The sequence below is a fragment of the Bacillus sp. PS237 genome, from assembly GCF_037963345.1.
Taxonomy (GTDB): Bacteria; Bacillota; Bacilli; order Bacillales; family Bacillaceae; genus Bacillus; species Bacillus subtilis.
Map to the genome: position 1 here is coordinate 2,594,253 of NZ_CP150156.1, position 55,894 is coordinate 2,650,146.

General features: G+C 38.5%; 68 protein-coding genes and 5 pseudogenes (2 of these 73 only partly in view). 24 read left to right on the top strand and 49 right to left on the bottom strand.

The annotated features are described in order from the left end of the window. The 3 genes from NST22_RS13455 to NST22_RS13465 all read left to right on the top strand — a co-directional run. On the top strand, nucleotides 1-178 hold the end of the coding sequence (locus NST22_RS13455) for a DUF418 domain-containing protein (RefSeq protein ID WP_003229894.1). The gene continues 1,040 nt to the left of window position 1, outside the view; only the last 178 of its 1,218 coding nucleotides appear in the window; its start codon lies beyond the left edge, outside the window; the stop codon is at nucleotides 176-178. After that, nucleotides 97-345: a hypothetical protein gene (locus NST22_RS13460; RefSeq protein WP_119123070.1), complete on the top strand. Its 249-nt coding sequence runs from the start codon at nucleotides 97-99 to the stop codon at nucleotides 343-345. Before NST22_RS13455 ends, NST22_RS13460 begins: the two co-directional genes overlap by 82 nt. A 344-nt stretch (nucleotides 346-689) precedes the next feature. After that, entirely contained in the window at nucleotides 690-1,247 is a 558-nt protein-coding gene (locus NST22_RS13465; protein ID WP_003229892.1) for a GNAT family N-acetyltransferase, read from the top strand. 490 nt (nucleotides 1,248-1,737) lie between these two features. Here NST22_RS13465 and NST22_RS13470 read toward each other — a convergent pair whose 3' ends face one another. From NST22_RS13470 to bltR, 15 genes and pseudogenes are all read right to left on the bottom strand, one after another. Beyond that, nucleotides 1,738-2,262 carry an NAD(P)H-dependent oxidoreductase gene (locus NST22_RS13470; RefSeq protein WP_003246192.1) on the bottom strand — a complete coding sequence of 175 codons (525 nt, stop codon included), beginning with the start codon at nucleotides 2,260-2,262 and terminating at the stop codon, nucleotides 1,738-1,740. Nucleotides 2,263-2,505: 243 nt separating this feature from the next. Further along, on the bottom strand, nucleotides 2,506-2,982 hold the full coding sequence (locus tag NST22_RS13475) for an HXXEE domain-containing protein (RefSeq protein ID WP_004398792.1): 477 nt from the start codon (nucleotides 2,980-2,982) through the stop codon (nucleotides 2,506-2,508). Between the two features lie 582 nt (nucleotides 2,983-3,564). Next, nucleotides 3,565-4,350 (bottom strand): sulfite exporter TauE/SafE family protein, encoded by a 786-nt coding sequence (locus NST22_RS13480; protein ID WP_003229890.1) that lies wholly within the window; start codon nucleotides 4,348-4,350, stop codon nucleotides 3,565-3,567. Between the two features lie 60 nt (nucleotides 4,351-4,410). Then, the gene (locus NST22_RS13485) at nucleotides 4,411-4,638 is read right to left on the bottom strand and encodes a sulfurtransferase TusA family protein (RefSeq protein ID WP_003229888.1); all 228 of its coding nucleotides are present in this window, start codon (nucleotides 4,636-4,638) and stop codon (nucleotides 4,411-4,413) included. A gap of 33 nt (nucleotides 4,639-4,671) precedes the next feature. Beyond that, nucleotides 4,672-5,806 (bottom strand): annotated as a pseudogene (locus NST22_RS13490) (MBL fold metallo-hydrolase). Between the two features lie 29 nt (nucleotides 5,807-5,835). Beyond that, nucleotides 5,836-6,120, bottom strand: a pseudogene (locus tag NST22_RS13495) (DsrE/DsrF/DrsH-like family protein). Nucleotides 6,121-6,140: 20 nt separating this feature from the next. Then, on the bottom strand, nucleotides 6,141-6,698 hold the full coding sequence (locus NST22_RS13500; RefSeq protein ID WP_004399169.1) for a sulfurtransferase TusA family protein: 558 nt from the start codon (nucleotides 6,696-6,698) through the stop codon (nucleotides 6,141-6,143). 65 nt (nucleotides 6,699-6,763) lie between these two features. After that, nucleotides 6,764-6,860 (bottom strand): annotated as a pseudogene (locus NST22_RS13505) (rhodanese-like domain-containing protein); the annotation flags it as partial. A gap of 23 nt (nucleotides 6,861-6,883) precedes the next feature. Then, on the bottom strand, nucleotides 6,884-7,366 hold the full coding sequence (locus NST22_RS13510) for a DsrE/DsrF/DrsH-like family protein (protein WP_003229885.1): 483 nt from the start codon (nucleotides 7,364-7,366) through the stop codon (nucleotides 6,884-6,886). A 146-nt stretch (nucleotides 7,367-7,512) separates the two neighbouring features. Then, the gene (locus tag NST22_RS13515) at nucleotides 7,513-7,773 is read right to left on the bottom strand and encodes a metal-sensitive transcriptional regulator (RefSeq protein ID WP_003237170.1); all 261 of its coding nucleotides are present in this window, start codon (nucleotides 7,771-7,773) and stop codon (nucleotides 7,513-7,515) included. Between the two features lie 21 nt (nucleotides 7,774-7,794). Beyond that, nucleotides 7,795-8,112, bottom strand: a complete 318-nt coding sequence (locus NST22_RS13520) for a hypothetical protein (protein WP_015649913.1) — start codon at nucleotides 8,110-8,112, stop codon at nucleotides 7,795-7,797. A 384-nt stretch (nucleotides 8,113-8,496) separates the two neighbouring features. Then, a complete protein-coding gene (locus NST22_RS13525; protein ID WP_004398494.1) occupies nucleotides 8,497-9,057 on the bottom strand; it encodes a cupin domain-containing protein in 561 nt (186 codons plus the stop codon). Nucleotides 9,058-9,282: 225 nt separating this feature from the next. Continuing rightward, the gene (locus tag NST22_RS13530; RefSeq protein WP_009967843.1) at nucleotides 9,283-9,429 is read right to left on the bottom strand and encodes a hypothetical protein; all 147 of its coding nucleotides are present in this window, start codon (nucleotides 9,427-9,429) and stop codon (nucleotides 9,283-9,285) included. After that, nucleotides 9,404-9,535 (bottom strand): annotated as a pseudogene (locus tag NST22_RS13535) (hypothetical protein); the annotation flags it as partial. The gene NST22_RS13530 and the pseudogene NST22_RS13535, both read right to left, overlap by 26 nt. Nucleotides 9,536-9,598: 63 nt before the next feature. Beyond that, nucleotides 9,599-10,420, bottom strand: a complete 822-nt coding sequence (gene bltR, locus NST22_RS13540; protein WP_003229881.1) for a multidrug efflux transcriptional regulator BltR — start codon at nucleotides 10,418-10,420, stop codon at nucleotides 9,599-9,601. Nucleotides 10,421-10,536: 116 nt separating this feature from the next. Here bltR and blt point away from each other — a divergent pair, with 116 nt between their 5' ends. Both blt and bltD read left to right on the top strand, forming a co-directional pair. Next, nucleotides 10,537-11,739, top strand: a complete 1,203-nt coding sequence (blt, locus tag NST22_RS13545) for a multidrug efflux MFS transporter Blt (RefSeq protein ID WP_003229880.1) — start codon at nucleotides 10,537-10,539, stop codon at nucleotides 11,737-11,739. A 168-nt stretch (nucleotides 11,740-11,907) separates the two neighbouring features. Next, complete coding sequence (gene bltD, locus NST22_RS13550) at nucleotides 11,908-12,366, top strand: spermine/spermidine acetyltransferase (protein ID WP_003229879.1); 459 nt, start codon at nucleotides 11,908-11,910, stop codon at nucleotides 12,364-12,366. 156 nt (nucleotides 12,367-12,522) lie between these two features. On the opposite strand, the gene NST22_RS13555 is transcribed toward bltD, so the two are convergent. The 3 genes from NST22_RS13555 to NST22_RS13565 all read right to left on the bottom strand — a co-directional run bounded on the left by NST22_RS13555 (nucleotide 12,523) and on the right by NST22_RS13565 (nucleotide 15,216). Then, nucleotides 12,523-13,827 (bottom strand): hemolysin family protein, encoded by a 1,305-nt coding sequence (locus NST22_RS13555; protein WP_003246022.1) that lies wholly within the window; start codon nucleotides 13,825-13,827, stop codon nucleotides 12,523-12,525. 262 nt (nucleotides 13,828-14,089) lie between these two features. Next, nucleotides 14,090-14,233, bottom strand: a complete 144-nt coding sequence (locus NST22_RS13560; protein WP_003229877.1) for a YrzO family protein — start codon at nucleotides 14,231-14,233, stop codon at nucleotides 14,090-14,092. Between the two features lie 17 nt (nucleotides 14,234-14,250). After that, on the bottom strand, nucleotides 14,251-15,216 hold the full coding sequence (locus tag NST22_RS13565) for a DMT family transporter (RefSeq protein ID WP_004398909.1): 966 nt from the start codon (nucleotides 15,214-15,216) through the stop codon (nucleotides 14,251-14,253). A gap of 125 nt (nucleotides 15,217-15,341) precedes the next feature. On the opposite strand from NST22_RS13565, the gene czcR reads away from it, so the two are divergent. Next, the gene (gene czcR / locus NST22_RS13570; RefSeq protein ID WP_004398672.1) at nucleotides 15,342-16,208 is read left to right on the top strand and encodes a LysR family transcriptional regulator CzcR; all 867 of its coding nucleotides are present in this window, start codon (nucleotides 15,342-15,344) and stop codon (nucleotides 16,206-16,208) included. Between the two features lie 122 nt (nucleotides 16,209-16,330). On the opposite strand, the gene NST22_RS13575 is transcribed toward czcR, so the two are convergent. From NST22_RS13575 to NST22_RS13585, 3 genes are all read right to left on the bottom strand, one after another. Next, nucleotides 16,331-17,368: an NAD(P)/FAD-dependent oxidoreductase gene (locus tag NST22_RS13575; protein WP_003229874.1), complete on the bottom strand. Its 1,038-nt coding sequence runs from the start codon at nucleotides 17,366-17,368 to the stop codon at nucleotides 16,331-16,333. 87 nt (nucleotides 17,369-17,455) lie between these two features. Continuing rightward, nucleotides 17,456-18,391: a CDF family zinc transporter CzcD gene (czcD, locus tag NST22_RS13580; protein WP_003229873.1), complete on the bottom strand. Its 936-nt coding sequence runs from the start codon at nucleotides 18,389-18,391 to the stop codon at nucleotides 17,456-17,458. A gap of 286 nt (nucleotides 18,392-18,677) precedes the next feature. Beyond that, complete coding sequence (locus NST22_RS13585; RefSeq protein WP_004398711.1) at nucleotides 18,678-19,067, bottom strand: tautomerase family protein; 390 nt, start codon at nucleotides 19,065-19,067, stop codon at nucleotides 18,678-18,680. Between the two features lie 333 nt (nucleotides 19,068-19,400). On the opposite strand from NST22_RS13585, the gene gltR reads away from it, so the two are divergent. Then, complete coding sequence (gene gltR, locus NST22_RS13590; RefSeq protein WP_003229871.1) at nucleotides 19,401-20,291, top strand: glutamate biosynthesis transcriptional regulator GltR; 891 nt, start codon at nucleotides 19,401-19,403, stop codon at nucleotides 20,289-20,291. Nucleotides 20,292-20,448: 157 nt separating this feature from the next. Here the strand turns inward: gltR and NST22_RS13595 are convergent, their stop codons facing one another. The 10 genes from NST22_RS13595 to NST22_RS13640 form a co-directional block, all read right to left on the bottom strand. After that, nucleotides 20,449-20,766 carry a hypothetical protein gene (locus NST22_RS13595; protein WP_032677115.1) on the bottom strand — a complete coding sequence of 106 codons (318 nt, stop codon included), beginning with the start codon at nucleotides 20,764-20,766 and terminating at the stop codon, nucleotides 20,449-20,451. Further along, nucleotides 20,724-22,046, bottom strand: a complete 1,323-nt coding sequence (gene brnQ / locus NST22_RS13600; RefSeq protein ID WP_003229870.1) for a branched-chain amino acid transport system II carrier protein — start codon at nucleotides 22,044-22,046, stop codon at nucleotides 20,724-20,726. The genes NST22_RS13595 and brnQ overlap by 43 nt, the downstream gene beginning before the upstream one ends. Nucleotides 22,047-22,206: 160 nt before the next feature. Further along, on the bottom strand, nucleotides 22,207-22,539 hold the full coding sequence (azlD, locus tag NST22_RS13605) for a branched-chain amino acid transporter AzlD (protein ID WP_003245988.1): 333 nt from the start codon (nucleotides 22,537-22,539) through the stop codon (nucleotides 22,207-22,209). Further along, the gene (azlC, locus tag NST22_RS13610) at nucleotides 22,536-23,300 is read right to left on the bottom strand and encodes an azaleucine resistance protein AzlC (RefSeq protein ID WP_015251618.1); all 765 of its coding nucleotides are present in this window, start codon (nucleotides 23,298-23,300) and stop codon (nucleotides 22,536-22,538) included. Before azlC ends, azlD begins: the two co-directional genes overlap by 4 nt. A 12-nt stretch (nucleotides 23,301-23,312) precedes the next feature. Further along, complete coding sequence (gene azlB, locus NST22_RS13615) at nucleotides 23,313-23,786, bottom strand: azlBCD operon transcriptional regulator AzlB (protein WP_004399001.1); 474 nt, start codon at nucleotides 23,784-23,786, stop codon at nucleotides 23,313-23,315. Between the two features lie 333 nt (nucleotides 23,787-24,119). Next, nucleotides 24,120-24,395: a barstar family protein gene (locus NST22_RS13620; RefSeq protein WP_004398814.1), complete on the bottom strand. Its 276-nt coding sequence runs from the start codon at nucleotides 24,393-24,395 to the stop codon at nucleotides 24,120-24,122. Nucleotides 24,396-24,666: 271 nt separating this feature from the next. After that, a complete protein-coding gene (locus tag NST22_RS13625; protein WP_003229866.1) occupies nucleotides 24,667-25,899 on the bottom strand; it encodes a cytochrome P450 in 1,233 nt (410 codons plus the stop codon). A gap of 392 nt (nucleotides 25,900-26,291) precedes the next feature. Next, nucleotides 26,292-26,441 (bottom strand): hypothetical protein, encoded by a 150-nt coding sequence (locus NST22_RS13630; protein WP_003229864.1) that lies wholly within the window; start codon nucleotides 26,439-26,441, stop codon nucleotides 26,292-26,294. A gap of 98 nt (nucleotides 26,442-26,539) precedes the next feature. Then, a complete protein-coding gene (locus NST22_RS13635) occupies nucleotides 26,540-27,103 on the bottom strand; it encodes a cysteine hydrolase family protein (RefSeq protein ID WP_004398700.1) in 564 nt (187 codons plus the stop codon). A 228-nt stretch (nucleotides 27,104-27,331) separates the two neighbouring features. Then, nucleotides 27,332-27,703 carry a YrdB family protein gene (locus NST22_RS13640; protein ID WP_010886579.1) on the bottom strand — a complete coding sequence of 124 codons (372 nt, stop codon included), beginning with the start codon at nucleotides 27,701-27,703 and terminating at the stop codon, nucleotides 27,332-27,334. 465 nt (nucleotides 27,704-28,168) lie between these two features. Between NST22_RS13640 and NST22_RS13645 the strand changes: the two are divergent. Further along, nucleotides 28,169-28,285 (top strand): annotated as a pseudogene (locus tag NST22_RS13645) (TetR-like C-terminal domain-containing protein); the annotation flags it as partial. Nucleotides 28,286-28,512: 227 nt separating this feature from the next. Here NST22_RS13645 and NST22_RS13650 read toward each other — a convergent pair. Together NST22_RS13650 and aadK are read right to left on the bottom strand one after the other, a co-directional pair. Further along, nucleotides 28,513-29,016 (bottom strand): DinB family protein, encoded by a 504-nt coding sequence (locus tag NST22_RS13650; protein WP_004399152.1) that lies wholly within the window; start codon nucleotides 29,014-29,016, stop codon nucleotides 28,513-28,515. A gap of 225 nt (nucleotides 29,017-29,241) precedes the next feature. Further along, nucleotides 29,242-30,096 carry an aminoglycoside 6-adenylyltransferase AadK gene (aadK, locus tag NST22_RS13655; protein WP_003229862.1) on the bottom strand — a complete coding sequence of 285 codons (855 nt, stop codon included), beginning with the start codon at nucleotides 30,094-30,096 and terminating at the stop codon, nucleotides 29,242-29,244. Between the two features lie 378 nt (nucleotides 30,097-30,474). On the opposite strand from aadK, the gene NST22_RS13660 reads away from it, so the two are divergent. The 4 genes from NST22_RS13660 (at nucleotide 30,475) to NST22_RS13675 (ending at nucleotide 34,406) form a co-directional block, all read left to right on the top strand. Continuing rightward, nucleotides 30,475-31,518: a nitronate monooxygenase gene (locus NST22_RS13660; protein WP_003229861.1), complete on the top strand. Its 1,044-nt coding sequence runs from the start codon at nucleotides 30,475-30,477 to the stop codon at nucleotides 31,516-31,518. A 349-nt stretch (nucleotides 31,519-31,867) separates the two neighbouring features. After that, nucleotides 31,868-32,665, top strand: coding sequence for a glutamate racemase (murI, locus tag NST22_RS13665; RefSeq protein ID WP_003229860.1), 798 nt, complete (start codon nucleotides 31,868-31,870; stop codon nucleotides 32,663-32,665). 380 nt (nucleotides 32,666-33,045) lie between these two features. Then, a complete protein-coding gene (locus NST22_RS13670; RefSeq protein ID WP_009967863.1) occupies nucleotides 33,046-33,753 on the top strand; it encodes a YrpD family protein in 708 nt (235 codons plus the stop codon). A 575-nt stretch (nucleotides 33,754-34,328) separates the two neighbouring features. After that, a complete protein-coding gene (locus NST22_RS13675; RefSeq protein ID WP_072175780.1) occupies nucleotides 34,329-34,406 on the top strand; it encodes a YjcZ family sporulation protein in 78 nt (25 codons plus the stop codon). Between the two features lie 286 nt (nucleotides 34,407-34,692). Here NST22_RS13675 and NST22_RS13680 read toward each other — a convergent pair whose 3' ends face one another. From NST22_RS13680 to sigZ, 3 genes are all read right to left on the bottom strand, one after another. Next, nucleotides 34,693-34,854 carry a hypothetical protein gene (locus NST22_RS13680; RefSeq protein ID WP_003245984.1) on the bottom strand — a complete coding sequence of 54 codons (162 nt, stop codon included), beginning with the start codon at nucleotides 34,852-34,854 and terminating at the stop codon, nucleotides 34,693-34,695. A gap of 62 nt (nucleotides 34,855-34,916) precedes the next feature. Next, the gene (locus NST22_RS13685) at nucleotides 34,917-35,672 is read right to left on the bottom strand and encodes a metal-binding protein ZinT (RefSeq protein WP_003229858.1); all 756 of its coding nucleotides are present in this window, start codon (nucleotides 35,670-35,672) and stop codon (nucleotides 34,917-34,919) included. Between the two features lie 131 nt (nucleotides 35,673-35,803). Further along, nucleotides 35,804-36,334 (bottom strand): RNA polymerase sigma factor SigZ, encoded by a 531-nt coding sequence (sigZ, locus tag NST22_RS13690; RefSeq protein WP_004398507.1) that lies wholly within the window; start codon nucleotides 36,332-36,334, stop codon nucleotides 35,804-35,806. 134 nt (nucleotides 36,335-36,468) lie between these two features. On the opposite strand from sigZ, the gene NST22_RS13695 reads away from it, so the two are divergent. Further along, entirely contained in the window at nucleotides 36,469-37,449 is a 981-nt protein-coding gene (locus NST22_RS13695; protein ID WP_004398762.1) for an aldo/keto reductase, read from the top strand. Between the two features lie 273 nt (nucleotides 37,450-37,722). Here NST22_RS13695 and NST22_RS13700 read toward each other — a convergent pair whose 3' ends face one another. Continuing rightward, nucleotides 37,723-39,039: a CitMHS family transporter gene (locus NST22_RS13700; protein WP_003246029.1), complete on the bottom strand. Its 1,317-nt coding sequence runs from the start codon at nucleotides 39,037-39,039 to the stop codon at nucleotides 37,723-37,725. A gap of 114 nt (nucleotides 39,040-39,153) precedes the next feature. After that, on the bottom strand, nucleotides 39,154-40,023 hold the full coding sequence (locus NST22_RS13705; RefSeq protein ID WP_004398819.1) for a LysR family transcriptional regulator: 870 nt from the start codon (nucleotides 40,021-40,023) through the stop codon (nucleotides 39,154-39,156). Between the two features lie 144 nt (nucleotides 40,024-40,167). Between NST22_RS13705 and NST22_RS13710 the strand changes: the two genes are divergently transcribed. Continuing rightward, complete coding sequence (locus NST22_RS13710; RefSeq protein WP_009967865.1) at nucleotides 40,168-41,271, top strand: 2-methylaconitate cis-trans isomerase PrpF family protein; 1,104 nt, start codon at nucleotides 40,168-40,170, stop codon at nucleotides 41,269-41,271. 272 nt (nucleotides 41,272-41,543) lie between these two features. Here NST22_RS13710 and csn read toward each other — a convergent pair whose 3' ends face one another. Continuing rightward, complete coding sequence (csn, locus tag NST22_RS13715) at nucleotides 41,544-42,377, bottom strand: chitosanase (RefSeq protein ID WP_003229851.1); 834 nt, start codon at nucleotides 42,375-42,377, stop codon at nucleotides 41,544-41,546. A gap of 442 nt (nucleotides 42,378-42,819) precedes the next feature. On the opposite strand from csn, the gene NST22_RS13720 reads away from it, so the two are divergent. Together NST22_RS13720 and NST22_RS13725 are read left to right on the top strand one after the other, a co-directional pair. Beyond that, a complete protein-coding gene (locus tag NST22_RS13720) occupies nucleotides 42,820-43,083 on the top strand; it encodes a CD3324 family protein (RefSeq protein WP_003229850.1) in 264 nt (87 codons plus the stop codon). A gap of 136 nt (nucleotides 43,084-43,219) precedes the next feature. Beyond that, nucleotides 43,220-44,035 carry an alpha/beta hydrolase gene (locus tag NST22_RS13725; protein ID WP_003229849.1) on the top strand — a complete coding sequence of 272 codons (816 nt, stop codon included), beginning with the start codon at nucleotides 43,220-43,222 and terminating at the stop codon, nucleotides 44,033-44,035. A 407-nt stretch (nucleotides 44,036-44,442) separates the two neighbouring features. Here the strand turns inward: NST22_RS13725 and NST22_RS13730 are convergent, their stop codons facing one another. The 4 genes from NST22_RS13730 to NST22_RS13745 form a co-directional block, all read right to left on the bottom strand. Then, complete coding sequence (locus NST22_RS13730) at nucleotides 44,443-44,799, bottom strand: SH3 domain-containing protein (protein WP_004398671.1); 357 nt, start codon at nucleotides 44,797-44,799, stop codon at nucleotides 44,443-44,445. Nucleotides 44,800-44,851: 52 nt separating this feature from the next. Continuing rightward, the gene (locus NST22_RS13735) at nucleotides 44,852-45,211 is read right to left on the bottom strand and encodes an SH3 domain-containing protein (RefSeq protein ID WP_004399021.1); all 360 of its coding nucleotides are present in this window, start codon (nucleotides 45,209-45,211) and stop codon (nucleotides 44,852-44,854) included. A gap of 271 nt (nucleotides 45,212-45,482) precedes the next feature. Continuing rightward, the gene (locus NST22_RS13740; protein WP_119123071.1) at nucleotides 45,483-45,584 is read right to left on the bottom strand and encodes a hypothetical protein; all 102 of its coding nucleotides are present in this window, start codon (nucleotides 45,582-45,584) and stop codon (nucleotides 45,483-45,485) included. A gap of 142 nt (nucleotides 45,585-45,726) precedes the next feature. Then, nucleotides 45,727-46,113 carry a VOC family protein gene (locus NST22_RS13745; RefSeq protein ID WP_004398984.1) on the bottom strand — a complete coding sequence of 129 codons (387 nt, stop codon included), beginning with the start codon at nucleotides 46,111-46,113 and terminating at the stop codon, nucleotides 45,727-45,729. Between the two features lie 248 nt (nucleotides 46,114-46,361). Here NST22_RS13745 and NST22_RS13750 point away from each other — a divergent pair, with 248 nt between their 5' ends. From NST22_RS13750 to NST22_RS13770, 5 genes are read left to right on the top strand one after another with little or no spacing between them, the layout of a single operon-like run. Then, on the top strand, nucleotides 46,362-46,607 hold the full coding sequence (locus tag NST22_RS13750) for a spore coat protein F-like protein YraG (protein ID WP_003229845.1): 246 nt from the start codon (nucleotides 46,362-46,364) through the stop codon (nucleotides 46,605-46,607). Nucleotides 46,608-46,624: 17 nt separating this feature from the next. Continuing rightward, on the top strand, nucleotides 46,625-46,993 hold the full coding sequence (locus NST22_RS13755) for a spore coat protein (protein WP_009967868.1): 369 nt from the start codon (nucleotides 46,625-46,627) through the stop codon (nucleotides 46,991-46,993). Nucleotides 46,994-47,011: 18 nt separating this feature from the next. Beyond that, complete coding sequence (locus NST22_RS13760; protein WP_003229843.1) at nucleotides 47,012-48,148, top strand: zinc-dependent alcohol dehydrogenase; 1,137 nt, start codon at nucleotides 47,012-47,014, stop codon at nucleotides 48,146-48,148. An 18-nt stretch (nucleotides 48,149-48,166) separates the two neighbouring features. Further along, complete coding sequence (locus tag NST22_RS13765) at nucleotides 48,167-48,364, top strand: hypothetical protein (protein WP_003229842.1); 198 nt, start codon at nucleotides 48,167-48,169, stop codon at nucleotides 48,362-48,364. A 15-nt stretch (nucleotides 48,365-48,379) separates the two neighbouring features. After that, nucleotides 48,380-48,679 carry a spore coat protein gene (locus tag NST22_RS13770; protein WP_003246006.1) on the top strand — a complete coding sequence of 100 codons (300 nt, stop codon included), beginning with the start codon at nucleotides 48,380-48,382 and terminating at the stop codon, nucleotides 48,677-48,679. Between the two features lie 262 nt (nucleotides 48,680-48,941). Here the strand turns inward: NST22_RS13770 and adhR are convergent, their stop codons facing one another. Next, nucleotides 48,942-49,364 (bottom strand): aldehyde stress transcriptional regulator AdhR, encoded by a 423-nt coding sequence (gene adhR / locus NST22_RS13775; RefSeq protein ID WP_004398725.1) that lies wholly within the window; start codon nucleotides 49,362-49,364, stop codon nucleotides 48,942-48,944. A 182-nt stretch (nucleotides 49,365-49,546) separates the two neighbouring features. Here adhR and NST22_RS13780 point away from each other — a divergent pair, with 182 nt between their 5' ends. The 3 genes from NST22_RS13780 to yraA all read left to right on the top strand — a co-directional run bounded on the left by NST22_RS13780 (nucleotide 49,547) and on the right by yraA (nucleotide 51,561). Beyond that, nucleotides 49,547-49,741, top strand: a complete 195-nt coding sequence (locus NST22_RS13780; RefSeq protein ID WP_003229839.1) for a carboxymuconolactone decarboxylase — start codon at nucleotides 49,547-49,549, stop codon at nucleotides 49,739-49,741. A 130-nt stretch (nucleotides 49,742-49,871) separates the two neighbouring features. Continuing rightward, on the top strand, nucleotides 49,872-50,921 hold the full coding sequence (gene adhA / locus NST22_RS13785) for a formaldehyde dehydrogenase AdhA (RefSeq protein WP_003229837.1): 1,050 nt from the start codon (nucleotides 49,872-49,874) through the stop codon (nucleotides 50,919-50,921). Nucleotides 50,922-51,051: 130 nt separating this feature from the next. Then, a complete protein-coding gene (gene yraA / locus NST22_RS13790) occupies nucleotides 51,052-51,561 on the top strand; it encodes a cysteine protease YraA (protein ID WP_003229836.1) in 510 nt (169 codons plus the stop codon). A gap of 41 nt (nucleotides 51,562-51,602) precedes the next feature. Here yraA and sacC read toward each other — a convergent pair whose 3' ends face one another. From sacC to levE, 5 genes are all read right to left on the bottom strand, one after another. Then, on the bottom strand, nucleotides 51,603-53,612 hold the full coding sequence (sacC, locus tag NST22_RS13795) for a levanase (protein ID WP_223257627.1): 2,010 nt from the start codon (nucleotides 53,610-53,612) through the stop codon (nucleotides 51,603-51,605). After that, nucleotides 53,545-53,712 carry a hypothetical protein gene (locus NST22_RS13800; protein ID WP_119123072.1) on the bottom strand — a complete coding sequence of 56 codons (168 nt, stop codon included), beginning with the start codon at nucleotides 53,710-53,712 and terminating at the stop codon, nucleotides 53,545-53,547. The genes sacC and NST22_RS13800 overlap by 68 nt, the downstream gene beginning before the upstream one ends. Nucleotides 53,713-53,792: 80 nt before the next feature. Then, the gene (levG, locus tag NST22_RS13805; protein ID WP_003229834.1) at nucleotides 53,793-54,620 is read right to left on the bottom strand and encodes a PTS fructose transporter subunit IID; all 828 of its coding nucleotides are present in this window, start codon (nucleotides 54,618-54,620) and stop codon (nucleotides 53,793-53,795) included. 20 nt (nucleotides 54,621-54,640) lie between these two features. Then, nucleotides 54,641-55,450: a PTS fructose transporter subunit IIC gene (gene levF / locus NST22_RS13810; protein WP_003229833.1), complete on the bottom strand. Its 810-nt coding sequence runs from the start codon at nucleotides 55,448-55,450 to the stop codon at nucleotides 54,641-54,643. Nucleotides 55,451-55,466: 16 nt separating this feature from the next. Beyond that, on the bottom strand, nucleotides 55,467-55,894 hold the 3' portion of the coding sequence (gene levE / locus NST22_RS13815; RefSeq protein WP_004399158.1) for a PTS fructose transporter subunit IIB. 61 nt of this gene lie beyond the right edge of the window; 428 of the gene's 489 nt are visible here — the last part of the coding sequence; the start codon falls outside the window, past its right edge; the stop codon is at nucleotides 55,467-55,469.

Here is a 55,894-nt window from a genome sequence, read left to right on the forward strand (position 1 = left end):
CGGCACGTTCATGTTCAGTCTGGCCGTGTACTTCGTTCTTATGAGCTTTAGTACATTGTGGTTGAAACGGTTTAGGTACGGTCCGATGGAATTAGTATGGCGCAAGCTGACGTACGGCAAAGTAAACGGGAGTCCCAAAGCAACTCCGCTGCATTCGGAAAAATCTATTCAGAAATAACCCCCTTGCACAGATTGCATGACTTCAAATTAGTGTTGTTGAATGAAGCGGGCATTAAACGGACAGATTTGATATATGGACTAGTTATTTTTATATCATTTAGGCTTCTTTGGGCTAATAAATCCACCAGAGTTTACTCAATGTGCATTGCTCATGATCGAATCTAAATTGAATCTTTTACGCATGTTCATAGTCAAAGGCGCCTCATTCGACTATTTTTGTAACTTTTCGCAGGAAAAATTCGAGAATGATGACAAATCCCGCATACGACACTTAATACGGTAGTGAACAATAGTAAATTAGGGTTACATGCAGCTTGTTTTCCAATGAAACAAAGAAAAAGAATCATACAAAAAGACAGGAGAAAGCTTTTGAAGTATTTTAACGCCAAATTTACCGCGGAAGAAAGAGCGATGGAATCACTTTTTTGTGAAAAGGCCTCGCAGAGCAGCTCGAATGTTTTACTGAACGACTGAACTCTATATTTTAGCAACTGAGGGAGTGAACAATCATGAAAACTAAAAATGAACCAAAAGTTATTCTGGAACTAGCAAAGGAATCTGATCTGCCAGAATTCCAAAAAAAATTACAAGAAGCCTTTGCGATCGCCGTGATTGAAACGTTCGGTGATTGCGAAGATGGGCCGATTCCATCGGACAATGATGTTCAGGAGTCTTTCAATGCTCCCGGAGCAGTGGTATATCATATTCTTCAGGATGGTAAGAATGTCGGTGGTGCAGTAGTACGTATCAACAGCCAAACAAATCATAATTCGCTAGATTTATTCTATGTATCTCCAGAATATCACAGCCAAGGGATTGGTCTTTCTGCTTGGAAAGCCATTGAAGCACAGTATCCGGATACTGTGCTTTGGGAAACCGTGACACCTTATTTCGAAAAGCGAAATATCAACTTCTATGTGAATAAGTGTGGATTTCATATCGTAGAGTTCTACAATGAACATCACTCTAATCCGCATATGCATCGCAATGGACGTGAAGATGACAAGCCCCTACTGAATGATGATGACTTTTTCAGATTTGTAAAGATTATGAAAAAAAAGGACTAAACAATTGAACACGGCGAGATGCCGCAGAGAGTTGCTGGTAACTTTTTTATATTTCATTATCAGAGGAAGGTAATAATGATGTTTAAAAGGTGTTTTGATCCCTGTCTCATAAACAGGGGTCAAAACACCTTTGAATCATCGGTTTCTTTTCTGACATATACCACGCCCACTAGTCCCTCAACATAGTAAAAACATATCATGAGTTACAAAAGCTTTTATTCAAAGCATATGTTTATTTTATTTATACTTATTTTCATCATTTTTCAGAATTCTGGACACAAATCGGGTACCTATTAGAGGCCAAGGAACTCTACATTTCATTAAGAAATACGTACTCATTGCCCTGCTTTAATTAATTTTAAGCCCTCGCACTATGCCCCCCCCTGAATTAAGTATTTGATGTAACTTTGAAATTAAGTTTATGAAAATCTGTCACAAACCCTTATTTCATAACACATCATTTGTTTCAGCTTCCCTCGCGAATACCGGATTAATGCTCGGCTTTAAGATAGTCAACCAATCTCTCCGCACTGTTCTTAACATCTTCTTTTGAAAGATGAAGTGTCCCATATTGTGTAAACGCAGGAAGAAAACGCATTCCTATATAGTTAGCAGTGACTTGAAACGGTCTGATAAGCTCGCTGATCGTGATATTATATTCTCCGCCTGCTTGATAATCAGATTCCTGTGCGCCTAAGGAGATAGCTAAGAGTAGTTCTTTTCCATGCAATTTAGTTCCTCCAGTTCCATAAGCCCAGCCATGTGTTAACACATCATCTTCCCATTGTTTGAGTAACGCGGGACTGCTGTACCAATACATTGGGAACTGAAAAACGATACGCTCATGATCTAACAGGAGCTGCTGCTCTTTTTCTACATCAATGATAAAATTAGGGTATTCACCGTACAGGTCATGAACCGTAATGTCTTTCTCTTGCTTTAAACGATTCATCCAGGTTTTGTTGACAACAGACGTTTCCAAATTAGGATGTATAACGATAACTAATGTTTTCATTAGACTGATTATCCTTTCTTTGCCAATTAGTTATTATTTTTTACGATAATGAATTGATTCTAATTTTAAAATAGCAACTTTATTTACACCTATTTTATCCTTTTTCATGAATTCAGGGCAACTAATTGGGCACCAAAATCAATGATGACTTAAGACATTGTTTTGTAGAAATCCGATATACAGAATAATCCATTATTTAGAAAATTTCTACCTTTTCCCTCAATCCTTACCAATTTAAACTCATTAAGGAGATACTTTATCACCAACTTTAAATAATAATGGAATAAGTGCTAATAAAATAATTCCTACAACCAACGTAGATATTATTAACTCCTTCCATACAATCAAATTCTTTAAAAACATTTGATAAATAACTAATGAGTTTACTGGAATGTTAAGCAATAAGCCCGTAAGAAGTCCAGGTGCATACTTTTTCATTACAACAGTTGCGATAAGATGTGGAAAAATAGCGTTGATAACCATAGAACCTAGAAAGCCAATGAAAATCCATTTTGCAATATCTGATTCTGGCATATATAAAAAACCAAATGCAGATAAATAAGCCAACATAGTTATAACAATGACAGCAAAATGAAATTCATTTGAAGTTACTGGCTTTTGAAACTTTGAAGATTGTTGTGACCACTCAGGTAACCAAATAGCTTCCTCAATATTATGAAGTGTAATAGCAAAACAAAAAAATGCTACGAAATAAACCACCTATCATTTCCTCCTCGGTGCCACAACCAATATGGTTTGGCAACATTATATTACATTTGAGGCTGATTGGATATGGTGTTAAAAGAGAGAAGAATCTGCCTTAGTAGTTGCTTCTTAATTATATGTGCAATAACGTGTTGTTACGTGGCATGTCATATTCAAATATAATAACTCTAAAGCAAACAAAGATACCTATATAGTTTGGCATCCTCTTTTTTAGTTCGAGTCCCTCTATTTATTTTGGGCACAAAATAGACATAATTTATATTGACTCATTATACCCATCACATACCATACCCCTTAAACCAATCAGGATTAAAATGTTTTAAAAAAGGTGATCAAAGATTAAGTTATGGTCTCTTTTATTTTATGTATGCTGTCTTAATGCAAAACAACACTGGACACCACTAAGTCAAATGCATTTCATGGTACTATAGTCAAGACTTGTCCAAGTCACCATTATCAAAATGAATTTCATCAAACACTTGAAACATTTATTGAACGCGGCCAAGTGTCATAACATTAATAAGAAACCAACGAGTGATGAATCTTTTAATCTTTCATTTTACCCGCTGGCTCATATCAAAGGAGCTCTAACCAAATTTTAATAGCTGTCGCACCTATTAATTGCGCTAAAACCCATTGCAGGAATTTTGTATTTACTTTTTGCCCAACTGATGCGCCAATAGGAGAAGCTATTAAACTAGTAATCATAAGAACCAGAGCTGGTACAAAAAGAACCTGGCCCGTGATTACTTTTCCAACTGTTGCGCCAATGGATGAAAGAAATGTAATCGCAAGAGATGAAGCGACTGTGACTCTAACAGGAATATTTAAAATCGATAACATAATGGGGACTAGGATAAAGGCGCCGCCAGCTCCTAAAATACCTGATACGCCACCAATGATAAACGCTAAGGAAGAAGCCAACCATTTATTAAATATCACTTCCTTATCTTCGCTATGTTCTTGTCCTTTCTGTCCTTTTTTAGGTATAAACATTAAAATAACTGCTATAATAGCCAGAATTCCGTATATAAAGTTAATTCCTTTTTCAGATATATAATGAGAAAAGTAACTCCCCAATACACTCCCTAAAAGGATGCTGCTTCCCATGTAAATAATTAATGTTTTATTTATAAGACCACTCTTACGATAAGCCCAAACACCGCCGAGTGTCGCAAAAAAAACTTGAATAGCCCCTATCCCTGAAACTTCATGGGCAGTTAATGACATCACTCCCACTAAAGAAGGAATGTACAATAGCATTGGATAATTAATAACTGCTCCGCCAATACCAATCATTCCGGAAATAAAGGCACCAATAAACCCTATAATGAAAAGAGTTGTGATAAAGGCAATATCCATTTTATTTGCCTCCTTTCATAGGAAAAGGGTATCTTTCTATTCGATACCCTTTCACATTCATTAGCCTTTTTGAATCCAAAATTTCAATATATCGCCCTCGTCCGTTTGCTCTAAAAGGTCATGTCCGCCTGATTTAGACCAGGCTGTAAGATCATTTTTGGCTCCCTTATCTGTTGCATGCACTTCTAATATTTGACCTGATTCCAGTTCATTCATCGCTTTTTTTGTTCTGACAATTGGCATTGGGCATGCCAAGCCTTTTGCGTCTAATACTTTATCTGATTTCATGTTCTTCTCTCCTCTTTTTAGCAGAAACTTGTGTTACCGTATTGCACAGCGGTTTGGGCCAATCTCCATTTCACGCTGTTTTTCTTCATCTGGGCTGATTTTCCCCATGTTTGTTTCTCGAATCTCTTGGTATGCATTTGGTTGCGGAGGCAAATGATCTGTTACTAGGTGTCTAAATTCTGTTTCATCCGCAATGTTCAAACCATGGTTCTCGCTAAATAATGTACTTAGTTGTTTACCAACACTTCCATTCTCATTTAGCTCGTCAATGATCATAAAGTGTGCCGGTAATACAATTAAATCCTTTGATAACGCTTTGTAACGGCTATAAAGCGTTTTTCTTAAATCTCCTACCCAATCTTCTGCCATACCGGCTAAGTCTGGTCTGCCGATTGAATCAATAAACAAGATATCACCTGAAAGAAGATACTGGTCATCGACAATGAAAGAAGTGGAGCCAATCGTGTGCCCCGGAGAATAAATCGGTTGAATTTTAATCGTTGTATTTCCAATAATAATGTCATTTCCTTCTTCCAACGGCTGATAATCGAATTCCACTTCTTCAGCATCTTTAGGCGGTAACCAGTAGGTTGCTTTTGTTTTTTCAGCAATGACTCTGCCGCCTGAAATATGGTCCGCGTGAAGATGTGTATCAAATACGTGAGTAATCGTTGCACCCTTCCCCTTCGCAAAATCTATAAAGAAATTCACCATACGTGTCGCATCAATAATTGCTGCTTCACCATTGGAAATGACCATGTATGACAAGCAGCCTTTACCGATTCGAACAAACTGATACATCTCACCGCCATCTTTTAAATCCCCGACTTTTACCGGCTCTAAATGTTCGCTCCATGCTTTCATTCCACCCTTAAGGTAGGATACAGAATGACCTGCTTCAGAAAGCATTTCGGATACCATGACGGATGAACCTTCTTTTGCGCAAACGACCAGCACTTCTTTATCAGAAGGAATTTTCTCCAAGATATCTTCTACGCCATCTAAAAGATCAAAATAAGGAACATTCAAATGGTCAAAGTCATGCCCTTCTATCTTCCAATCACTAAAATCATTTTCATTACGCACATCCAAAATAAATAAAGGTTCTTTGTTAAAGATTTTTTTTGTCACTTCTTTTGGGGTCATTGCCTTTACGGTCATGTTTCAATACCTCCTATATCAAATCTTTTAGCGGGACTAAAACGTTAAGGATACATCAGCATCTTTCGTAAAACCAAAAAAGGTAACAGCCCCGCCTACTTCGATTCCTTCCATAAAATCATCTTTTGTTAAACCCATAACGTCCATCGTTATTTGACAACCAAATCATGCAACTCCCATTTCAATCAGTTAAGAATAGAAGGCACATTTGCGTTCCTACAACCTTCTGCGACATGCTCTTTTCCTTGTCGCAATATTACAGACTTTATAAGCATCAAACAGACCGCTATTTGCCGCAATAATCGCTACTCTTGTACTCATCTGTTCATCATGCTTTTTATTTATTCGGTTTTACCTGTCCAATCCCGCATACCCGGGACAACATTAATAACCTTTTTAAAACCTTGTTTTTTCATGGTGCGGGCCGCCATTTCACTCCTTCTTCCCGAATGGCAGATAATATAAATTTCATCATTTTCGTTTAATTCGTTAGCGCGCTTTTCCACTTCACCAAGAGGGATATGCACAACTCCTGGGATATGAGCTTTTTCATATTCCTCTATCTCTCGAACATCTAAAATGTTAAGAGACTCGTCACTATCTACTTTCTGTTTGAAAGCTTCTAATGAAATCTCAGGAATTGAAGATGCATTTTCTGATGAATGCTCTCCTCCTTTTCGAAGAAAATGACGAAGTATTTCTCCCTCTGCTTCAGTACCCAGATATTCATGGCCTGTACTTTTTGCCCATGCTTCCAGATCTGCTGTAGAACCTTTATCTGTCGCATGAATTTCCAATACTTCACCAGCTTTTAAATCCTTCATTCTCTTCTTCGTTTTTACGATAGGCATTGGACACGCCAAACCTTTAGCGTCTAGTACAATAGTTGCTTTCATCATTTTTTCCTCCTTTTCTTATATAGGGGTGGGGGTATACAAATATACAAAAAGTTTCTCACTGTAAGTTAACACCATGTATTCATACCCCCTTTTATATTTGTGATGTTTTTAAATCCTTGTTTCTTCAATATTTTTACTTGCCTTTAAACTTCTCATTCCGCTTAGCAATGAGTAAATGAGTAACATTAGATAAATAAGTTGACACTGCCTTCCTCAGCATCTGCCAAATAAGCTGCTACACCAGCATAGTCAATATCATCTAATAGTTCTTTTTCCTGTAAACCAAGAAGATCCATTGTCATCGTACAAGCTACGAGCTTTACCCCCTGTTCTTGAGCCATCTCAATCAACTGAGGTAAAGTAAGTACATTATGCTTTTTCATCACATTTTTAATCATTTTAGGGCCCATACCTGCAAAGTTCATTTTAGATAAACCCATCTTATCAGCACCACGAGGCATCATCTTTCCAAACATTTTTTCAAGAAATCCTTTTTTCACTGGAATCAGCTCTTCTTTACGTAAAGCGTTAAATCCCCAAAAAGTATGGAAGATCGTCACTTCATGATCGTAGGCAGCTGCACCATTTGCAATAATATAGGCTGCCATTGCTTTATCATAATCCCCGCTAAATAAAACAATTGTTGTGCGTTTTGTTTGTTCTGTCATGTTTATTCTCCTAACTAATTACCCCTGCGGGTATATTAAAGTCAAAAAATTTTTTCGAAAGATCTGCTTTTATTCAACTCTTTAAATACCATAGGGGGTATAATATAACGCATATAAAAATTCGTCAACCTTAGGTTGATGAATTTTTATCGGCTCTTTACCAATAAGTCGACTGCTTCTTTTACTAAATTTTGTGTGTCTTCGCCTTTTTCTAAACTTTCACGAACACAATGTTCAAGGTTTGTGCTCACAATTAAACCCATCGCTCGATCGATCGCATTACGGGAAGCTGCTAATTGGGTCACAACCTCTCTACAATCTTTTCCTTGTTCCATCATAGTCAATACACCTTTAATTTGTCCTTCAATCCGTCGTAAGCGGTTTTTAATCTTTTGATCATACTCCATATATCAATGAAATCCTTTCTTTCATTTATTTTTACATTTACATGTTGCCAGTTCATAACTGTTTACATGGATACCTTTGCGCTTTAGAAAACGCACTCCTAAATTTAATTCCACCCGGTCACGAGCTATTATGTGTATTTTATCACGTGGAATCTCTAAATAAAAACGTTTTAGATACGCATATGGGATGTTTAAAATAATATTATCCGAAAAATTGGCTACATCGTTATAATGACGAATATCTAATATTGTGATGTCCATAGCCTCTAATTTATCTTTATGGATACAAGAGATTCCGGTTATAGGATAATAACGTCTATACGTTGCAATGATAATCACAAAAATAAGCAGGAATGCAATAACTAAATAATTGATACTATTTACACCACCTTATTAACTCTTTGTTTATTCACAAAACAATAATATACCCCCATAGGTATATAGTCAAGTGTGAAAGTTACTTTCTTTGAGCTGATAGATTCATTTCGATATCCGCGGATTGAAAAAATACTTACATTCGATAATGCCAATTCTGCTAAAAGGAACTCGAATAAAGCAATAAGCCGATTTAATTTTAAATCGGCTTTATTTATCAATTACTTAAAATTAGCACAAGACACGCTGCTTGGATATTAAATGGGGTTTCATTAGCATGGTACTGGTTCCCCATGTTTCATGCTGGATGTGACTTTAATTATTCTAGAATTCTCCAGAATATCTGTGCTAATCTTCCGCAGCCACTGCATCTGCTTTGGTTTCATGAACTGTACCAAATGGATGGTTAGGAGGAGCATAAATGGAGTAAAGTTTTAATGGCGTATTTCCTGTATTAATTACGTTGTGCCAAGTGCCGGCAGGGACAACAATGGCAGAATCATCATAGACATTTCTTTGAAAGTTCAAATGATCTTTGCTCTTTCCCATTTTGACGATCCCACGCCCCTGCTCAATCCGTAAGAACTGGTCAACGTTAGGATGGATTTCCAAACCAATGTCTTCTCCAATACCAAGACTCATCAAAGTAACTTGAAAATGCTTTCCTGTCCATAAAGCAGTACGGAACGTATTGTTTTGTTTTGTGGCTCTATTGATATTTACAACAAATGGTTTTGGTCCATAATCCTTCAAAAGAAGGTTTCTATCTTCATATGAAGAGCGCAAATCGGCACCTCTGTGTACTTTCTCCATCTCATTTGGAATAGTCCAATAAACAGATCTTCCATCATTATACATCGGCACAGTCACATAATAATAACATTGAGGCGAAAAAGGGTTATAGTACATTTTTTGATCCCCGCAATTATAAATTTTTGTGATAGTATCCTATGCATTTATTAAGGGAGTGTGCTAAATCAAGAAAACTCATATTAAACACAAAAATGAATGTTCGATCACCGTTTGATTCATGGATGAATAATTTATCACCGACCTTGTAATCGTTTTCTAGATGTTGAATTTCACTAGCCTTTGTTAACAAGACATCGAATGACACCTTTATATGATGGATTATCAAAGGTCGACGATCCTAAATGGCTTTTGAACATTTACATAGCACAACAACAGAGTATACGGAATTCTGTTGTTTGTCCCCCCTATCCCAGCTCTTTTAGATTTATCTCTTTGGATGCGCCTTGATGGCCAGTTTTTCAGCAGCATAGAATTTATCCCCTCCTGAATCGTTATAGCATATTTCAACGCCGATAGACTTGCGGTTCCCAGTGCCGTTTGTACCGTCTCCTGTATGTGGGCTCGCTTTTAGTAAACCAGTTTATATTCTTTTTGGGCACACAACAGAAACAATTTTCCATATGAAAATCTCGTAATTTTACACCTCTTTAACTTGAAGGAGGATTTTTGCATATGTATTTTCATACCCGTCAACTACCATCTCATCCAGCATATATTCCTCATATGCATTTTCCCCTATTTGCATTCCATTTCTTTCAATGAACTCAATGATTCTCCGGTACGCCTCTTCAGTATTTCCGCCTATTTCATATCCAACTGCATACAGGCCTTTTGGCCGTACATGATAATTTATGTTCTCTGCCCCATCTTTTACTTTTATATAAAAGTAACTGTAATTGTAGAAGTCTTTTTCTAAGATTTGTTCCCGTGCAAAGATTCCGCCTATCGGATATCCTTCATCTAATTCATATTGCTGAACTTCATGAATGAGTTCTGAAATGGCTGCCACATATTTTCGTTCTGGTAAGTTTAATGTTTTTCGGCTTAACATGAATGTTTCTTCATTTAAATATTCAAAAGAAATTGAGGAAAAATCAGTCTCAAGTGCTTGTTCTGTAAGCGTCACTTTTGTTTGTAAGATCGTTTGCAACTGCTTAAGCTCATTTATTTTTTTATCAATCTCAATAGACTTTTCTTTTAGAACATGCAGGATCTTGTCTGGTGTTTTTCCTTTTATTAGACACTTTATTTCTTTTAATGGAACCCCAAGCTCTTTAAATAGACTGATGACTTGAAAAGTCTCAAATTGATGATAGGAATAATATCTATACCCATTTTCTTTTTTTATTTCCGGCGAGAAAAGACCAATCTCATCATAATGAAATAAAGTTTGTTTTTTTACACGGCAGAGCTTCGAAAACTCCCCTGTTGTGAAATACTTCTTAACATCTTCGCTCATAAAAACCTCCTTGACTATACGGTAACCATATACCTTATGATTTGATTGTACTTGAAAAAAGCTTCAAGCGAAAAGGATAGGTAAAAAGGGTTCAATTGAGTAAAAGGGGAATTCAGATGAAAAAATCAATAAATGAGCAAAAAACGATATTCATTATACTATTAAGCAACATCTTCGTAGCATTTCTTGGTATCGGTTTAATCATTCCAGTTATGCCTTCTTTTATGAAAATCATGCATTTATCCGGCAGCACAATGGGTTATCTTGTTGCGGCTTTTGCCATTTCTCAGTTAATTACTTCACCTTTTGCAGGTAGGTGGGTTGACCGTTTCGGGAGAAAAAAAATGATTATTCTCGGGTTGCTTATATTCAGTTTATCTGAGTTGATTTTCGGATTAGGGACCCATGTTTCAATATTTTATTTCTCGAGGATATTGGGTGGTGTAAGTGCGGCTTTTATCATGCCCGCGGTAACAGCATATGTAGCTGATATTACAACCCTAAAGGAAAGGTCAAAGGCTATGGGGTATGTTTCTGCTGCAATTAGCACCGGCTTTATTATTGGACCTGGTGCGGGAGGATTTATTGCCGGCTTTGGTATCCGCATGCCGTTTTTCTTCGCCTCCGCCATCGCGTTAATAGCAGCTGTCACTTCCGTTTTTATACTAAAAGAGTCATTGTCGATAGAAGAACGCCATCAACTCTCATCTCATACAAAGGAATCAAATTTCATTAAAGACTTGAAGAGATCCATTCATCCTGTCTATTTCATTGCATTTATTATCGTCTTTGTAATGGCTTTTGGTTTATCAGCTTATGAAACGGTATTCAGCTTGTTTTCTGATCATAAATTTGGCTTCACACCAAAAGATATTGCAGCCATTATTACGATTAGTTCCATTGTTGCGGTAGTTATTCAAGTTTTACTATTCGGGAAATTGGTCAACAAACTTGGAGAGAAAAGAATGATTCAGCTGTGCTTAATAACCGGTGCGATCTTGGCTTTCGTGTCTACTGTTATGTCAGGATTTTTAACTGTTTTGCTTGTAACTTGTTTTATTTTTCTGGCGTTCGATTTGCTACGTCCGGCCTTAACCGCTCATTTATCCAATATGGCCGGTAACCAGCAGGGTTTCGTAGCAGGCATGAACTCCACATACACCAGCCTGGGAAATATATTTGGACCTGCTCTAGGCGGTATACTATTTGATCTTAACATTCATTATCCTTTCCTTTTTGCAGGTTTCGTTATGATTGTCGGCCTTGGTCTTACAATGGTTTGGAAAGAAAAAAAGAATGATGCTGCAGCTTTGAATTAATTCATTTTCTATAAAGTTAAGTCATTTGGATGCAGGGAATGCCCCTGGTTAGGCACAATAAGAAAAGGTACTTAATTTGATAGGCTACATGTTGCTTGACGTGAATATAGTATAAGCTGAGTTTTAGCAATATCAGGATACCGGGATAAGAAAAAAGGAGAATGTAGTATGAGTATAAACATAAAAGCAGTAACTGATGATAATCGTGCTGCAATTCTTGATCTACATGTCAGCCAGAATCAATTATCATATATTGAATCTACAAAAGTATGTTTAGAAGATGCAAAAGAATGTCACTATTATAAACCTGTCGGGCTTTACTATGAAGGAGATCTAGTCGGTTTTGCAATGTATGGATTGTTTCCCGAGTATGATGAAGATAATAAAAACGGACGAGTCTGGCTTGACCGATTTTTTATTGACGAACGCTATCAGGGAAAAGGATTAGGGAAGAAAATGCTTAAAGCCCTCATTCAGCACCTTGCTGAGTTATATAAATGCAAGAGAATTTATTTAAGTATATTTGAAAATAATATTCATGCTATACGCCTTTATCAAAGGTTTGGTTTTCAATTTAATGGTGAACTCGACTTTAATGGTGAGAAGGTAATGGTAAAAGAGCTATAGATATCCAAGCCTCCTTGTTTGCTGAGAAACGTTTGAACTTCGATAATGATTACCTACTTAAACTGCAAGATCATTGTTTAAAAAAGCCTGGATGAAAATTTCATCTCAGGCTTTAAGCATCTTATTAGTCAAAATCTCATGTGTTTTATCCAGATGTTATTCTTTTTTCCGGACAATTTCTAAATAATTAATATGCCGGCCAACTGTTTCGTGCACTTTAAAAATATACCCATCGGCTTCTATAACGGACCCAACTGCAGCGTCTATTTGTTGAGTCATAAACCAGCCGCCTATTGTATCCACTTCGTCACTTGCTAACGTCGTTCCCAATAAATCATTTACATCTTCAATGAGCACTTTCGAATCTAAGATATAGTGATTATCATTTACTTTTCTAATATTAGGCACTTCATCTTTATCAAATTCATCTCTGATTTCCCCGACAATTTCTTCAAGAATATCTTCAGCAGTGACTAAACCTGAAGTGCCGCCATATTCATCCACAAGAATAGCGATATGTGTTCGCTCTTTTTGCATTTTTACCAATACATCATGAATTGGAACGGATTCAATAACATGGATAACAGGGTTGATATGATTTTCTAACTTGAAATCCTCTTTTATCTTCTGGTCTGTGTCAATATAAGCTGACAAAAATTCTTTAGCATTGATAAAACCAATGATTGAATCTTTATCTCCATTTAGGACTGGGTACCTTGTATAGCTCTCTGTCTTAATGATCTTAACAATAGTTTCATAAGAATCCTCACTAGAAATCGCTACGATCTCTCTTCTCGGAATCATAATTTCTTTGGCGATTCTTTCATCAAATTCAAAAATATTATTTACATATTTCAACTCATTTTGATTGATTTCACCGCTCTTATAGCTTTCAGACAGTAAGATGCGCAGTTCTTCTTCAGAATGAGCAAGTTCATGTTCTGATGCAGGTTTCAAACCGAAGAGTCCTACTATAAACCGGGCTGAACCATTTAAAAACCATATAAAAGGGAACAGGATGCGGTAAAACCAAATAATTGGCTTTGCAGTCAAAAGAGTGATGGTTTCCGCTTTTTGGATAGCGAGTGTTTTAGGAGCAAGCTCTCCAACTACAACGTGCAAAAAAGTCGCCATCACAAAAGCAATCACTAAGATCAATACATGTGAGACTGTTTCACTTACATGAAAATGAGCAAATAAGGGGTGCAAAATCACTTCAAAAGTCGATTCTCCGACCCAGCCAATTCCCAACGCTGTAACCGTGATCCCTAATTGACAAGCTGACAAATATTCGTCCAAATGAGTAATGACCTTTTTGGCTGATATGGCACCTTTTTTTCCCTCTAATATGAGTTGGTCAATTTTTGATGACCTGATCTTTACTATCGCAAATTCAGTCGCAACAAAAAATGCTGTTAAGACAATTAAAAGAGTAAAGATTATAAGGTTAATGGTTGTCAATGATTTGCCTTACCTAGTAAGGCGTACACCTCCGATGTAAATATTTATTGAATAAACAAAAAACAGTATATATAACATTATAAGTTCAAAAGAACCTAAAATCAACTCTGAATGATGTAAATAATCATCTTTTTCCGTATGGAGAGTGGTTCCCATAGTCTTCAACTAACGATTAGTGGCGTTTTAAGGCTTAAAAAAGAAAGCAAAATAAAAACACACCTGAATTTTCTGGTGTGTTTCAATAATACCCAACCGTCTTGATTTATTTAATGTCTTTATAAAGATTTTCTTTTAAAATTTGAATCAATTCGGCCTGTTGCTTTATATTTTTGCGGCCATTTCTATTAATTGCAGCAAGTTCACAGACAATTCCAGCTGAAATGAAAAACAATAAACCTTCAAACATTTTAAATCCCCCACTGTCTAAGTGATAGTCAAATTTGTTTTTTCTTTTTGCAATACCTGCTTATAATCTTCCTTACGCTGATATATGTTATTTAAAATGAGTCCAATAATGACAAACAGTGTTCCTACTATATCAAAAGCAGTTATGTTATATCCTTTGATCACCATGATTAACAATGTAGTAATGGGGACAAAGTTAATAAATAAAATCCCATTAATGGATGATAGGATTTTAATGCCATAGTTCCAACTAAGGAGGGCTATGATACCTGGTAAAGTAATCATAAATAAAAAATCATACTTAATTGCTGCAATCACTTTAATACTCGGTACCGACACGTAACCTTGCGCGGTAAGTATAGCTGTCATGATTCCTGTTATAGCTGTGCCGAATAAACATGTCAAAGTTGAATAACGAAGTGTGGACCACTCTCGGAATATCTGTCCCCCCATTGTGTAGACAACCCACCCTAAAACACCAATGAATATAAAGAGTATCGAGAATAGATGATCCCCTAATGAAAAAAAGAAACTTATATTACCTTTGGTTATGACCATCGAAGCCCCCAAAAAGGCAATCAATATACTGATCATTGTGTATTTTTTAGGTTTCACATGTTTATATCCCCATAGAATAACAATTGAAAGCATCGGCATGAGTGCCTCGGCAATGGATGCTGTCATAATTCCAGACTTCCCCATCAACCTTTGACCTAAAAAAATAAGAACATTGTATATAGTAAACGCCATCACCCCAAATAAAATGATCCATTTTGCTTTACCCTCTAAATGAAATGATTTCTTTCCTTCTCTCACCAATAATAAAATCACTAACATAATCGTTACCACACCGTAGCGAATAAATGAAAAATAAAACGGATCAACAAATTCTAATGCATGATCTGCAACTGGAAACATCGCGCCCCAAGACATACTTGCTACTAAACATGTAAGGGCACCAATGAATAATTGACCTTTTTTCATTGAATTCCCCTCCTTTTCTTTAAAATTACAATGAGAATTATAAAAAGAAGTAAGCATCAAGTAAAATGAACAAAAGTGATGAAAAACATCATTGATAATGATACTTTAATGAAGGGGGGATCTTCATGGAACTGCGAGACTTACAAATTTTCAAATGCGTAGCCCATCACAAGAGTATTACCGGTGCTGCAAAAGAGTTAAATTATGTACAATCTAATGTAACTGCGCGGATTAAGCAATTAGAGAATGAGCTCAAAACACCTCTTTTCAATCGCCATAAAAAAGGGGTTTCACTAAGCCCAGAGGGCCGAAAAATGATTGAATACGTTAACAAAATTTTGAAAGATGTTGAAGAACTGGAGCAAGTCTTTCTAGATACTGAAATACCGTCTGGAATATTAAAAATCGGTACAGTGGAAACAGTGAGGATACTGCCGACCATCATAGCTTCCTATTATAAAAAGTATCCTAATGTGGATTTATCATTGCAGGCTGGTCTAACAGAGGAACTTATTAAAAAGGTCATGAATCACGAATTAGACGGAGCTTTTATTTCAGGCCCCTTGAAACATTCTATTCTGGAACAGTATGATGTTTATACTGAAAAACTTACTCTTGTAACCAGTAACAAAACGTTTAATATAGAGGATTTTTCAACGACTCCGATTCTTGTTTTTAACCAGGGGTGCGGGTATCGGTCTAGGCTTGAACAATGGCTCAAAGATGAAGGTGTGCTCCCAAACAGAATGATGGAATTTAACATCCTAGAGACAATCTTAAATAGTGTTGCACTTGGACTCGGTATAACAGTGGTACCGGAATCTGCTGTTATGCATCTAGCTGTACAAGGTAAGGTTTATTGCCACCCATTGCCTGAGAAAGACAGCTGTATCTCAACAATTTTTATACGCCATAAAGATGCGTACCTGACAAATTCAATGCGCAGCCTCCTAAAGACCATTGTTGAACATAAAAATATGAGTATGGCTTAAAGTGATTTTTCTCTTTCTATATTCTAACTTCTTAAATAAAAGAGAAGGCTCATCTCCACTTCGCTACCCTTATTCACGCAAAAAATAGAGCAGTAAACATGTGAGTTACTGCTCTGCTTCGTTTATTCACCGTTCATTTGTTTTACAATGTATTCAGCATCATTTCCTACGCCTTGAAGCAACGCTGAACCTCGCTTATGCTGCCAAGGCAAACCTATAAAGTACAATCCTTCTACAGGTGAAACACCTCTATGATGTATGATTCGACCTTCTTGATCCAAAACACCTTTTATATTTATCCAACATAAGGGATTCCTGAAACCAGTAGCCCAAATAATATTGTTTACTTCTAATGTAGATGAATCTTTAAAAATGATTTCATTTTGCTTTGCGGCAATGACTCTTTTTTTTAAGATGATCTCCTTCTGTTTTATTGCATGTTTTAATTCATGCCCAAATACTGGATCACCTTTCTTTTGAATGAATTTGCCTACTATTGATGTATGACTTGCATGTAAAACTCCTAGTTTATCAAACCACCAAAAGATGCTTCTTTTTCCGATCATTAAAGGGAAATAAACAAGTTTATTACTACAAGCTAAATATGTAACTCTTTCTTTGGATAATTCAACAGCTATTTGAGCACCACTATTCCCACCACCAACTACTAGTACATTTCCATATGCCAATTGTTTTGAATTCTTATATTGTGATGAGTGTAGTTGATTAATATTATCGGATAAATCCTTTGATATTGATGGAATATTAGGGGTATGAAAAGGCCCTGTAGCAATGACAAGATTCTTCGTTTGATATTCTTCCCGATTTGTTTTTATTAAGAAATAATTCTTTATTTTTAGGACACTTATTACTTCTGTCCGTAATTGGATTGGAATTTCAAATTTTTTAACATACTTCTTTAGATAAGCAACAATTTCATTTTTTGAAGGAAATCCATGTTTTTCTCCTTCAAGATGCATTCCAGGCAAAGAGCTATACATTCGAGAAGTAAATAAAACTAATGAGTCATACCGATCTTTCCAGCTCTCCCCCACCTCATGACTTTTATCCAAAATGATAAACTTTTGATCGGACTGCTTAAGATAATATCCTATTGAGATCCCTGCTTGACCAGCCCCGATTACTATAGTGTCGTACACATTATCACCCCGCCAATTTCAAATTGTCAGTAGACAGAATCTGCAAAATCCTAGTTGATCTCCTCACTATAAAGTTAGATAAAAAATTTAATGGTGATGGTGGTCACGCTGCTTCTCCATTTTGGGCTGACAAAGGATCGCATTGTCGTGGTTATGCGCTTCGGTTTCCATTTGAATGGTTACGTGCGTAATGCCTTTATGCTCAAGTTCATGTTCAATTTTGCGTAAAATATTTTCACTTTCTGAAATGGTCAGTTGATCGTCAACAACTGCGTGGCAAGAAAGAGCATTCAATCCGCTTGTGATAGACCATATGTGTAAATCATGAATGTTTTGAATTCCCTCTGTCCCTTCAATTGTACGAATGATATCAGAGACATCGATATTTTCTGGAGTTCCTTCCATTAAGATGTGAATGGAATCTTTAGTCACATTGTAACCGCTTCTTAGAACAAGAATAGCCACAATGATACTAGCCAATGGATCTGCCCAGCCCCATCCAAAGAAGATGATAAGTATGGCAGCTAAAATGGCACCTACAGAGCCGAGCATATCGCTTATTACATGTAAATAAGCTCCTCTTATATTCAGATTATTCTTTGTATCTCCGCCACTCATCATAATCCAAGCGACCAATAGATTCACAACTAACCCGATGATACTAATTGTAAGCATGCCGGTTGTTGCTACTTTTGGTGGATTAGAGAAGCGTTCGATTGCTTCATAAATGATATAAAGAGAAATAAGAATTAAGGCAGCACCGTTTATCACAGCTGCAAGAATCTCAAATCGTTTATAGCCGAATGTCTTATTGTGATTTGCCTTTTTTTCAGCTAATGTAAAAGCAATCAGGGCAACCATTAATGAAATTGAATCACTCAGCATATGGCCTGCATCAGATAAAAGCGCCAGGCTATTTGTTAAAAATCCACCTATAGCTTCTATAATCATATAACCTGTAATCATGATAAAAGAGATCAATAAAACCTTTTTATTTGCTCCTTCATTATGATTGTGACCCATAAAAAACTCCTCCTTACCTAAAGTTTTTAATACATATGTATTTATTATTTCAAATCTGTTATGAAGCATTCTAACATGATACAAATAATATTTATATATGAGCATGTGTTCATATATAAATATATCTGCTCTTTACTGAAATGTCAAAATATTTTTATAGAAATCCACAATACCTCCTTAATTATTCTTTTATAAACATAAAAAAGCGGAGCAAACACATGGTTTGCTCCGCTACCCTAGTTTCTCTATCCTTTTCTTCAATCAAGCATTTGAGGGTAGTATTCAACTACAATTTACCTGTTAAAAATTGAGCCTCACCAAGTCCAAAACTCCAGTCAGCATTATCATTTTCAACAATAGATACAATTAAATCAGTTGATGCGATACCACACTCAGATTCCAGTCTTTCAGCTAACAGCCTGTAAAATTTTTGTTTCTTCTCTTCCGGTCGGGATTTACTTGTAACTGAAAGAACAACAAGATTTTTAGTTCGGTTAAATCCTAACCCAGTATCCTCAATAATCATATGATTTTCTGGATGTTCATGAACAATTTGATAACGGTCTTGTTGAGGCACATCAAAAGCCTCTACTACAACATTGTGAGCGACATCTAAAAGTTTTTTCAAACTTGATTGATCTCGCCCTTCTATTAAGTCAAAACGAAGTAATGGCATAAAATCCCCTCCTTCTACTACAACAGTCTTTTTAATTTCATTCGTTAATGTGTCAGCTATTTCCAAGCAGCTGCTACATTTAGAAAATAAAGTAATTTCCCAATAACCCCTTCATTCTGGTGTTAGTCAAGCCTATGTTATGATGTGTATTTCCATAGGCAATATACAGAATCAACTTCGAGTAATTAACCATTTTTTGAAATAGCTTTATCACTTACTTTAGAAATCATTTATTCTTCTAAGCTTTAGTTTACATGAAGCTCTGCTATCATATATAATTCAAAATTAAGATGGAAGACATCTCAAAATCAGATATCAACTATGGAGGACTAGATGAATATTCAGTTGTTACAGGTTTTTCTCACTACTGCTCGTGAAGGCAGTATTTCCAAGGCTGCTCAGACTTTAAATTATGCACAATCGAACGTAACGAATAAGATACAACAACTAGAAAACGATTTACAGACAAAATTATTCTATCGTCATAGTCGAGGAATCACACTTACTCCCCCAGGGCAAATTCTTGTTTCTTACTCAGAGAAAATTCTACATACTATTGAAGAAGCTAGAGCAGCCATGGGCGAATCATCCGCGCCTTCTGGGCCACTGCGTATAGGATCAATGGAAACAACAGCTGCAGTTTGGCTTCCTCAACTCCTTGCACATTATAATAACCTCTATCCAAATGTTGATTTGAACCTAGTAACCGGCCCTACGGAACAACAAATACAAGCAGTTTTACATTATGAGTTAAACGGCGCTTTTATTTCAGGGCCTATTGAACACCCTGATTTAGTTCAAGAAAAGGTATTGGATGAAGAGATGGTTCTTGTTACAAGTGCTTCACACCCTGTGATTTCTTCCATTCAGGATGTTCAAACACAAACAATGCTTGTATTCCGTAAAGGATGCTCATACAGAGCAAAGCTCAATCATATCCTGCAAGAAGAAGGTTTATTACCTATAAAATTAATGGAATTTGGCATACTTGAAGCGATCATTGGCTGTGTAAGCGCCGGCTTGGGGATTTCACTGCTGCCTCGTTCAATCATTGCTTCGCATGAAAAAGAAGGCCGCATCTGCAGCCACACTATCTCTGACAAATATTCTTTCGTATCAACCATGTTTATAAGGCGGAAAGACACTTTAATTACCCCTGCTTTATCTGCTTTTTTAACGCATATGAGGGATCATTTTCAGGTAAAGAGGCCAGATCAATCGTAAATAAATGGATGGAAGGCAGGCTTCGCCTCAAAATACCTCTGATCAGTTGTCTGATATAAAAATATAGGCGCATCTCATTGTTTGTATAGAGCAAAAAAGCAAACTTCGGTATGGAGTTTGCTTTTTCTTCGTGATTTCGCACTCTGAATCGTGAAACCTAGCCGATATTAGGATGTAGATTTTCTTCATTCAAAGAATTTTGAACGAAGATCATTGCCCTAGACACTTGGTTGCGTCTTGAAGTTAAAGGCTGACTATTTCCTAAAGAGTCAGTCGCTCTCACAACTATTAAATATTCACCTACAGATTTCGGGTGACAACGGGAAGATTGATATTTTCGGTTGGACAGGGGCAGAACATCCAATTGTAACAGTTGAAGTATCCACTGATGGAGGAGATCCTGCAGATCTGAGTGATATTGCTGTTGATTGATCAACTTGTTTTTGTTCGGAATATACTCAGTATATAGCCGCATATTCCTCCTGCAATAGCTGGAATGAGCCACCCCAGCCCTATGTTATACATAGGGAGAATCTGAGAGAAAATATGATTCACAACTTCAATTTTTATTCCCGCCTCCTTCAAACCGTCAAATAAGCTGATGATGAATGCGAATAATAAACTGCCTTGATACACTTCTGTCTTCCCTTTAAATACAGAATGCAAAAACGTTAAAAATATTAAGGAAATCGCGATAGGATACATCGTCAGTAAGACAGGCATTGACACCTTAATGAGCTGGGTTAATCCTATATTTGCGACAAGCGTACTAAACACTGATAAAACGACAGCAATTTTTTTATAAGAAATGTTCGGAAATAGTTCATGAAAAAATGAAGAACACGCAGTGATCAGTCCGACACTTGTCGTCAGACACGCCACTGTAATCATTAAGCCCAATAAGATTGAACCATAAGAACCAAAATAATAGGATGAAACCTTAGCCAAAACCTCTGCTCCATTTTCTAAAATCCCTAGTTCTTCAACGCTGGAAGCCCCCATATAGGAAAGAGCTGTATACATAACTGCTAAGAGTACAGCTGCAATCGCGGCTGCTTTTGCACAAACACCCATCAGCTGTTTTTTGGTAGAAGCTCCTTGTTCCTTCAATGCATTCACGATGATAATTCCAAAAACAAATGCTACAAGGGCATCCAGAGTAAGGTATCCTTCCTGAAATCCTTTAAAAAACGCTTGTGATGTGTACCCTTTTGACGGTGCTTGAATGGTTCCAATTGGGCGAATAAGAGCTACCACTACAAGCAATCCGATAAATGTCAGCTTAATTGGTGTCAAAAATTTCCCAACTATATCAATGATTTTTGAAGGATTAAGTGATAACACGCATGCCAATCCGAAAAATAATATTGTAAATATGATCAATGAGACAGGGCCTGCATCATTTGATAAAAAAGGTTTTACCCCAATTTCAAACGATACGTTTCCTGATCTCGGGATAGCGAAAAAAGGCCCGATTGCCAAATAGAGAATCGTCGTAAATACAATGCCAAACACCGGGTGAACACGGCTGGCTAACGACTGTAAGTTTTGTTTACCCGAAAAAACAAATGCTGTTATAGCCAGTAATGGCAATCCAACTCCGGTCACTAAGAAACCTGCATTAGCGACCCATACATTTTTCCCGGCCAATTGACCAAGCATAGGCGGAAAAATGAGATTTCCTGCTCCAAAAAACAATGCAAATAGCATTAATCCTATAATGATGATATAGGAAGCAGACACTTTTTTTGACATTATATATCCTCCGATTAAAGTAGACACTTCTTGAATAGCCAGGAAACATTACAGATGCTATTTGCACTGGCACAGTGTTGATTCCAAAATAAGCTTGTGTCAGTTTTATATATTTTTATCAAGTTTAATAAAAGCATGATTTGATAGTTTCCGATATCGGTTAAAAAACCAATTGCACCAAAACCATATAAACAACGGTTCCCCCCGCTATGGAAAGAAGCATATTTTTCTTCCACAAGTGAAGCAGTACAACTGCAGCTGCTCCAACTAATTCAGGAATGCCATGACTTCCAGAAAGCAGACTCACATCTTTTAAACAATAAATGACCAAAAGCCCGATTACCGCTGATGGCAGCACTTTACCAAGATACTGTACATATTTCGGTGTCGGTTTGCCAGACGGGAAAATCATGAATGGAAGGAACCGTGTCAGCATTGTTCCTAGCACGACCATTGCAATGGTGATCATTTGCTGCGTCATAGTCATCGTCATACGGAAACCTCAGCTTTCTCCAATGGTTTTCTCAGAACAGTCAGTACCCCTAAAATGGCGAGCATAGCAGGAATAATAAATTGGTTTCCGCCAAAAAGGATAAGACAGGCTACTGAAAGTCCAAGTCCTGAGAGAGCACTGTAATGCTTTTTCTCTTTCATCCATTGTTCTATGAATATCACAATAAACAGAGCAGTCATCACAAAATCAAGCCCTTCGGTATTAAACTTCACGTACGACCCAAAAATACCTCCTATCGCTGCCCCCGCGACCCAATATAAATGATTAAGCAGTGTCACAAAAAACATAAACCAGCCCTTGTCAACATTCGCCGGAACATTAGCGGTATAATTGATAGAAAATGACTCATCGCACATTCCGAAAATCAGATAAAGCTTTTTCTTTCCAGTCCCCCTGTACTTATCCAACATGGAAATTCCATAAAACAAATGCCGGGCATTGACCATTAACGTCAAAAAAAGAGCATTCATAGGGTTGAACGCACCAAGTAAAAAATTCGCTGCAACAAACTCCATTGAGCCCGCAAATATCATAAAACTCATGATGATTGGATAGATTGCGCTAAATCCCAAAGAATGCATAAAGATTCCATAAGCTATCCCCAAAAATAAAAACCCCGCAAAAATCGGAATGGTATATGGGAATGCAGAACGAAATGCAGCCCATATTTGACTTCTCTTATTCATATGAGTGTTTATAGCAGGAGAGCTTAAATGTAACGATTCTTTATTTTTATTCAAATCAACAACCTCCTACATTTCATCAATTGGCACACTGACAGTTCTTTTTTCTGTACTCATGACTATGCTTGTGTCAACTCCACTAATAGCAGGATTCTGCATTAATGAATCAATGATAAAATTCCGATAACTCTCCATGTCCTTCGCCACAATCTTAAGCATATAGTCATGGCTTCCTGTAAGTGTGTAGCATTCTTGAACCTGTGGGAATTTGTTTATATCCTCTAAAAATGAATGAATTGTCTCCCTATTTAAGGGTGATAAGTTGATGAGAGCTAGTGCTGTGACTTCGATTCCAAGTTTTTTCTCATCAACAATAGTCGTAAACTTTTTAATTATACCTGCTTCTACTAGGTTCTTTGTTCTTGCAAGGCAAGCTGATGGTGAAAGCCCAATTTTCTTAGATAAATTTAAATTTGATATTGAAGCATCTTCCTGCAAATCTCTTAAGATGGCCTTATCAGTTTCGTCAAGCATAATACCCATTTCACAACCCCCAATACAACTTAACAGAATTATATTTCATACAATTTAAATAATAACGAATTTTTATTCGTTAATCAAATATTATTTAAATTTAAATCCTTTTAAAGTATTATTCACAGAATAAAATTATCCTCGCGATTAACTCATAATGAAATTAACTTACATCAGAAAGAAGTCATGGGAGAGTTATGTACTTGTGTGACTTGATACCAACATCATAAGAAACTTATCAGAAGCCAAAAAGTTATTGCGGTCTCACCGAAAATTGAATTTGCGGTGCCCTATTGCCTTTTTCCGCGAACGAAAATTGTTAAAATTCGCAAAACAGAAAGTCTACTCTATTATTATTTTAAATTCGTCCTTTAGTTCTTCTTGAGCCTCTTGTATAACTTCTAATACATCGTCAGCGTATGAACCTAAAAATGTATTGCTGAACTCAAAATTTTTCAAGACTAAAGTGAGCGGCAAATCCACCCACCCTGTCAGGCAATCCCATAAAGCGTCTAAATTTCTCCCATAGTAGTCTGGGAAGTCTAGTTTATCTTTTAAATCATCATGTAAAACTTCTATATTTTCAAAGTCTCTTCCATCTATTATTATTTTTCTCATTAGAAACTATGCCCTCCATTATTTTATCTTAACAAACGTTTACTATGTAACAGCTGTTTGTCCAAATGAGGCTGAAAACAAATAAAAAACACCGATAGGATGAAACTATTGGTGTTTGCAAGACATCTTCATACCCGGTAGGCATAAATAATGCTAAACTTTGTTTTTAAAAAGCTATCATATCAAATTTTTATGTTACAGCTTTTACTATCGTTTAATCTAATTGAGGAGTAAAACAAGATATGTTTGAAAATCACATATCCCCTAAAAATTAAAAACTAATCGGCAGTTCTTCGAGTGCTCTCATCAGAAAATTCCCTTTCCATTTCATTTGTTTCTTTTCGCCTTTTAACTGTATATTTGGACAGCGGCGTAATAAGGTGGAAATCGCAATCTTTGCTTCTAAGCGGGCTAGCTGTGCACCAAGACAAAAATGATTGCCATGGCCAAAAGCAATATGGCGGTTGTTCTTTCTTTCAATATCAAATATGTCGGCATTTGGAAATATCTTTTCATCACGGTTTGCTGATGCTAAAGAAATGATGATCACATCTTTCCGTTTAATCTCCTGCCCATGCAGTATAAACGGTTCAGCCGTCCAGCGAATTGTCGTTAGCTCAACAGGGCTGTGAAACCGCAATGCTTCTTCTATGGCTGAATTCATCAAGTCCGGCTGCTGGCGGAGCTTTTCTAGTTGATCATGGTGACACATCAGAGCATATGTCATATTGGTGATTAAGTTTACGGTTGTTTCATGACCTGCAACGATAAGCAGCATAATCATCGAGTACAATTCTTCTGTACTTAATTGTGTGCCTTCACTTTCCGCTTGAATTAATGCACTGATTAAATCTCCTGCAGGTTCTCTCCTTTTTTTGCGAACTAAGGATTCCAGATATTCAACAAACTCCCCTAACAAGTGGTCATTCTCCTGAAGTCTTTCAGGGGCATCTGAAAAATCAATAATTGCTTGCGACCATACTCTGAATTTTTGACGATCTTCCAAGGGAATGCCGAGCATTTCACTTATCACGATAATCGGCAATGGAAACGCATAATCGTCTACTAGGTTCATGAATTTGTTGGGCTGCACTTTATCCAATAAAGAATCTGCGATATGCTGGATTTTGTCTTCCAACTGCAAAATCATCCGATGCGTAAATGCTTTTTGAACAAGAGTTCGCAAGCGGTTGTGATCAGGGGGATCTGAATTAAGCATATGTTTTGTTAAAGTCTCTTCATTCTTCAATAGAGCAGGACGTTTTTCTTTTGCGGTAAATACATTTTCATAGTTTTTCTTTAATTTTTCATTCTTTAATAAATGTATTGCATCATCATATCTCGATATGAGCCAGCCTTTCCCCAGAGCTCCTAAAGATAATGGGTAGAGAGCCTGTGATTTTCGCAATTCTTTATAAAATTCATACGCTTCATCTTTAAATGCTCTCGAAGACAATTGACTTTCCGTCAAAATGGTTACACTCTTTTTTTCTTTTGAAGACATTCATTCGACCTCCATCTTTGAAAGGTTATGATAATCTTTAAATATAAAATCAGGACGATTTGTAAAATGATCCATTGAGATCAGTATTCATGATAAGGGCCAAAATGCCGTCCCCGCATTTTGAAATAAAAGATATGAGACAGTCATTAATCATTTTGCTGCCTAAACTCTTTCCCTGATAAAATGGCGAAACTCCTAATACTTCTATGCCGGCTCTTTTAAGGATTTGGAAAATTTTTTAGCCCCATTTTGATTAATGTTATCCCCCCTGCTGCTATATAATCGATCAAGTTTAATGTCGGGTTTATCACGATGTTTTAATAGAGCGGCAACAACCATTTCACCATTCTGAATGCCAACAAAAAAGAAATGCTTTTTAAAATATGCTCTTGTCAGTACTTTATGCATTTCAAAAATAAATGAATGATCTTTTTTTCGCGTTTTACGAGTAAATCCATAAAAGGATATTGATTGAAAGATTGATGGAATAGCTTTGCCACTTTGCTTACTTCATCTGCTCTTGCTTGTCGATAAAGAAACATTGATGCACCTCCTCTGAGCAGTAAAGCAGGAAATCGAATTAAAGCGCCCTTCCTATTGGAAAGGCGCCTGCCGTTTTACTGTGCCAAAATGTTTTTCATCAGTGAGTTTTTATAAAATCATTTATTAATTGATCAGTTGTCAATATTGTGGCAAATTCATCATGCAATGTAGCTAGAGATATATTATGAATAGTCGCCGCATCATAATATGTATCATTTTGGTCTCTCATTCCGAAGGCTGCTGTTGCATCTGAAATCAGGTATGTATCAAACCCTAAATTACCACTCATTCTTGTGGTGGTTGATACACAGTGAGGCGTGGTTAAACCAGTTATGACTACAGTGGTTATTTCATTTAATTTTAAGAATTCTTCTAAATTCGTACCAATAAAGCTGCTATTTACTGTCTTGGTTATAATGACTTCTTCATCCATAGGCTTAACTATTTCCTTTATTGCAAACCCTTCATTCTTTGGATGGAATAAAGAATGAGGTTTATCAGAAGTGTGTTGTATGTATATGACTGTCCATCCTTTTTCTCTCCATAATTCTAGTATTTTACTAATGTTTTCTTCCGCCTTTACGTTATTCCGTTCCCCCCATTTTTTATCATCGAAGGCTTTTTGTACATCCACAATGATTAAAGCTTTCTTTTCTTCCACAAGATACCCTCCTACGTAGAATTTCTATTTATTACTACATTCTAAATACAAATTTTACTTTTGTACAATTGTTTAATGATGAATTTCAAATGAGCGCCTTCTTTATTGGAAAATGCGTTCTATACTGCAACTGTGCCCAAGCCGTTAACCTTCAAATCTAATCTGAGAATCACTGGCTCTACAGAGAATAATAAAAAACACTCTAATAACGAGTGCTGAAATGAAAAACTATTGATTTAGAAGCCATTTGATACGCTCAGCTGAAATGATGTAGTGGAGTATTATAAGACATAAAAAGACAATACTAACTGGTTTTAAATAACTAAAATAAAGCGCTGCAACAGCCATTGCAAAGATCAATAATTCAATAACTAACCTTGTTACTCCGTTTACAGCTATTACAGTTTGTCCGCTTCGACTAGGATCATGAGGTACTGCAAATACAGACCAGACAATCATAACTGCAATAGGTAAAACCAAAGTTAAAACATATTTAAAATAACCATTAAAGCTTATCCAAGCATACACCCCTAAGGAGATTAGTGCAGCAATTTCAAGGGTGAATCTTAAAAGTAAATTAGTCTGATTCAGTTTTTCCAACTCCTCTATAAAAAACACCCCCGCAGGAGATGCTCTTTCTCTGCTTTATTTCAGCGTATAAAAACTTTTCTGTTCTTCCTCTTTAGATTCTATTGTAGTTTTCGGCGAGATTACCTCTACTTTTGAAGAGATGATACCGACTGCTGCTGTTACCAATGCTCCGATAATAGAACGATGATAAGTATAATGAAATATGACAACTTTTCCCCTCCTATTCAGTTAATTATCCAAATAATCAGGAAGTTGTCTACAATTTGCAGAATTTGTCGAACGAAGTAAAGATTATACCTGGGAGGCTTTACTCATTGTATGAATTACAGTAAATAAATTGCCTTCCCTTTTGAGAAGACGTTCCAACTCAGCTAGACTCTTCCAATAGGCTTCCTTTTGGCGCAGCTGCTTTTATTCAAAAATTGAGCAACACCTGAATGTTTCATTGGAATTTCTGAACCATCGATCGCTGCTGAATTTGTTGCAAATGCATACGTAGGAGTAGTCGAATGGTGGTTGAAAAATGAAATGCCTTCCCCACCTCGAGTGATGGCAGAAAAAGCGGGGGTTTTGTTAGAGAGGAATCTATAGATATGTGTATCGAAGATTTGACAGCATTAAAAATTATACTTACATCGTTGGGAACAGGCCAACAATAAAGCGGAAGAACGTTGTCATTTGAAGTGGTTTGGAATAAAAATGATTCGAATATGTTCTTATCATTGTAAACGAACAAAAAAAGAACATGTTTTGAAAAAAGATTGATCAAAACATCTTCTTATATGTTGTCATAGCGTAACTTTTTATAAAAAGGTTAATTACATTTTCGGGGCTTCCAAACCAAATTTTGCCCATTCTTCTTTTGCTGGACCATAAATACCTGGAACAGTTAAACCTGCTTGTCTCATAAGAACAGTCATTTGTCCCCGATGGTGGTTTTGATGTTGAATTAAAAACATCAAAAGTGAACCGTTAGGCATTTGTTGTCCAATAAAGTTGATACGTTCTTGAAGTGTATGGTCAGTCCATTGGGTTTTTAATGCCTGTACAAATGCATTACTGGCTTGATGATAGCTGTCAGCTATAAACTGAGCAGAAGTTGGAACAGGATAATCTTCAGCTGGGGCTTGGAACGTTAAGTCTGTGTTTGAGGTAATGATGCCAATGGCAGCAACAGTATGCCAAGCAATACGGCCTAGAGTCCAATTTTGTGAAGTTATTTCTTGTTTAAGTGATTCATCAGTCAGACTATTTAATAGTTTCTGTGTAGCATCTGCTTCGAACTCCCAAGATTTCAAAAAATGGTCTAAGGTTTGAAACACAAAAATCCTCCTTTTCATTCTTTTGTTTTTTCAATGTGCTTATAGGTTAATTATAATGCCTCCTTTCGTTAAAAAGAACAAAAATTTCGGACAAGAATAATCATAGTAAAATGCGTAGACATTCTTAAACGTAACGATTTACGCATCTTTTTACAAACATCTGACTACTTGGTCTCCATTGTCAGCGAGAATCAAATATCATATGAAGACAATCCTATATTCTTATCACTTTACTGAGCAATAAATACCTTCCGTATACTTAGTAATACCTTCATCGTAATCAGGATACTTATATGCAAGACCTTCTGATACAGCTTTTGAATACTTTCTAAATAATGCATAGCAAGTAAATAAAGACTTCCACATTTCCTGATACCCATTCACAGAATATGTAGACATGAGTTCCTCCCATTCTTTATTTGAAAGGTACCGCTTCATAAATTTATAGTTCTTCCCCATACTAAATGAATACCCTTTCTGAGATGCGATATGCCAGGCCATCATTCTCAATAAATTAGGACGTACAATTTCATTTAAATGGTCAATGGCAAAAAGGATTTCATTTCTTGCTAGTCCTTTTACTACGTAAGTCGAAACCATCCAGAACTCATTACAGCAATCATCAAATTCCCTTGCAGTCGGCCTTTTTATCCAGTATTGGCGATCATTTGGGGTCACTTTATAGTTGATGAACGAATCCTTATCAAGCAATACCTTAACCAAACCATCGTTATTAGCAAAATAATCTTCTGCTTCACGAATTGGAATAAGGGTTAGATCTAATTTGTTGCCATCCTCAAAAAGAATAATGTATGAAAACCAATTACCTAATTCGGGAGGAAAAAGCTCCATATCTTCTGGTTTTTGCATCATAATGCGCTTCCCAAAGATTTCGAGCCACTGATCATTTTCTTTAAAAGATTCTACATCAGTTACAAAATACGAGATGTCATAATCTTGGAAGTTGTCAGGAGGGATATTTCTGTTTGTACGTGACCCTTCCAAAGTGACCAATCGGATTCTCTCATCGTTCAAAGCAAAGTCCAAAAAAATGTCCATCATTTCCTGCTCACTTCGCATTACATGTTCCTCCGTTTCAGCCTTAATATCTAACTGTAAAACGTCTTATAGATTTTTTTACTCTTGAATGTGATGTATTCTTCTAAGCTTTATTTTACATGATGTTCTCCTATATATCATTCAATATTAAGATGCAAGACATCTCAAAATCAGATATCAACTATGACGGACTACATGAATATTCAGTTTTTTGTAGAGCCGCCATGGGACGACACTATCTTTGACACACTTTAATCCCCCCTGCTTTATCGACATGTTAACTGGTATGAGAGATTGACAAAAAGAAGGAAAACGATATATTTAAGCGAATACGAGTTTTTGAGTAAATTTTAAAATGACACTTTTTTCAAAAATCATGTCTTAACGGGAGGATTCGGTATGAATGAATTTATGAAAAAGTTTTCTTTAACAAAACCGATTATTCAAGCTCCAATGGCTGGCGGTATTACAAAGCCCCGACTTGCATCTGCAGTTTCGAATCAAGGTGCTCTTGGCAGCTTAGCATCGGGGTATCTTACGCCAGACCTCCTAGAACAACAAATAAAAGAAATATTTGAGCTGACAGACGCTCCTTTTCAAATTAATGTGTTTGTTCCGCTAGGTCTAGAGATGCCACCAAAAGATCAGATTAAAAAGTGGAAAGAAAACATACCGTTAGCTAATCAAGTAAATCAATTCACATCTGTACAAGAAGAGTGGGATGACTTCTATCAAAAAATTGATCTAATTTTAAAATACAAGGTTAAGGCTTGCTCATTCACTTTTGATCTGCCGCCTGAAGACGCAGTAAAGGAGCTAAAAACCGCTGGATGCTGTTTAATAGGAACCGCTTCAACAGTAGAAGAAGCATTGTTAATGGAAGAACGGGGAATGGATATAGTAGTCCTTCAAGGAAGTGAAGCCGGTGGACATCGCGGAGCATTCTTACCTTCCAAAGGTGAATCTGCCGTAGGTTTAATGGCTCTGATTCCACAAGCAGCAGATGCACTGAGCGTACCTGTCATAGCTGCTGGGGGAATGATAGACCACAGAGGAGTAAAAGCAGCTTTAACCCTCGGAGCCCAAGGCGTTCAAATCGGTTCTGCCTTTTTAATTTGTCACGAGAGTAACGCACATCCAGTGCATAAACAGAAAATACTAGAAGCAAACGAAGCAGATACAAAGCTTACGACATTATTTTCAGGTAAAGAGGCCAGAGGAATCGTAAATAAATGGATGGAAGAAAATGAACAGTTTGAGACACAAACCCTTCCGTACCCTTATCAAAATACACTAACGAAGGCAATGAGACAGAAGGCTTCACTTCAAAATAACCATGATCAGATGTCTTTATGGGCAGGTCAAGGGATACGGTCATTGACTGAGGAAATTTCGGTTAAGCAGCTTTTAAATCAGCTTTGCCAAGAGGATATAAAAATATAGGCGCACCTCATTGATAGAGCAAAAAGCAAACTTTGACAGGCAGTTTGCTTTTTTTTTCGTAATTTCATCCACTGACTCTGGAAATCTAAATACTCCTACATTTTCAAAGCTAATTTGAATCGGGTTATCAATCATCACATTGATACGATGCGATCTTGATAATTTCACCACAACCACAATACATTACCAACATTTCGATCTTATCTCCCCTTCTCAAGTTTTGCTCCCTATTCGAATAATCGATAGCTCCCATATTAAATTTGAATAGTAAAATGGTTCTTTTTCGTTTGATTCAGATGATATAAAGTCATATGATAAAAAAAGAATGAGACAGAAAGCGTGAGAAGTGATGAAAATAGGATTTTTTGATTCAGGAATTGGTGGCATGACTGTATTGTATGAGGCCATAAAAGTTCTTCCTTATGAAGATTACATTTTTTATGCAGATACGTTAAACGTTCCATACGGTGAAAAATCAAAGGGTAAAGTTAAAGAATATATTTTCAATGCAGCTGAATTTCTGGCCAGTCAAAATATCAAAGCTCTTGTTATTGCGTGTAATACAGCTACTAGCATTGCGATAGAGGATCTTCGGAGAAACTTCGACTTTCCGATAATCGGAATCGAACCCGCTGTAAAGCCTGCTATAAATAAATGTACAGAGGAAAGAAAAAGAGTTCTGGTAGTTGCTACTAATTTGACGCTTAAAGAAGAGAAATTTCATAATCTAGTTAAAGAAATTGATCACCATGACCTTGTTGATTGCTTAGCTCTTCCAGGACTAGTTGAATTTGCTGAGAACTTTGATTTTAGTGAAGACAAAATCATTAAATATCTAAAGAACGAACTATCTTCTTTTGATCTGAAACAATATGGAACGATTGTGTTAGGATGCACTCATTTTCCGTTTTTCAAAAACAGTTTTGAAAAACTGTTTGGGATAAAAGTTGATATGATTTCAGGCAGTGTCGGTACTGCAAAACAGTTGAAAAAAGTTCTTGCAGATCGTAACCAGCTTGGTAAAGGATCGGGCTCAATCACCTTTTTCAATTCTGGCCATAAAATTGTGGACCAAGAAGTCATATCAAAGTACAAAAGATTGTTTGAAATATTAGATGAAACTCAAAGGAGTCATGTTGGACATTGAATGTAAATGAAAAAGACAATCTCCTGAAGAGAAACATGAACTAAGAAGCGGGCTTAAAAAGCCCACTTTTTTTCTAACAAACAATTGAGTTATACACACATATCTGATTACAGTGTTTTCTCTCTTTCCCCTCTTATTTCTCCCCCCTCTCTATAGCTTTTCTATTTCAATAAAACACAAGTCTCGATTGAAAAGTTATCGTAACATTTACACTTCACAGGAGATTTTTCACGATTGCGAATCGACCGTTTGCCAGATGCACAAAGTCATAATGTGTAAATTCTGTATCTATGTGCATGTTTATTATGGAATTATTTTCATAATGTTTTATAATACAAGATGATAGCGTTTTCTAATTATAATGATAGGGGGAAATAATGATGATGAAAAAAGGTCTGCTTGCGGGTGCGCTTACGGCAACCGTGCTTTTTGGCACATGTGCAGTAGATGTACCGGGTATTATTAGTCCAAAAACCGCAGAAGCTGCATCACAGCTAACTGATGGAATCGGCGGGAGGGCTTACTTGAACAGTAATGGTGCCATTCTTGTTACGAAAATCCAGCTTCCTAGCTCCACTCAGGTTTCAAATGGGACAGCCTACATCTACTCTGGTTTTAGCGGAGGCACAGAATCCGATATCGGGTTTCAGTACAGTGATAAATATAATGTATGGAAACCATATATGAAAGTCGGTTCAAAAGGACAGGATCAGGTTCAGTACCTCGAAGGAGGAAGCCAATTCACGAATACGAAAGGCTTCCGTCCCGGCAGCACCGTACAACTTACCATCTACAAAAACCTTAACGGCAATACCCGCGCTACATACTGGGGCACGAACAATGCCGGATACAACGGCCGTCTCATTTCAGAAATCAGCAAAACAAATGTCGGCTCCATCTCAAAATGGAAAGCGCTCGCTACAGTTGCAACAACAGGGTCACGCCAATCTATCAAATCAAACTTTTCAACATCTTTTACAAACATCACCATCGACAACAAAGCAATAACACCTGTAATTGATACACAAGACTTCGCTAAAGTAACAGTCTCAGGCAACAGTGTCAGTTTATCCGTTGTCAAAAATTAAAACATGTTAAACATACAATGCGTTAGGCTATTGAGAAGCTCTCGATAGTCTTAAAGGGGGCTTAACATGCCCCTTTTTTCATTTCAATTTAACTTTCAGTTAGCTTCGGTACATGCCGTCTATCCCCGTCTTTTATCTGGGTGAAGTAAGGGCAGCTCGCCCCTTCTGAACCTGTTCCATTTGCTCAACGCAAAAGGTGTGCATCACTGTCTTAAAAATGTTAAAACAAATAGCAGATGGTGCACTTTATTTTTAGATGAGGCATGCTTACGCTCGATATGCAAGTCAAATGATTAAGGGTCTGCAAGAGAGAGAAGTTTTGGGTGTACTTTCATAAAAGAGGGATGGCTTCATATAGCTCGATTGCATCAGGAAGATTAGCCAACGATTGGCCGAGAACAACACATCACTTTGAAACGGATTCATTCCAAAATCATAAGTATGATCCAATAACTAATAAAGATCAGTTAGCAGTCCAGCCTTAAAAATATTTTTACATCAATTAAACTAGCATCACTATCGAATAAGCTCGATCTGCATATCATGTACTATCCTCTTTTAAGGAAGGTGATGTTATGAGGTCATTTCCATTAATCGTAGTTCTATTCATCCTATTAATCATCGTTGGGACATCTTTCTTTGGTGGCTATTAAGAACACACCTTACCTCATATCCATCAGACGCCATAAGAAATCTTTATGGCGTCTGTTTTTTATTAGATTTAAACAAAACCATTAAAGTGGGCCATGCAAACACACCTATGGAGATTACTGCCACGACTTCTTTGTGAGGGAATTATTCTTCCCTTTATGGACTATTGTCGATCAAAAGAGAAAGTTGAAATGCATTTTTATGGTGAGATGAATCGAGGCTTAGACATATAAAAAACCGCAAAGCTTTCTTGAAGAAGCTTTGCGGTTTTTGGGTCTCTTCTTTGCTTCATATAAGCCAATAGATTTCAAGCGTAATCCACTGCCATACATCCAATGATTTTTTATTTTGAAATAGGTTTCTTCTACTCTTCATGTGAGATGACTCAAGGTATGCCACGTCACAATAATATGGCGGATACTGAATGGTCTCAATCAGTTTTTTCCCCATTCTATCAATTCTCCACAGAAAAAATGGCTATGGCAGAACAACTTTCATAGAGTAATCATCATTTAATGAGCCATCATCTCATGGGCAATATCGTGTCCATCCATTTTTGACGGGTAGTAAGTAGGCCAGTTTTTGACTTCATCAAGTAAAGCTTCACGGTCGTCCCCCCAATAGAGATGGTAATGACTAGCTTTAGTCGGGTAAATACTATGATCACTAAACTGAATATACTGAGGCAGCCCTTCTGCTTTTTTAGCTAGTTTGAATATGTATCTTACCCCTCTATTGCCCGCATCATAGGTTAGAATTTCGTATCCGTCATACGTATACTTACCAGAATATTCTTTTCCATTTTTGAAGAACGTTACAGTATCTTTCTGGATTACAATACGGTCAACATCTGTTTGATAGCCTTTTTTATAATACTCTTTATATTCTTCAGCTGTCTTGCCGCCTTCGTGTTCTGATTTATATGAAAACACTTCGTCAAGAGTACCATCTTGCAGGTATGGATATACAGATTGCCAATCTCCTTCCCAATCAGAAAGTAAGCGATCCTTTACTTGGCTGTTTTTAAAATAGCCTTCATATATTTTTTCTGTTTCTTCATCATGCGCATGACTATGATCGTGAGAATGTTCGTGTGTATGACTGTCAGATGTTTGCTCTTGCGTTTTGGAAGAGTCTTCTTCAACTGCTGAGGATGATGTTGTTTGATTAGACTCACCTGCAGAAGAACCGGAAGTCTGACATCCTGCCAAAACTAGTAATGAACCAATCGTTAATATGCCTAGCCGTTTTGAAAATAAAATGTTCATTCCAACACTCCTTTTTTATTAAATCGAAAACATTACGATTTATTATACATACATCTCTTGCAAACATCAAAGGAAAAATGCTCTTCATGCGGATGGCCTATTTTAAAGGAATAACTGACTATGTTCATCAGTTATTCCTTTAAAATACGAAAGTCTACGATATTTCCATATCGATCCGCTTCAATGTGACAGCACCCCTCAAGCAGCTGTTTTAATTTTCCACGTCCGCGTTGTACCCTTGATTTTGCTCCGGAGTAAGAAATGCCGAGCTTTTCACTCAACTCTTTTTGTGATAACCCCTGGAAATCAGTTAACTCGAGCGCCTCTCGATACTTTTCAGGCAACCGTTTGATGGTCGATCGAATACACACAGTTGCTTCCTTGGTGAAATTTTCTTCCTCTGCACTGTCATTAAAATGTAGAACATCAGGCAATATTTCGCTTGTTTTTTTTGTACGGTAAAAATCAATAATCGTATTTCTAGTGATCCGATAAATCCAGCTGTCGATCTTTTGTTCATCGATCAGATTTGGGAGATGCACTTGTATTTTCATAAATACGATTTGCAAGAGGTCATCAACGATAGATTGATCGTTAACCCTATGTGAAATATATGTTTTTAACGGCTGATGAAATTGATCCCATAGATCCTCTATATTCATTTGAAAAAACCTCCTATAATTTTGCGTCTGCTTTACATTTGCTTCGTCTTTTTAATCGTAACAAAGAGCAAACAATTGTTGAATCAATTGTATTGCAGCTGTTGCCAAAAATAATGATAAAGGAGAGGTTTGTTGTGGAGTATACCTATTTAGGGAGAACAGGATTGCGGGTGAGCCGTTTATGTTTAGGCACGATGAATTTTGGAGTTGATACAGACGAAAAGACTGCGTTCCGTATCATGGATGAAGCACTTGATAACGGCATTCAATTTTTTGATACTGCCAATATTTACGGCTGGGGCAAAAACGCAGGATTGACAGAGAGCATCATTGGAAAATGGTTTGCACAAGGAGGACAGCGCCGCGAGAAAGTTGTTCTGGCGACAAAAGTATATGAACCGATTTCTGATCCGAATGACGGACCAAATGATATGAGGGGCTTGTCTCTATACAAAATCAGACGTCATCTGGAAGGATCACTGAAGCGGCTTCAGACAGATCATATCGAATTGTACCAAATGCATCATATCGATAGGCGGACACCGTGGGATGAGATATGGGAAGCTTTTGAGACTCAGGTTCGCTCCGGCAAAGTAGACTATATTGGATCCAGTAATTTTGCAGGCTGGCATTTAGTTAAAGCGCAAGCTGAAGCTGAAAAACGGCGATTCATGGGACTCGTCACTGAACAGCATAAGTATAGTTTATTAGAACGAACAGCTGAAATGGAAGTGCTGCCGGCTGCACGGGATCTTGGTTTAGGAGTAGTGGCGTGGAGTCCCCTTGCAGGAGGGCTTCTTGGCGGGAAGGCATTGAAAAGCAATGCCGGAACTCGTACAGCAAAAAGAGCAGATTTAATTGAAAAACATCGTTTGCAACTCGAGAAATTTTCAGATTTATGCAAAGAACTAGGAGAAAAAGAAGCAAATGTGGCTTTGGCATGGGTGCTGGCAAATCCAGTTTTAACTGCGCCGATCATCGGACCACGAACGGTTGAGCAGCTGCGTGATACGATAAAAGCCGTTGAAATCAGTCTGGATAAGGAGATTCTCCGCATGTTAAATGATATCTTTCCCGGACCTGGAGGAGAGACACCTGAGGCATACGCCTGGTGATACATTCATTACTCAATACTGACATTTTTCTTAAATATTTATACTGAACTATCATATTAAGAAAGACAAGAGCATGTTTGTCTCTTGTCTTTTCCACATCGTGCTGAAAATGCTGGCTAAACATCGACAAAAATGCTGCCGCTTAAAAAAGAACCCTAAACAATAGAGTAACTGGAAAGACAACTGGCTTGATCAGCTTGGGACCCCTTTCAGCTGTATTTAAATCAATCAAACTAATGATTCATTGGCAGTCTAAATATTATTATTGTTTCTTTACAAAATAGTAATAGCCCCTGTAATGATTGCTAACAACGTAATAACTAATGATGTAATTACAGCCCACTTAACGGCAAACCTTTGAAATGACCCCAAGTCCATTTTAAGCATGCTTACTAGCAATACTGTTGACGCAACCAATGGACTCATCAGATGAACCGGCTGCCCCATTATAGAAGCCCTTGCAATTTCTACTGGTTCTATACCATATGCTGAGGCAGCTTCTGCAAAGATAGGTACCATACCAAAGTAATATGCATCATTTGATAAAACAAAAGTAAACGGAATACTAGTGAGTGCTACAATAACGGGGAAAAACCCTCCCATTGATGAGGGGATGATGGATATTAATGATCCTGCTATGGCATCCACCATCTTTGTCCCGGATAATATACCAGCAAATACTCCTGCTGAAAATACCAATAATACCACGGTTATGGCATTACCAGAATGCTCGGCGATTCGCTCCTTCTGCATTTTTACATTCGGATAATTTATAGTAAGGGCAAGAACAAAACCAATTAAAAATAAAACTGACGGATGCTTAGTTCCAAGCACAATAAACACCATGATACTTATAACGAGGAATAAATTAAGATATATTAAGCGTGGCCTTTTCAATTGTTCGCTCTCCAAAGTAGCAGCCATATAAGATTGAGAGCTGTCCTTTGTTATATGTCTAGGCTCTAATTGAACGATGCCTATTCGATTCCTCTCTTTCCTTCCCATTAGAAAAGCCAGAAATATCACACAAGCAATACCTCCAAGCATGGTCGGAAGTAATGGCACAAAGAAATCTGAAGGATCCAAACCCAGCACTGAAATCGCTCTTGTAGCTGGTCCGCCCCATGGAGTCATTCCGCTAACGATACTCAACGACAGCATTGCTAATGTCGCCATAACCATGGGATTCATACCAATTCTTTTATACAAAGGTAACATTGCTGAGACTGTTATCATATAGGTTGTTGTACCGTCCCCATCTAAAGCGATAAGCATTGCCAAGACGGCAGACCCTATCGCTATTTTCACAGGGTCTCCCTTTACTATAGATAAAATTTTTTCTATTAGCGGATCAAATAAACCTGCATCAATTAAAATTCCGAAAAAAAGAATAGCAAACAATAGCAATGCCGCTGAACTTGCAACTGTTTGAATTCCTTCTAAAATCATGTCGCCAATACCCTTACCAAAACCTCCAATAAGAGCAAAAACAATGGGAGTGATGGTCAAGGCAACAATAGGCGAGACTTTCTTTGTCATTATTAATATTGTAAAAACAGTTACCATCGAAAAACCTAAAATAGTAAGCATATTACACCTCCAAGAATGCGCTTTCAAATGACTTTTGATTAACATATCTTATACGGTGTAATAAGTTAAATAAATATTTTTTTACTGTGTTTCAAAAAAAATTCTATCATAACTTTAAATGGTTACCATTTGTTCACCCTTTAAAAAATCAATGAATGCTTTAACGAGTTTGATTCCTAATGATTTTTGATCGTACATTAGCCAAGTATCTCTCATTAGAGGCTTACCCTTAGCATTATACAGTTCCATTGTGTACAAATGATCAGATTCCTGCAGGCAAATTTCTGGTGCTATGGAGTAACCAAGACCATGCTTTACCATCTCTTTGCAAGTCTCTTGTCGATCCACTTCCATTGCAATAATGGGGGCTTGTTTTAGATTCGTATGCATCCAATCTTCTATAATCGTTTTTAAAGAAGCATCCGTTTTATATTTGATAAAAGGTAAAAAAGGAAGTTGCTCTATCGTTATTGGTTTTTTTGAGATGATATGTAATTTTTCCCGTGTCAGCCGTTCCTCCACCCCTTTCCAGCGATGGCTTCCTCTCAGTATACCGACTTGTACAATACCAGCATCTAATAATTTCATGACATCTGTGCTCCAGCCTGTTTGTACACTATATTGGACATTAGGATACATAGTGGAAAATTCCCTTAATAACTTAGGGAGCTTATATTGAGCGAAATTGCTTGATACCCCCAGCCTTAGATGTCCTTGCACCTCTTTGCTTAGATTAGAGATATGATCTTTGGTATCTTGAAGTTCCTGTAGCATTCTTCTTGCATAAGCAACCAAGTGTTCTCCTTCCGCAGTAAAGGTAATTCCTTTATGCCTTTTGGTGAATAATTCAATTCCGAAAATCTCCTCAATCTTTTTCAACCGATAAGTGATGGAAGGCTGTGATGTAAATAATCGTTCTGCTGTTTTTGTTACACTTTGTTCTTCGTGAAGAATTTTCAATAAAATCCAATCTTTCTCATCCATTTTCATCTTCCTTTCTAGTCCTTCTTTCACAATTATAAAAGTTTTTTTATCGAATATTAAGAAAACTTATATTTTATTTTTATTTTTTTACCTTCTACACTAAAAAACATAAAAAATACTACCTTTAAGATGAGGATGATGACGATGGTCAAGACGAATGTAACAATCATGAGAGGCGGAACAAGCAAAGGCGTTTTTTTCCACGAATCAGCCATGCCTAACAATAAAAACGAATGGGAGCCCTTTTTGCTTGATGTCATGGGAAGTCCTGATAAAAGACAAATAGATGGTTTGGGTGGCGGTAATTCCCTTACTAGTAAAGTGGCAATAATAAAGAAAGCATATACTTCGGATATTGATGTTCACTATACTTTCGGTCAAGTCAGCATTTCGGAAGAAAAGGTGGACTTTAAGGGGAACTGCGGAAATATCTCCGCTGCTGTTGGTCCATTTGCTATTGAAGAAGGACTTGTAAAAGCGAAAGAACCAATGACTGCGGTAAGGATCCTGAATACCAATACGAATAAAATGATCATTGCGGAAGTAGAAGTGGAAGACGGTCAGGTCAAATATGACGGAGATGTTACGATATCTGGAGTACCTGGATCTGGATCTCCAATCTATTTAAACTTTCATGATGCCGCTGGTTCAGTTACCGGTCATTTATTGCCTACTGGAAATAGTTCGGAGTTTTTAGATACAAGTCAAGGCCAAATAGAGGTGTCTATTATCGACTATGCAAATCCATTAGTTTTTGTGGAAGCGAGCAGTATCGGCCTGGATGGAACGGAACTTGCAGAAGAATTTACTGATCTACAGTTGGCTCAATTTGAAGAATTAAGATCCATTGCGGCAGAGAAATGCGGCTTTGCCAGTCGATTTTCAGCTACAAAGTTATCGCCGGCTGTCCCCAAACTGGCTATAGTAGCAAAACCAGAGAAATATAAAGATAGTACAGGTGCTTGGCATTCAAGCGTTGAGATGGACTTACACATCAGGATGATGTCCATGCAAAAGCCACATCAAGCACTGGCTGTCACTGGAGCGATATGTACAACAAGAGCCCTTTCAGTGGAAGGTGCAATCCCTGCAAGAATAGCAAAAAACCACTCTACAAAGGTTCGGCTAGCTCATTCTTCTGGTATTATTGAAACAATGGTGGAGCCCACTGGTATAAAGATCGTCCGTACCGCACGACGTATTATGGACGGAACAGTTTATACGCATGGAGACTATCAAATGATGTAGATGGACTGTGCAAAAAGCCTCCCCCCTTTCCATCGTTAATAGATGGATTGAATGCGCCTTCTTGCACAGATCCATTGTAATCTTGCATGGCTTTAAAAAAGCCTCTATATTGTTTTTTATGAAATCGCCAAGGTCCTTTCATGTATCTGCCTCAAGCATGACATAATCATTATAGAGAAAATTGAATACTTTTTACTGCAAATAAAAAGATACCAACATCATTGGTATCTTTTAGATTGAGTTCATCTGCAGCGGTTTCTTTTCCTCACTGCTTATTTGATTACAAAATTACCGTACTCGTTTGAACGAACATGAATCGGTCCGTTTAGATTATAGTTGTTCTCCTTGGCGATAGAGCGAAGCACGTCCACACGGGCAACTGATTCTCTCCATTCGTCACGGGTGTCATGATTGGCCGGATTCATCAGATCGTCATAGCGTACGTCCAAGAATTTATTCAACCACTTCTTCTCGTCTATTCCGTCTTTAGGTGATCCGCCCGCTTTTTTGTTCGTACGTTTAATCAAGGCATAAAAAGAGTCAGGGTCATCACCATCGCCATGCTGAATAACCGTATCGTACATCACAGCTCTTGCCAATGCTGTTTTTAGTCCGGCATTATCCGATCGTTTCATGGCAGGCTGATAATACAAATGGTCATTTACTTTGTCTTGAGCGGCGCGAAATTCCTTATCATTTGCAAGCGACTTCCAGGCAGAAGCGAATCCCTTGAGATTGCTTGTATCATCGCTTTCTTCCTTGGCCAGACGGCGCAATTCAGGCAGATACTTTTTCAGTTTGTTATTCGGAACTGCCTTTGTGTATACTTCCACTACTTCCAATGCATCCCCGGTAGCCGTTGTAAAGCCTGCCCGTCCGCATGTATAGCCTCGCCCGTCATCCAATCGCTCTACATATCCATATTGGATCTCCGTTGTGCCGTTTTCAAAGATACTTGTCAGCTGTTCCGCCCGGCGCTTTTGATCTTTATTCAGTCCCGCCGCAAAAACCGTTTCGCTCATCATCAGGGTAAAAAACATGGTGAAAACAAGTAATGAGATCGCTGCTTTTTTCCAAAAATCTGCTTTTTGCATACTGATTTTCATTTCACTTCCCCTTTCTAAATATTGTAAATACAGACTCAGTATACATGAAGAAACTGCCCTATTGTTGAAAATACATCAATTTGTCAATATTTTGAATCTAAAGTAATATAGCTTGAATCTTACTCTATTCATTGCCAATCAGCCTTAGCCCCTCTCACTGGGAAGGTCCCTTGATTTTCATACTGCTTCAACTTTCATTAACAAGATGCCATAAGGCTTTACTCTATTTTATAATGGAAGTGATCATCGAAAATCGTTAGGGAGGTGATGTAATGGCAAGCAAGATGAGAATGCCAGATTCCGCAACGTCCCATGCAAAGCCTACTATTGGGAAGGCGATACTTTGCATGGGGTAGACTTTCTAAAAGATCGCCCAAGTAAGCTTTTCTGATATAGTGGCTTTGCACCTTATTTGACATAAAAAAATAAGGAGCTGGCAGAAATGGCATATGTAAAAGCAACCGCTATTTTACCTGAAAAGCTGATATCGGAAATTCAAAAGTATGTTCAAGGAAAAACAATATATATCCCTAAACCTGAATCCTCTCATCAAAAATGGGGTGCGTGTTCAGGAACAAGAAAGCTGATCGATGACAGAAACGCTTCTATTAAAAAAGCATTTAAAAACGGCAAAACCATTCATCAATTATCTGATGAATATCACCTCTCTATTGAAACAATAAAAAAAATTGTCTACTCTAAATAAACAAAACGGAAGCACTGATAAAAAATAATCAGTGCTTTTTATATGGCGAGTTTGTTTCTTAGTTATTTCCTGCATATGATACCATTGGCCAATTGTGTAAAGTTAAGGGAGATGAGAAGAAAGGAAGGTCCTACAAATGACGATAAACAATGGAACGTTGCAAGTACCCGGCGCGAACATCCACTATCAGGTGCGTGGCTCTGGTCCAATCATTCTTTTGGTCCACGGAGGAGGCGGTGATGCCGACAAGTTCCATCATGTTGCCAATCATCTGGCTAACTGGTACACGGTTGTTACTTATGATCGCCGCGGCCATTCCCGCAGCAATCTCGCCAATCAGATTGAGGGTTACCGTGTGGAAACACACAGTGACGATGCTCACCGTCTTCTAGCCAAAATCACCAATAAGCCGGCCTATGTATTTGGAAGCAGCTCCGGGGCTGTTATCGGGCTTGATCTGTGCATACGCCATCCCGAACAAGTACATGTCATGATCCCACACGAACCAATCTTATTGCAGCTTCTGCATGGAAATGAGCTGAAACAAGCCGAGCAATTCATGGAAGACCTTAAGAAAAATCATCGAAGTGAAGTCATTAAATTAATGTCAAGATTAGAGACAGACGAACAATCAAAGGCTGTCCTGACAAAGCGGCTTCTCGGCAATTCAACGTATTTCACTGAGTATGAAATTCAAGGAATTCTCAGCTATACATTAGATTTCGAAGCATTAAAAACTGTGTTTACATCTTCACCGATGAAGATACTCCCAGCTGGCGGAAGTGCTTCTCGGGAGCTTTTTCCTTATCGTTGCGCGAACGCCCTAGCGGAACAATTGGAAACAGAATGGGTTGAATTCCCCGGAAATCATACGGGGTACACAATGTACCATAAAGAATTTTCTGAGAGGTTACACGACATGTTAGAAAAAGAAAAGAAACATACGTGTTAAGGATTGATTAAAATTTTCAAAATAGGACAGGTGAAACTAACTATGGAATTGGAGAAGATTTCACGAAGCGTAAAAAGAACTTTTCACTAACGAGAACGCAATGTGAGATGTTTAACCAAAGTGATATTAGGGATTTCATCGAAAAATAGGTTTGTACATTACGTTCTCCTATTGATTATTTCCTATCTTAATTCCGTATTTTATACCATTAGATACAACTCTAAAGCGGCTCGTTATTTTGTCCTCAACAACAACCAGTGTCTAACATCATGAATCTCTTTTGAAAATCACCACAAATGCAGGTATGGAAGACTTCATCGCAGCAAAAACCATACCAACTATTGTTGTTGGTATGGTTCGTCCTAGATAGGCCCTTAAGAAGAGATTCTATTGTACGGAGTATTTAGCTAATTGCATTTGTAACCGACAGGGCCGTCTGAACCTGTGTACACATATGTGTCAGACACATATCCAATATTCACGACACCCCGGGAATCTTTCCACTGGATTTGGTCCCAGATATTACTCGTTCCATACTTCCCTGTAACAGTCGTTCCATAAGCGTAACAATAATAAGGAACACGGGAGCCACTCGGAATGGAAAGCATAATAGGATAATTTGTACCAGGACCGCTGCGCATATTGACAGGCGCACCGCTGCTTGTTGAGACAGTAAAGTACTGAACGGCAAGTGCCTGACTGGAAAAAATGAATAAAGATGCAATCATCACGGTTAACATACTCAGCATTTTCAGTTTAGTCAATGTCATCCCTCTTTCTTCAATTCCTTCATTTTAAGAAACGATAGAACATAGGCTACCAGCTGCATTTAGGAACAACCGGACCGTCTGAGCCTGTATACATATATGTATCAGAGACAAATCCAGGAACGATCTCCCCGCTGGCAAGCGTCCGCTCTGTGTAATTCCAAATATTGCTCGTTCCATACTTTCCAGTTACAGTTGTACCGGTTTTGTAGCAATAGATCGGGATGCGGGTTCCGCTCGGAATGGTCGTTACAATTCCCCAACTTGTACCTGGGCCGCTGCGCATGTTGACAGGAGCACCGCTGCTTGTTGAAACCGTATAATACTGAGCCGCAAGTGCATGGCTAGAAAAAATGAACACAGATGCAATCATCACCGTTAGCATACTTAGCCTCTTTAACTTATTCACCTTATACCCTCCCCTTATAAATGCCGTACGTTTGACTTTCTTACATCCAGTTAAGGATTTACTTTCAGATACCATGCCCCCTCCCCTCCCATATATTTATCAATGTACCATAAACTAGATCTTTCAAAAGTGGAATTATTCCTATGTTTTCGACAATTAAGGATACAAAATAAATGGTAGTCAGGCTTGATATTGATGGTGTGTTACATTTGGCTCTTAATCATTTGTCCAGTCGGTAATCACGATTGACAATCAGGAAAAAGGACATGGATCAAGCGGCTTCGTTTCCACCAATTAACTCAATCAGTGTACTGCTTCCTTGTATCCACGCTTCTTCTCGATTCATAGATACTCCACCTTTTTCACCAATCAAAAACGGACACCATACAAATCAGCGTAAATGCTGCAAGTTCAGTGTCCGCAACCTATTATGACTTTGCTTTCTTTTACCAGGGCGTGTAAAAATGATTAGGTACGTTATCAAACGTTATTCTATGATTTTGCGAGTCAAAAAATCATAACATTTTATATATTTCAATCAGATTATGATCTGGATCTCTGAAGTGAGCAACTCGGGCACTCCATTCCTTGCGATCATGCGGTTTATTCTCACATTTAACTCCTTTTTCGTGTAAATCGTCATACGTTTTATCAACATCTTCTACCTTAAACTGAAGCAAAAATTTTGATTGAGCTTCTCCTTCCAAGGACTTTTTTTCCTCTCCAACGATTTCAGCCATCGTTTCTCGAGATAAAAGCTCTATTTTCGTTTCCCCATTATCAAAGAGTGCATATTCCATTTCATTCTCTAACCAACTTATTGGAAGTCCTAATGAATCTTTATAAAACTCGACGCTTTTCTTAAAATCATTCACCAACAGTCTAATTTGTAACAGCTTCATATCGAGTGCCTCCTATAAAACCATACTTTTACTGGTCATCCAATTTAATGATACCAAAGAAACCTGACAGCACTATGTCAAGTTTCCATACTTCACCCTTATTTCAGATTTAAGTGCAGTTTAGTCCATGTCATAAGAACGAGCAAAAACAGCGATTCTTAAAACAAAAAATGATACCGAGTGTATTTTCTGTATGCTTCAACTTCATTTCGGGAAATGTAACGTTGATAAAAGGAGGTTACATCAATATGGATCATCAAACATTGGCAGCTCATGAGGCTGTTGACTTACATGAAATCGTGAACTTTAAAACACTTTGTATAGCGAAATCAAAGTTAATGCAAGGGCTTGTGTTTGACCAAGAACTGAAGGACTTGATGGAAAAAGATGTACAGCAATCCATTCAAGACCTTACTGAATTACAAGCGGTTTATGAGCGTGCCTCATTTCAGGCCCCTGTCCCTCAAAGCCGCCCAACGCCAATCATCAATTGAAAGGGAGGTAAGCCTCTTTGAATAATGATCATTTAGACCCCATTAATTCGCTGAATGTGCCTGAACTAGCAGACACTACATTCGCGATGGATTTTCTTATACGAGCTAAGGAAGGCGTAAGGAATACTGCTGTAGCTTTGACAGAAACCGCTTCACCAGATGTAAGAGCACTGCTTCGGAAACAGCTGATGCAAGGAATTGCGATGCACCAAGAGATTACGGAACTGATGATCAGCAAAAAGTGGTTCCATCCATATGAGCTGAGCGAACAGTATAAGCTGGATCAGCTCTCTGCAAAAAACACGATCATGGTCGGCAATATGAACCTCTTTCCTGATGAAACAAATCGCAAAGGGATGTTTGACCGGACACCTGATGAACACTAACACTGGAGGTTTTACAGCATGAAGGCAGTAACGTATCAAGGCATTAAAAATGTTGTTGTCAAAGATGTCCCCGATCCAAAGATTGAAAAATCCGATGACATGATTATCAAAGTCACCAGTACAGCCATTTGCGGATCAGATTTACATTTAATCCATGGATTCATTCCGAATATGCAAGAAGACTATGTCATCGGCCATGAACCGATGGGAATCGTCGAAGAAGTTGGTTCTGGGGTGACTAAACTAAAAAAGGGAGATCGGGTAATTATTCCCTTTAATATAGCATGCGGGGAATGCTTTTTTTGTAAAAACCAGCTGGAAAGCCAATGTGATCAGTCTAATGACAATGGGGAAATGGGTGCTTATTTCGGCTATTCAGGGCAAACTGGCGGTTATCCAGGCGGGCAAGCTGAATATTTAAGAGTGCCGTTTGCGAATTTTACCCATTTTAAAATCCCTGAATCTTGTGAGGAACCCGATGAGAAATTAAGCGTGATTGCCGATGCCATGACCACCGGCTTTTGGAGTGTGGATAATGCCGGCGTAAAAAAAGGCGATACAGTTATCGTTCTCGGCTGCGGACCAGTCGGCCTGTTTGCTCAAAAGTTTTGTTGGCTAAAAGGCGCAAAACGCGTCATAGCAGTTGACTATGTAAACTATCGCTTACAGCATGCGAAACGTACAAACAAAGTAGAAATCGTTAATTTTGAAGACCATGAGAATACAGGGAATTATTTAAAGGAAATCACGAAAGGCGGAGCGGATGTAGTCATTGACGCTGTTGGGATGGATGGTAAAATGAGCGATCTCGAGTTCCTTGCCAGCGGCTTAAAGCTTCATGGCGGAACGATGAGTGCATTGGTCATTGCTTCCCAAGCTGTTCGCAAAGGAGGAACCATACAAATTACAGGTGTGTATGGAGGCAGATATAACGGTTTTCCGTTAGGAGATATTATGCAGCGAAACGTCAATATACGCTCTGGACAGGCTCCAGTGATCCACTATATGCCGTACATGTTTGAACTAGTATCGACAGGCAAAATTGATCCGGGAGATGTTGTCAGCCATGTCCTGCCGCTTAGTGAAGCCAAGCATGGCTATGACATTTTTGATTCAAAAATGGATGATTGTATCAAAGTTGTGTTAAAGCCTTAAAAAACGGAGGTTACAGAAATGGAATACGCCTTACACGAAGTGCTTGAGGTTCAGGAAATGACTGCATTTAAGACACTTTGTTTGACGAAATCTAAAACAATGAAAGCACTGGTATCTGATCCGAAGCTGAAAGAAATCATGCAGCAAGATGTTGATATCACCACACGCCAGTTGCAGGAATTTGCCTCTATTTTATCTAATGCAAAGCAAGAATGAGGAGATGAATAAATCATGAATCCTATCATAGAATATCTGACTGGCATGAATGTTCTAACAGACCAAATCATTGCTATGGACTTATTAATTTCAGCAAAGAACGGAGTCAGAAATTATGCGATGGCAGCCACTGAAGCCGGAACGCCTGAAGTAAAAGAGGTCCTTATCCGCCATTTGGAAGAAGCACTCGATATGCACGAACAACTCTCAAGCTATATGATGGAAAAAGGCTGGTACCATCCTTGGAACCCTGACGAACAAGTCAAGCTGAATTTAAAAAATATTGATACAGCCATTCAATTGCCAACCCTTTAACATACAATGACTGATTTGCTGAGGAACAGTATTGATTGGCCACAACTGTTCCTCAGCTTCAAAATGAGCACTGTTTGTTCGGGTCCTATGACCGTAAATAGATTAACCGCTTTTCTCCATCTGATCTCCGATAATGTTTGCAAATTCTCCAATCCAAATAAGGAATCGTAACCACCTCTTTTTATGCGATCTCTTGATGGAGAAAACAGGCCAGAAACAAAATCCTTCGTTTTTGACCTGCCCTCTTCACACGCAAAGAATGCTACCTTCTTTGCTCCACTGATCCGTGAAGACTTTCCGTTTTAGGCCTGCTTTTGAGCTTTGCCTCATTTTCACGCAATTTCCCATCATAATCTTTAATTTTTGTGTCTAATCTCTTAATTGTTTCATCAATTTCTTTCCGCTTCTCTATCAGCCGCTGTCGTTCGTCAGCCAGGATATTTTTTCGAGCTTCTACCGTACGGTCACCTTCGGTAAATAATGTTGTATATTCAATTAGCGCTTCTATCGATAGTCCCGCATTTCGCATGCATTTAATGAATTCAATCCATTTGATATCTTCTTCATCATAGTCGCGAATGCCGCTGTCTTTTCGTTTTACAGGCGGGATTAATCCTACACGTTCGTAATATCGGAGTGTTGCGGCTGTCAGGCCAAACTGCTTTGCCACCTGAGCAATATTCATGATCTTCACCTCTCTATCCTGTATGTTGTGAAGGTAACACTTAAAGTTAACTTTAAGTCAAGCTCAAAACAAGTGGTTAGCTGCTGAATCTGGGTTTATATATTCGGGACTTGCCTTAAAGCACACTTTAAACTCTATACTTCTCCATGCACTAAAAACAGTGTAGTTGGAGGGATTGCTGAATGGCAAATAAACACACTGCCGGAAGAGAACAATTAGGAGAATTTGCGCCAAAGTTTGCTGAACTTCATGATGATGTTCTATTCGGTGACATTTGGGCAAGAGAAGAAGAACTTTCATCCCGGGATCGCAGCATGATTACAGTTTCTGCATTAATTACTGACTGTTTCTCAGCTTATAAATCAGGTTCATTTTAAATGGTTTTTTTAAAAAACCCTTGCCTTAAAGCAGACTTTAAGGTTTATCGTTATGTTGAAGACACCATAAAACATAAATAAGTGCATGTTTTTATTTACAACACTTATGATGAAGAAAGGATAGGTTCGTATGTGTAATCAACATCAAACCCGTGTATTAAGCGTGTCACATGCAAAAGCCAAATTTGAACAAACGACGATTGAGCGAAGAGGATTACGGCCGCACGATGTCTTAATCGATATTAAATTCAGCGGCATTTGCCATTCAGACATTCATAGCGCTTTTGATGAATGGGGCGGTGGCATCTTCCCAATGGTGCCTGGACATGAAATAGCCGGTGTTGTAACAGCCGTTGGAACAAAAGTCACCAAGTTGGCTGTCGGGGACCGCGTTGGTGTCGGCTGTTTTGTTGACTCTTGCGGAGAATGCGAATACTGTCTCAACGCAGAGGAACAATTCTGCACGAAGGGTGTTGTTCAAACGTATAACTCAGTAGACTACGACGGAAACCCCACTTATGGCGGGTACAGCCAAAAAATCGTTGTCACTGACAGATTTGTTGTTCGCATACCAGATCGTTTGGAAATGGATGTTGCCAGTCCGCTGTTGTGTGCAGGTATCACAACGTATTCCCCGCTGAAACACTGGAATGTTGGCCCTGGTAAAAAGGTTGCGATTGTAGGCGTAGGTGGCCTTGGACATTTGGCAATTCAATTTGCACATGCGATGGGTGCAGAAGTAACCGTCCTGAGCCGTTCCATGAATAAGAAAGAGGAAGCTCTGGAACTCGGTGCAAATCATTACTTTGCAACAAGTGACCCAGCCACATTCACTGCATTGGCCGGGCGTTTTGACGTGATCTTAAATACGGTATCGGCAAATCTCGATGTAGATGCCTATTTATCAATGCTTCGTATAGACGGGACACTTGTAAGCGTTGGAGCTCCTGCCAAGCCGGACACATACAGTGTGTTTTCCCTAATCATGGGGCGCCGCAGCATTGCAGGTTCTCTAGTCGGCGGAATTCAAGAAACTCAAGAGATGCTGGATTTCGCAGCTGAGCATGGCATCGAACCTAAAATCGAAGTCATCGGAGCTGACCAAGTGGACGAGGCATACGAACGTATCCTCCGAAGCGATGTCCGTTATCGATTTGTGATTGATATTTCCACATTGTAATAGGTTAGTCCTTATATGGGCTGCCGCTTTTATTGAAACTCACGAAAAATGATCTCTTTAAGCAAATATTTTGAAGGCCGGTCAATCTTCCTGTTATTCTATGAATAGAGAGTTATTAGGAGGGTTTTTTATGAGCAAAAAAATTGCAGTTCTTGTTACAGACCAATTCGAAGACATCGAATATACAAGTCCGGTAAAAGCATACGAAGAAGCTGGCTACAGTGTTGTGGCTATCGATTTGGAAGCCGGCAAAGAAGTTACCGGTAAGCATGGCGAGAAAGTAAAGATTGACAAAGCCATCTCTGATGTGGATGCAAGTGACTTTGATGCACTTTTAATTCCTGGGGGATTCTCTCCGGATTTGCTTCGTGCAGATGACCGTCCGGGTGAATTCGCAAAAGCATTTGTCGAAAACAAAAAACCTGTTTTCGCAATTTGCCACGGCCCGCAAGTACTGATTGATACGGATCTTCTAAAAGGCAAAGATATCACAGGCTACCGCAGCATCCGCAAAGATTTAATCAATGCCGGTGCAAACTACAAAGATGCAGAAGTAGTCGTCAGCCACAACATTGTCACAAGCAGAACACCTGATGATTTGGAAGCATTTAACCGCGAATCTTTAAACTTGTTAAAATAACAAGAAGGCACAGACTGTTCGGGTCTGTGCCTTTTTTAAAATTAAGACTCCTTCGTTACATTCTGAAAGACAGCAGTCGCGTCCCACACATTCAAGCCAAATTGGCCTTCTGAAAATACGGAATCATGTGCATCAATCACAAGACGATCATCTAAATAGATTTTAAAGCGATCGCCCTCGGCCTCTGTTTTCAGATGATACTTTTTATTAACGTCTATCGGTGTTTTGTATTCAGCAATGACAGAAGCAGCACCGTTCTCAAATTTAAAGAATTTCACTAGGTCATGCTTCGCATCCACATTGGCAAGGTAACCGTTTTTGGCATCTTTGTCAGAGCGAAACATTAGTGCTCCTGCCCCTCTTCCGTTTCCATCCTTAATGGTGATATCAGATTCATAAGTGAAGTCTGACCCGGATGCTGAAGACAAGATAAAGGAATCGCCGTCCGACCTCCCTTGTTTCCCCTCAATTGTGTCTGCCCACGTGCCATTTACAGTCGTCCAGCCAGTCATATTGGACATAAAAGGTGTCGTTCCCCATACCTTTTTTAAAGGGTGTATCGTTAAAGATTTTACCTTTACACCGCCATTTGCAGCATATAATTCAAGCCCTTTGCTTGATCGGTCTGGGAGAATAATATCCGTTATGACCTGCTTTCCGTCATTCCCAAATACTTCAACCGAGGAGCGGTCAACAAAAATGCGCAACTTAACCTTCCCATTTACCGGCTTCAACGGGGCTGTTTCTTTTCCGGTGTTAAAGGCCGGATTAAAGGTGTCGTTGCCTGACTCGCTCCGGTCAACGAACAATTTGGCGTTCCTTCGGTCATAGCCGACCTTCGTAAATTGATTTTCACCTGTTCGGACCTTAAAACCAAATTCAGCAGCTGAACCAGGGCTTACTTTAAATTCTGCATTTATTTCATAGGCATCTCCAGATTGCCCCGCTAACACATTATGACTTGCAGGCGATATGGTCAGATTCTTCCACTTCTTAGAGGTTCCGCGAATGGTTTCCAGCTCTTTCACCGGTGTTTGGACCACTCTAACCCCTTCGGTAAACGCTTTCAATTTTAACTCTCTTGGAATGGACGTTGCACTTCTCCATGGGGATGTCGGAACATCATTCGCATATTGCCAATTGCTCATCCACCCTAACCATAGCCGGCGGCTGTCTGTGGATGGAATATCAGACCAGGATACAGCCGCATAAAAGTCTCTGCCGTAATCCGTCCAGAGAACTTTGTTTGGCGGGTTTTCATTTTTAAAATGAGTTCCATCAAAGTCCCCTACAAAATATTGCATGCCTGATCCTCCCGAGACCGCTCCGTTTCCGACACTGACCTGCATGACCCATTTCTTTTGATTCGGATTGCCGTCTACCGGAAGCTCAAATAAATCCGGGCATTCCCATACTCCCCCGTGGCTTCCTTGATCCTGTCCAAATTCACTTGCATACGTCCACTGCTTCAGATTTTTTGATGTATAAATGAGGATTCGGTCACCGGCCGCAAGCACCATCACCCACTTTTTTTCTTTCTCATACCAAAAGACTTTTGGATCGCGAAAATCTTTTTTACCCGGGTTTGGAATGACAGGGTTGCCAGCGTACTTCGTCCATGTTCTTCCTTTGTCGTTGCTATAGGCAATACTTTGCACTTGATGGCCTTCCCGATCCTGTGTATAAATGGCCACAAGCGGCTTCTCTTTGCCTGTTTGAAAACCGCTTGTGTTATTTTTATCTACAACTGCGCTTCCAGAAAAGATCGTGCCTTTTTCATCCGGATACAGCGCAACAGGAAGGTGTTCCCATGTAACCAAATCTTTGCTGACGGCATGCCCCCAATGCATGGGCCCCCACTGAAGCCCGTATGGATGGTATTGATAGAACAAGTGATATTCCCCAGCATAATATACCATTCCGTTTGGGTCATTCATCCAGTTTGCCTCCGGTGTGAAGTGATATTGAGGACGGTAATCCTCATCATAGTAGCTTGAATCGGCTGCATCTGCCGAAAATGCCATAGTCAACAGCAGGGTGAACATGATCATGACTTGAATCAGTCTCTTTTTCATTTGTTCCTTCGCTCCTCTCTTCATGTTTGAACACTTTCAAAAGAGACTGCTGCGCAAGCTGGTCCGTTTCTGGCAATTCTCCTCTGTTTCACTGTTATCCGAATGATTTATATATGAAAAGACTGCTGCAGTTTCTCTCTCTTTCCTTCACACACCTTATGCTAAGAATCCAGCCCAATACCCGAGAATCCCGATGACAAAGATGCCGCAAATAATGAGAAGTGGATTCACCCCTTTGCGAAGCATCCATGCCACCAATAACGTTAATCCGAGAGGCAGCGCCCCCGGCATAATGCTATCTAGCACGTTTTGTACCGTTTGAACATCTACTTTTCCGCTTTCATCCTTAATCCTGGATACAACGATTGGAATGTTGATGGTGGTCCATTTGGACACGAGAGCCCCCATAACAAATAACCCGAGAATCGAAGCGCCCTCTGTAAGCTTTTGAATGCGATTCCCCGCTAAATCCTGAAGAATCTCCATTCCTTTCACATAGCCATACTTTAATCCGTAATATTTTGTGCTTAATCTTATGGCATTCAGCAAGAAAAAGAATAGCAAAGGACCGGCAATGTTTCCTCCTAAAGCAAGGGAGGCTCCTAGCGCAGCTAAGACAGGACGAATCGTTCCCCAAAAAATTGGATCGCCTACGCCCGCTATTGGTCCCATCAAACCGATTTTCATTCCGCTTATCGCTTTTCCGTCAATTCCTTTATTGTTCGCCATTTCTTCTTCCATGGCTGCCGTCACGCCAAATATAGGCGCTGTCAGCCACGGATGTGTATTAAACCATTCCAAATGCCGCTGTAAGGCTTCGTTTCTTTTCGCTCCGGGACCGTACAATTTTTTGATCGCCGGTATCATGACATAACAATATCCCATTGCCTGCACACGTTCGAAGTTAAAGGAACCGAGTAAAAAATTTGAACGAATAAACATGCTGAAAATTTCTTTCTTCGTTAATCGTTTTTCTTTCTCCATTTTTTCTTCCCCCTCATCGTTTAGGCATCAAGATCATCATCATCGTCATCATAAACAGCAACACTGCCACTGTCTGATGCGGCCGCGACTGCTCCGTGAGCGCTTTGTTTTTGCATCACCTGCTGGTATAAAAGCGCCAGACAGAGACCAAGGGCTCCAAATCCCACTAAGTTAAAATCGGTAAACGCCGCTAATAAGAAACCAATATAGAAAAATGGCTTTAAATAAGGAATATTCATCATATTGATCACCATGGCATACCCGACAACCACAATAATGCCTCCGCCTATTTGCAGTCCTTTTGTAATGACATCAGGAATATTTCCCAGGAACGCCTGAACAGCGCTGACACTAATTAAAGCAACAATCAATGTAGGAATCATGACGCGCAAAGCTTGAAACACCATCGCGGTAATATGCATAATTTCAATTCCTTTTATATTTCCCGCTTTTGCATATTGATCAGCGCGGTGGATGAAAAAGACAGTGATCGTCCGAACAAAAATCGTCAGCGCCTGACCCGCAGCTGCTAAAGCAACAGCGACAGCAATCCCTTCGCCAATTCCTTGATCAGCGGTAATAACTAAAATGGTTGAGATGACAGAGGCGATCGCTGTATCAGGTGCCATGGCAAGCCCGACGTTCATCCAGCCGAGCGCCATCAGCTCCAGTGTGCCTCCAAGAATAATTCCCGTTTTTAAGTCCCCGAGCACCAAGCCAACCAACGTACAGGCCACTAGCGGCCGGTGTGTCTGCCCTTCATCCAATACACTTGCGATTCCGGTGATTGCTGCAATGATTAACAACAAAATAATTTGTAATGAAGACATATTCTCATCCCCTTGATTATTTTGTTACGTTCCGTAAAATCTGTACAAAATCCTCACTGGCATCTGAAGGCAGCTGCCTCAATTCCAGTTTCACGCCCTTGTCACTTAATGTTTCAAATGCCTTTATATCTTGTTCTGTGACACTGACTGATTTTGTGATTTGCCTGCGATGATTTTCAAAACGCATTCCCCCGACGTTTACGGTTTTGATCGGTACACCTGCTTCTATAAGAGATACAATATCGGACGGATTTTCAAACAAGAGCATTGCCGTTACCCCTTCGTAGCGCGGACTATGAAATGCTTTTGCCATTTTAGAAACCGAGACGGCACTCGCCTTTACATTTGAAGGCGCAACAGAAAGGATCAGCGTTTTTCTCATTTCGTCCTGAGCAATATCGTCGGAGACAACGATGATTCGGTCGGCTGCATGGACTTTTATCC

Bases quoted from the DNA above. Each gene is read 5' to 3' on its own strand.
- NST22_RS13705 (WP_004398819.1), bottom strand. From the start codon at position 40,023: ATGGATGAGAAAGATTGGATTTTATTGAAAATTCTTCACGAAGAACAA.
- NST22_RS13725 (WP_003229849.1), top strand. From the start codon at position 43,220: ATGACGATAAACAATGGAACGTTGCAAGTACCCGGCGCGAACATCCAC.
- gltR (WP_003229871.1), top strand. From the start codon at position 19,401: ATGAATATTCAGTTGTTACAGGTTTTTCTCACTACTGCTCGTGAAGGC.
- brnQ (WP_003229870.1), bottom strand. From the start codon at position 22,046: ATGTCAAAAAAAGTGTCTGCTTCCTATATCATCATTATAGGATTAATG.
- yraA (WP_003229836.1), top strand. From the start codon at position 51,052: ATGAGCAAAAAAATTGCAGTTCTTGTTACAGACCAATTCGAAGACATC.
- NST22_RS13685 (WP_003229858.1), bottom strand. From the start codon at position 35,672: ATGAACATTTTATTTTCAAAACGGCTAGGCATATTAACGATTGGTTCA.
- NST22_RS13480 (WP_003229890.1), bottom strand. From the start codon at position 4,350: ATGGATATTGCCTTTATCACAACTCTTTTCATTATAGGGTTTATTGGT.
- azlD (WP_003245988.1), bottom strand. From the start codon at position 22,539: ATGACGATGACTATGACGCAGCAAATGATCACCATTGCAATGGTCGTG.
- adhR (WP_004398725.1), bottom strand. From the start codon at position 49,364: ATGAATATTGCTCAGGTGGCAAAGCAGTTTGGCCTGACAGCCGCAACA.
- levG (WP_003229834.1), bottom strand. From the start codon at position 54,620: ATGGAGAAAGAAAAACGATTAACGAAGAAAGAAATTTTCAGCATGTTT.
- NST22_RS13720 (WP_003229850.1), top strand. From the start codon at position 42,820: ATGGCATATGTAAAAGCAACCGCTATTTTACCTGAAAAGCTGATATCG.
- csn (WP_003229851.1), bottom strand. From the start codon at position 42,377: ATGAAAATCAGTATGCAAAAAGCAGATTTTTGGAAAAAAGCAGCGATC.
- NST22_RS13760 (WP_003229843.1), top strand. From the start codon at position 47,012: ATGAAGGCAGTAACGTATCAAGGCATTAAAAATGTTGTTGTCAAAGAT.
- adhA (WP_003229837.1), top strand. From the start codon at position 49,872: ATGTGTAATCAACATCAAACCCGTGTATTAAGCGTGTCACATGCAAAA.
- NST22_RS13770 (WP_003246006.1), top strand. From the start codon at position 48,380: ATGAATCCTATCATAGAATATCTGACTGGCATGAATGTTCTAACAGAC.
- NST22_RS13560 (WP_003229877.1), bottom strand. From the start codon at position 14,233: ATGTTTGAAGGTTTATTGTTTTTCATTTCAGCTGGAATTGTCTGTGAA.
- NST22_RS13660 (WP_003229861.1), top strand. From the start codon at position 30,475: ATGAATGAATTTATGAAAAAGTTTTCTTTAACAAAACCGATTATTCAA.
- NST22_RS13510 (WP_003229885.1), bottom strand. From the start codon at position 7,366: ATGACAGAACAAACAAAACGCACAACAATTGTTTTATTTAGCGGGGAT.
- NST22_RS13710 (WP_009967865.1), top strand. From the start codon at position 40,168: ATGGTCAAGACGAATGTAACAATCATGAGAGGCGGAACAAGCAAAGGC.
- NST22_RS13595 (WP_032677115.1), bottom strand. From the start codon at position 20,766: ATGCGGCTATATACTGAGTATATTCCGAACAAAAACAAGTTGATCAAT.
- NST22_RS13485 (WP_003229888.1), bottom strand. From the start codon at position 4,638: ATGAAATCAGATAAAGTATTAGACGCAAAAGGCTTGGCATGCCCAATG.
- NST22_RS13465 (WP_003229892.1), top strand. From the start codon at position 690: ATGAAAACTAAAAATGAACCAAAAGTTATTCTGGAACTAGCAAAGGAA.
- sacC (WP_223257627.1), bottom strand. From the start codon at position 53,612: ATGATCATGTTCACCCTGCTGTTGACTATGGCATTTTCGGCAGATGCA.
- NST22_RS13630 (WP_003229864.1), bottom strand. From the start codon at position 26,441: ATGTTTCTTTATCGACAAGCAAGAGCAGATGAAGTAAGCAAAGTGGCA.
- NST22_RS13500 (WP_004399169.1), bottom strand. From the start codon at position 6,698: ATGATGAAAGCAACTATTGTACTAGACGCTAAAGGTTTGGCGTGTCCA.
- czcR (WP_004398672.1), top strand. From the start codon at position 15,342: ATGGAACTGCGAGACTTACAAATTTTCAAATGCGTAGCCCATCACAAG.
- levF (WP_003229833.1), bottom strand. From the start codon at position 55,450: ATGTCTTCATTACAAATTATTTTGTTGTTAATCATTGCAGCAATCACC.
- bltR (WP_003229881.1), bottom strand. From the start codon at position 10,420: ATGAGCGAAGATGTTAAGAAGTATTTCACAACAGGGGAGTTTTCGAAG.
- murI (WP_003229860.1), top strand. From the start codon at position 31,868: ATGAAAATAGGATTTTTTGATTCAGGAATTGGTGGCATGACTGTATTG.
- NST22_RS13470 (WP_003246192.1), bottom strand. From the start codon at position 2,262: ATGAAAACATTAGTTATCGTTATACATCCTAATTTGGAAACGTCTGTT.
- NST22_RS13460 (WP_119123070.1), top strand. From the start codon at position 97: ATGGCGCAAGCTGACGTACGGCAAAGTAAACGGGAGTCCCAAAGCAAC.
- blt (WP_003229880.1), top strand. From the start codon at position 10,537: ATGAAAAAATCAATAAATGAGCAAAAAACGATATTCATTATACTATTA.
- NST22_RS13515 (WP_003237170.1), bottom strand. From the start codon at position 7,773: ATGGAGTATGATCAAAAGATTAAAAACCGCTTACGACGGATTGAAGGA.
- NST22_RS13525 (WP_004398494.1), bottom strand. From the start codon at position 9,057: ATGTACTATAACCCTTTTTCGCCTCAATGTTATTATTATGTGACTGTG.
- NST22_RS13585 (WP_004398711.1), bottom strand. From the start codon at position 19,067: ATGCCATTACTTCGTTTTGACTTAATAGAAGGGCGAGATCAATCAAGT.
- NST22_RS13530 (WP_009967843.1), bottom strand. From the start codon at position 9,429: ATGCTGCTGAAAAACTGGCCATCAAGGCGCATCCAAAGAGATAAATCT.
- NST22_RS13745 (WP_004398984.1), bottom strand. From the start codon at position 46,113: ATGAAGCTGTTACAAATTAGACTGTTGGTGAATGATTTTAAGAAAAGC.
- NST22_RS13670 (WP_009967863.1), top strand. From the start codon at position 33,046: ATGATGAAAAAAGGTCTGCTTGCGGGTGCGCTTACGGCAACCGTGCTT.
- aadK (WP_003229862.1), bottom strand. From the start codon at position 30,096: ATGCGAAGTGAGCAGGAAATGATGGACATTTTTTTGGACTTTGCTTTG.
- NST22_RS13750 (WP_003229845.1), top strand. From the start codon at position 46,362: ATGGATCATCAAACATTGGCAGCTCATGAGGCTGTTGACTTACATGAA.
- NST22_RS13620 (WP_004398814.1), bottom strand. From the start codon at position 24,395: ATGAGAAAAATAATAATAGATGGAAGAGACTTTGAAAATATAGAAGTT.
- NST22_RS13765 (WP_003229842.1), top strand. From the start codon at position 48,167: ATGGAATACGCCTTACACGAAGTGCTTGAGGTTCAGGAAATGACTGCA.
- NST22_RS13675 (WP_072175780.1), top strand. From the start codon at position 34,329: ATGAGGTCATTTCCATTAATCGTAGTTCTATTCATCCTATTAATCATC.
- NST22_RS13680 (WP_003245984.1), bottom strand. From the start codon at position 34,854: ATGGGGAAAAAACTGATTGAGACCATTCAGTATCCGCCATATTATTGT.
- NST22_RS13625 (WP_003229866.1), bottom strand. From the start codon at position 25,899: ATGTCTTCAAAAGAAAAAAAGAGTGTAACCATTTTGACGGAAAGTCAA.
- NST22_RS13700 (WP_003246029.1), bottom strand. From the start codon at position 39,039: ATGCTTACTATTTTAGGTTTTTCGATGGTAACTGTTTTTACAATATTA.
- bltD (WP_003229879.1), top strand. From the start codon at position 11,908: ATGAGTATAAACATAAAAGCAGTAACTGATGATAATCGTGCTGCAATT.
- sigZ (WP_004398507.1), bottom strand. From the start codon at position 36,334: ATGAATATAGAGGATCTATGGGATCAATTTCATCAGCCGTTAAAAACA.
- azlB (WP_004399001.1), bottom strand. From the start codon at position 23,786: ATGGGTATTATGCTTGACGAAACTGATAAGGCCATCTTAAGAGATTTG.
- czcD (WP_003229873.1), bottom strand. From the start codon at position 18,391: ATGGGTCACAATCATAATGAAGGAGCAAATAAAAAGGTTTTATTGATC.
- NST22_RS13780 (WP_003229839.1), top strand. From the start codon at position 49,547: ATGGCAAATAAACACACTGCCGGAAGAGAACAATTAGGAGAATTTGCG.
- NST22_RS13565 (WP_004398909.1), bottom strand. From the start codon at position 15,216: ATGAAAAAAGGTCAATTATTCATTGGTGCCCTTACATGTTTAGTAGCA.